At 66.5% G+C, this 57,671-nt stretch carries 42 protein-coding genes and 2 pseudogenes (2 of these 44 cut by a window edge); 21 read left to right on the plus strand and 23 right to left on the minus strand.

Annotated features, from left to right (window positions below; translation table 11 throughout):
- The 6 genes from ACH49N_RS29560 to uraD all read right to left on the minus strand — a co-directional run.
- On the minus strand, positions 1 to 708 hold the 5' portion of the coding sequence (locus ACH49N_RS29560) for a guanine deaminase (protein WP_358276273.1). 699 nt of this gene lie to the left of the window's left edge; 708 of the gene's 1,407 nt are visible here — the first part of the coding sequence; it begins with the start codon at positions 706 to 708; the stop codon falls past the left edge of the window.
- Between the two features lie 121 nt (positions 709 to 829).
- Positions 830 to 3,565, minus strand: coding sequence for a molybdopterin cofactor-binding domain-containing protein (locus ACH49N_RS29565; protein WP_358276275.1), 2,736 nt, complete (start codon positions 3,563 to 3,565; stop codon positions 830 to 832).
- Positions 3,562 to 4,371, minus strand: a complete 810-nt coding sequence (locus ACH49N_RS29570; protein ID WP_358276276.1) for an FAD binding domain-containing protein — start codon at positions 4,369 to 4,371, stop codon at positions 3,562 to 3,564. Before ACH49N_RS29570 ends, ACH49N_RS29565 begins: the two co-directional genes overlap by 4 nt.
- Positions 4,372 to 4,440: 69 nt before the next feature.
- Complete coding sequence (gene pucL / locus ACH49N_RS29575) at positions 4,441 to 5,370, minus strand: factor-independent urate hydroxylase (protein ID WP_358276278.1); 930 nt, start codon at positions 5,368 to 5,370, stop codon at positions 4,441 to 4,443.
- Between the two features lie 2 nt (positions 5,371 to 5,372).
- On the minus strand, positions 5,373 to 5,702 hold the full coding sequence (uraH, locus tag ACH49N_RS29580) for a hydroxyisourate hydrolase (protein ID WP_159919078.1): 330 nt from the start codon (positions 5,700 to 5,702) through the stop codon (positions 5,373 to 5,375).
- The gene (uraD, locus tag ACH49N_RS29585) at positions 5,702 to 6,214 is read right to left on the minus strand and encodes a 2-oxo-4-hydroxy-4-carboxy-5-ureidoimidazoline decarboxylase (protein WP_250772883.1); all 513 of its coding nucleotides are present in this window, start codon (positions 6,212 to 6,214) and stop codon (positions 5,702 to 5,704) included. The genes uraH and uraD overlap by 1 nt, the downstream gene beginning before the upstream one ends.
- A 225-nt stretch (positions 6,215 to 6,439) precedes the next feature.
- On the opposite strand from uraD, the gene ACH49N_RS29590 reads away from it, so the two are divergent.
- Together ACH49N_RS29590 and ACH49N_RS29595 are read left to right on the plus strand one after the other, a co-directional pair.
- Positions 6,440 to 24,379, plus strand: a complete 17,940-nt coding sequence (locus ACH49N_RS29590; protein ID WP_358276279.1) for an amino acid adenylation domain-containing protein — start codon at positions 6,440 to 6,442, stop codon at positions 24,377 to 24,379.
- A 377-nt stretch (positions 24,380 to 24,756) separates the two neighbouring features.
- Entirely contained in the window at positions 24,757 to 25,158 is a 402-nt protein-coding gene (locus ACH49N_RS29595; RefSeq protein WP_159919081.1) for a serine recombinase, read from the plus strand.
- Between the two features lie 44 nt (positions 25,159 to 25,202).
- Here ACH49N_RS29595 and puuE read toward each other — a convergent pair whose 3' ends face one another.
- The 6 genes from puuE to ACH49N_RS29625 all read right to left on the minus strand — a co-directional run bounded on the left by puuE (position 25,203) and on the right by ACH49N_RS29625 (position 31,669).
- Positions 25,203 to 26,147, minus strand: a complete 945-nt coding sequence (gene puuE / locus ACH49N_RS29600) for an allantoinase PuuE (protein ID WP_159919082.1) — start codon at positions 26,145 to 26,147, stop codon at positions 25,203 to 25,205.
- The gene (alc, locus tag ACH49N_RS29605; protein ID WP_358276280.1) at positions 26,144 to 27,139 is read right to left on the minus strand and encodes an allantoicase; all 996 of its coding nucleotides are present in this window, start codon (positions 27,137 to 27,139) and stop codon (positions 26,144 to 26,146) included. Before alc ends, puuE begins: the two co-directional genes overlap by 4 nt.
- An 83-nt stretch (positions 27,140 to 27,222) precedes the next feature.
- Positions 27,223 to 28,470, minus strand: coding sequence for a DUF6986 family protein (locus ACH49N_RS29610; protein ID WP_358276282.1), 1,248 nt, complete (start codon positions 28,468 to 28,470; stop codon positions 27,223 to 27,225).
- Between the two features lie 338 nt (positions 28,471 to 28,808).
- A complete protein-coding gene (locus ACH49N_RS29615; protein ID WP_159919085.1) occupies positions 28,809 to 29,045 on the minus strand; it encodes a hypothetical protein in 237 nt (78 codons plus the stop codon).
- A 136-nt stretch (positions 29,046 to 29,181) separates the two neighbouring features.
- Entirely contained in the window at positions 29,182 to 31,383 is a 2,202-nt protein-coding gene (locus tag ACH49N_RS29620) for a cation-translocating P-type ATPase (RefSeq protein WP_358276283.1), read from the minus strand.
- 1 nt (position 31,384) lies between these two features.
- The gene (locus ACH49N_RS29625) at positions 31,385 to 31,669 is read right to left on the minus strand and encodes a DUF1490 family protein (RefSeq protein WP_159919087.1); all 285 of its coding nucleotides are present in this window, start codon (positions 31,667 to 31,669) and stop codon (positions 31,385 to 31,387) included.
- 661 nt (positions 31,670 to 32,330) lie between these two features.
- On the opposite strand from ACH49N_RS29625, the pseudogene ACH49N_RS29630 reads away from it, so the two are divergent.
- Positions 32,331 to 32,510: pseudogene (locus ACH49N_RS29630) on the plus strand (DUF4177 domain-containing protein); the annotation flags it as partial.
- A gap of 45 nt (positions 32,511 to 32,555) precedes the next feature.
- Here ACH49N_RS29630 and ACH49N_RS29635 read toward each other — a convergent pair.
- Together ACH49N_RS29635 and ACH49N_RS29640 are read right to left on the minus strand one after the other, a co-directional pair.
- Positions 32,556 to 33,143 (minus strand): DUF998 domain-containing protein, encoded by a 588-nt coding sequence (locus tag ACH49N_RS29635; RefSeq protein WP_250772897.1) that lies wholly within the window; start codon positions 33,141 to 33,143, stop codon positions 32,556 to 32,558.
- 870 nt (positions 33,144 to 34,013) lie between these two features.
- Positions 34,014 to 34,412: a hypothetical protein gene (locus ACH49N_RS29640; protein ID WP_358276285.1), complete on the minus strand. Its 399-nt coding sequence runs from the start codon at positions 34,410 to 34,412 to the stop codon at positions 34,014 to 34,016.
- 259 nt (positions 34,413 to 34,671) lie between these two features.
- On the opposite strand from ACH49N_RS29640, the pseudogene ACH49N_RS29645 reads away from it, so the two are divergent.
- Positions 34,672 to 34,809, plus strand: a pseudogene (locus ACH49N_RS29645) (phosphate transport system regulatory protein PhoU); the annotation flags it as partial.
- A gap of 207 nt (positions 34,810 to 35,016) precedes the next feature.
- On the opposite strand, the gene ACH49N_RS29650 reads toward ACH49N_RS29645, so the two are convergent.
- Positions 35,017 to 35,400, minus strand: a complete 384-nt coding sequence (locus tag ACH49N_RS29650) for a hypothetical protein (protein ID WP_358276286.1) — start codon at positions 35,398 to 35,400, stop codon at positions 35,017 to 35,019.
- A 262-nt stretch (positions 35,401 to 35,662) separates the two neighbouring features.
- On the opposite strand from ACH49N_RS29650, the gene ACH49N_RS29655 reads away from it, so the two are divergent.
- Genes ACH49N_RS29655 through ACH49N_RS29675 form a run of 5 tightly spaced genes read left to right on the plus strand, consistent with a single transcriptional unit; the run spans position 35,663 to position 39,627 of the window.
- On the plus strand, positions 35,663 to 36,661 hold the full coding sequence (locus ACH49N_RS29655) for a DUF4129 domain-containing protein (protein ID WP_358276287.1): 999 nt from the start codon (positions 35,663 to 35,665) through the stop codon (positions 36,659 to 36,661).
- Complete coding sequence (locus tag ACH49N_RS29660) at positions 36,643 to 37,125, plus strand: hypothetical protein (protein WP_109326645.1); 483 nt, start codon at positions 36,643 to 36,645, stop codon at positions 37,123 to 37,125. Before ACH49N_RS29655 ends, ACH49N_RS29660 begins: the two co-directional genes overlap by 19 nt.
- Entirely contained in the window at positions 37,122 to 38,078 is a 957-nt protein-coding gene (locus ACH49N_RS29665; RefSeq protein ID WP_208962752.1) for a MoxR family ATPase, read from the plus strand. Before ACH49N_RS29660 ends, ACH49N_RS29665 begins: the two co-directional genes overlap by 4 nt.
- Entirely contained in the window at positions 38,075 to 39,307 is a 1,233-nt protein-coding gene (locus tag ACH49N_RS29670) for a DUF58 domain-containing protein (protein ID WP_358276290.1), read from the plus strand. The genes ACH49N_RS29665 and ACH49N_RS29670 overlap by 4 nt, the downstream gene beginning before the upstream one ends.
- A complete protein-coding gene (locus ACH49N_RS29675; RefSeq protein ID WP_358276291.1) occupies positions 39,304 to 39,627 on the plus strand; it encodes a hypothetical protein in 324 nt (107 codons plus the stop codon). Before ACH49N_RS29670 ends, ACH49N_RS29675 begins: the two co-directional genes overlap by 4 nt.
- Here ACH49N_RS29675 and ACH49N_RS29680 read toward each other — a convergent pair.
- Both ACH49N_RS29680 and ACH49N_RS29685 read right to left on the minus strand, forming a co-directional pair.
- Complete coding sequence (locus ACH49N_RS29680; protein WP_236603370.1) at positions 39,606 to 40,130, minus strand: C40 family peptidase; 525 nt, start codon at positions 40,128 to 40,130, stop codon at positions 39,606 to 39,608. The genes ACH49N_RS29675 and ACH49N_RS29680 overlap by 22 nt on opposite strands.
- 161 nt (positions 40,131 to 40,291) lie before the next feature.
- Positions 40,292 to 41,158, minus strand: a complete 867-nt coding sequence (locus ACH49N_RS29685) for a MaoC/PaaZ C-terminal domain-containing protein (protein WP_358276293.1) — start codon at positions 41,156 to 41,158, stop codon at positions 40,292 to 40,294.
- A gap of 215 nt (positions 41,159 to 41,373) precedes the next feature.
- Here ACH49N_RS29685 and ACH49N_RS29690 point away from each other — a divergent pair, with 215 nt between their 5' ends.
- Genes ACH49N_RS29690 through dmpG form a run of 3 tightly spaced genes read left to right on the plus strand, consistent with a single transcriptional unit; the run spans position 41,374 to position 44,107 of the window.
- Positions 41,374 to 42,159 carry a 2-keto-4-pentenoate hydratase gene (locus ACH49N_RS29690; RefSeq protein WP_358276295.1) on the plus strand — a complete coding sequence of 262 codons (786 nt, stop codon included), beginning with the start codon at positions 41,374 to 41,376 and terminating at the stop codon, positions 42,157 to 42,159.
- Positions 42,160 to 42,170: 11 nt separating this feature from the next.
- A complete protein-coding gene (locus ACH49N_RS29695; RefSeq protein WP_358276297.1) occupies positions 42,171 to 43,073 on the plus strand; it encodes an acetaldehyde dehydrogenase (acetylating) in 903 nt (300 codons plus the stop codon).
- Between the two features lie 5 nt (positions 43,074 to 43,078).
- Positions 43,079 to 44,107: a 4-hydroxy-2-oxovalerate aldolase gene (dmpG, locus tag ACH49N_RS29700; protein ID WP_358276325.1), complete on the plus strand. Its 1,029-nt coding sequence runs from the start codon at positions 43,079 to 43,081 to the stop codon at positions 44,105 to 44,107.
- 60 nt (positions 44,108 to 44,167) lie between these two features.
- Here dmpG and ACH49N_RS29705 read toward each other — a convergent pair whose 3' ends face one another.
- From ACH49N_RS29705 to ACH49N_RS29715, 3 genes are all read right to left on the minus strand, one after another.
- A complete protein-coding gene (locus tag ACH49N_RS29705) occupies positions 44,168 to 44,545 on the minus strand; it encodes a VOC family protein (protein ID WP_358276299.1) in 378 nt (125 codons plus the stop codon).
- 166 nt (positions 44,546 to 44,711) lie between these two features.
- Positions 44,712 to 45,059 (minus strand): hypothetical protein, encoded by a 348-nt coding sequence (locus ACH49N_RS29710; protein ID WP_159919100.1) that lies wholly within the window; start codon positions 45,057 to 45,059, stop codon positions 44,712 to 44,714.
- Positions 45,060 to 45,061: 2 nt separating this feature from the next.
- A complete protein-coding gene (locus tag ACH49N_RS29715; protein ID WP_159919101.1) occupies positions 45,062 to 46,237 on the minus strand; it encodes a Rieske 2Fe-2S domain-containing protein in 1,176 nt (391 codons plus the stop codon).
- 216 nt (positions 46,238 to 46,453) lie between these two features.
- On the opposite strand from ACH49N_RS29715, the gene hsaA reads away from it, so the two are divergent.
- Genes hsaA through hsaB form a run of 4 tightly spaced genes read left to right on the plus strand, consistent with a single transcriptional unit; the run spans position 46,454 to position 49,975 of the window.
- Positions 46,454 to 47,602 (plus strand): 3-hydroxy-9,10-secoandrosta-1,3,5(10)-triene-9,17-dione monooxygenase oxygenase subunit, encoded by a 1,149-nt coding sequence (hsaA, locus tag ACH49N_RS29720; protein ID WP_358276326.1) that lies wholly within the window; start codon positions 46,454 to 46,456, stop codon positions 47,600 to 47,602.
- Positions 47,603 to 47,610: 8 nt separating this feature from the next.
- Positions 47,611 to 48,489 (plus strand): 4,5:9,10-diseco-3-hydroxy-5,9,17-trioxoandrosta-1(10),2-diene-4-oate hydrolase, encoded by an 879-nt coding sequence (hsaD, locus tag ACH49N_RS29725; protein ID WP_358276302.1) that lies wholly within the window; start codon positions 47,611 to 47,613, stop codon positions 48,487 to 48,489.
- Positions 48,489 to 49,391, plus strand: a complete 903-nt coding sequence (gene hsaC, locus ACH49N_RS29730; protein WP_358276303.1) for an iron-dependent extradiol dioxygenase HsaC — start codon at positions 48,489 to 48,491, stop codon at positions 49,389 to 49,391. Before hsaD ends, hsaC begins: the two co-directional genes overlap by 1 nt.
- Positions 49,388 to 49,975, plus strand: coding sequence for a 3-hydroxy-9,10-secoandrosta-1,3,5(10)-triene-9,17-dione monooxygenase reductase subunit (gene hsaB / locus ACH49N_RS29735; protein ID WP_358276305.1), 588 nt, complete (start codon positions 49,388 to 49,390; stop codon positions 49,973 to 49,975). Before hsaC ends, hsaB begins: the two co-directional genes overlap by 4 nt.
- A 24-nt stretch (positions 49,976 to 49,999) precedes the next feature.
- On the opposite strand, the gene ACH49N_RS29740 is transcribed toward hsaB, so the two are convergent.
- A complete protein-coding gene (locus ACH49N_RS29740; protein ID WP_358276306.1) occupies positions 50,000 to 51,448 on the minus strand; it encodes an NAD-dependent succinate-semialdehyde dehydrogenase in 1,449 nt (482 codons plus the stop codon).
- 119 nt (positions 51,449 to 51,567) lie between these two features.
- On the opposite strand from ACH49N_RS29740, the gene ACH49N_RS29745 reads away from it, so the two are divergent.
- Positions 51,568 to 52,809, plus strand: a complete 1,242-nt coding sequence (locus ACH49N_RS29745; protein ID WP_358276307.1) for an aminotransferase class III-fold pyridoxal phosphate-dependent enzyme — start codon at positions 51,568 to 51,570, stop codon at positions 52,807 to 52,809.
- A 67-nt stretch (positions 52,810 to 52,876) separates the two neighbouring features.
- Entirely contained in the window at positions 52,877 to 53,371 is a 495-nt protein-coding gene (locus tag ACH49N_RS29750; RefSeq protein WP_109326674.1) for a DUF3830 family protein, read from the plus strand.
- A gap of 88 nt (positions 53,372 to 53,459) precedes the next feature.
- On the opposite strand, the gene ACH49N_RS29755 is transcribed toward ACH49N_RS29750, so the two are convergent.
- Positions 53,460 to 54,830, minus strand: a complete 1,371-nt coding sequence (locus tag ACH49N_RS29755) for an amidase (RefSeq protein ID WP_358276309.1) — start codon at positions 54,828 to 54,830, stop codon at positions 53,460 to 53,462.
- A 35-nt stretch (positions 54,831 to 54,865) separates the two neighbouring features.
- Entirely contained in the window at positions 54,866 to 55,840 is a 975-nt protein-coding gene (locus ACH49N_RS29760; RefSeq protein WP_358276312.1) for a D-2-hydroxyacid dehydrogenase, read from the minus strand.
- A gap of 83 nt (positions 55,841 to 55,923) precedes the next feature.
- On the opposite strand from ACH49N_RS29760, the gene ACH49N_RS29765 reads away from it, so the two are divergent.
- The 3 genes in view from ACH49N_RS29765 to ACH49N_RS29775 are tightly spaced (at most 29 nt apart) and all read left to right on the plus strand, a layout consistent with a single transcriptional unit that may run on beyond the window.
- The gene (locus tag ACH49N_RS29765) at positions 55,924 to 56,664 is read left to right on the plus strand and encodes an Asp/Glu/hydantoin racemase (protein ID WP_159919109.1); all 741 of its coding nucleotides are present in this window, start codon (positions 55,924 to 55,926) and stop codon (positions 56,662 to 56,664) included.
- A 29-nt stretch (positions 56,665 to 56,693) separates the two neighbouring features.
- Positions 56,694 to 57,434 carry a maleate cis-trans isomerase gene (locus ACH49N_RS29770; protein WP_358276313.1) on the plus strand — a complete coding sequence of 247 codons (741 nt, stop codon included), beginning with the start codon at positions 56,694 to 56,696 and terminating at the stop codon, positions 57,432 to 57,434.
- Positions 57,421 to 57,671, plus strand: partial view of a GntR family transcriptional regulator gene (locus ACH49N_RS29775; RefSeq protein WP_358276314.1) — the 5' end (the start) only. Its footprint extends 427 nt past the window's final position; the window shows 251 of its 678 coding nt (coding positions 1–251); it begins with the start codon at positions 57,421 to 57,423; its stop codon lies off the right edge, out of view. The genes ACH49N_RS29770 and ACH49N_RS29775 overlap by 14 nt, the downstream gene beginning before the upstream one ends.

Raw genomic sequence — 57,671 nt, forward strand, 5'->3', positions numbered from 1 at the left:
GCGATCCCGTACCTCGTCGTACAGTTCCCCGAGGTTTTTCAGGGTCTCGGTCGTCACCGACAACGAGAACCGCGGGACGATAGCCACATGCAACAGCGCGGTGGCGACATCACCGGTGTCCGCGCCGTGCCACTTGTCGATCTCTTCGCGGGTCAGCCGGATGGCGTCCTCTTCGGATGTCATCAGTGGCTGGGCGGTGCCGACACCGACAGTCTGAATGCCGCGGCCGCTGACGATACGTAGACCGGCCTTCTTCGTCTCGGTGAACAGGGCGTCCTGTGCATGCGGAAACGCCGACCCGAACACCATCGCGGCCGTAGTGCCCGCCGAGATGCGACGGTGGGTGAACTCGACGGCCGCTTGCTGCGCGAACTCCGGATCGGCGAACTTCGTTTCCGACGGGAACATGCACAGGGTGAGCCATTCCAGCAGTTGTCCGCCGCCGTAGGAGTCGCCGGCGTAGGTCTGCGGAAAATGGATATGGGTGTCGACGAACCCCGGCAACAAGAACCCGGGCCGGTGGTCGTGCACGGTGCCGGACTCATATTCCGACGGAATCTCGGTTCGGTCGCCGCAGAACGCGATTCGCCCGGAATCGTCCAGGACAAGCGCGCCGTCGGGAATCGAAACGAGAGCGGCCGCGGCTTCGGTCACTGTCGGTGCGCCGGCGATGTGGAAGATGTGCCCGAGGTGGATGTGCGTTGCCATGTGATGAACTCCCGTCCAGTAGCGGCCAGTACTCACAATGCCACCGATCCGACCCATATCGTGGCGAAACAGACCGAGCACCCGACCGTACGAACAGGTGCAAGTGCACAACCGGGTCGGGCTACGGGGCCTCGAGGTGACCGACACGGGCCGTGGTCATCTCTCGCCACACCCGTGCCGGAGTCATCGGCAACCGTCGCAGGCGAACGCCGGTGGCGTCGGCAATGGCGTTGGCCAAGGCCGGGGCCACCGGGTTGTACGGCGACTCGCTCATGGATTTGGCGCCCAGTGGACCTAATTGGTCGTAGGTGTCCGCGAAATGCACCTCGGTCTCCGGGATATCGGCCAGTTGAGGGATGTGATAGTTCCTCAGCTGAGGTCCCAGGACTGTTCCGGCGCCGTCGAGGCGGATCTCTTCATACAGCGCACTGCCGATCGCCTGAGCTACGCCTCCCTCGACCTGCCCACGGCACTGCTGCGGATTGAGGACGGTCCCCGCGTCGGCGGACTGAACCGACTGCAGAATTCGTACCTCACCGGTGACCGTGTCGACGGCGACCCGGAATGCATGCACGTTGAAGACCACTGAGCGGGGAGTGCCGTCGTGCCGACCCTCGGCTCGAAGAACGTCCTCGGCTGCGAGCTTGTCCCATTCGATCACCTGGGTGCCGATCCGGACGCCCTCCGGTGTCAGCGAGCATTCCGCGTCCTCGGCGACACCGGCGATGCGGCACGCGGTTCCGGACAGAAGTGCGCGCAGACTGTTGCATGCCTGATCGACTGCCTTCCCGGCAACCACACTTCCGGCCGACCCGAACGCTCCCGTGTCGTGCCCAGTGAGGTCGGTGTCGGACTGGCGGACGATGATTCGATCGACGGTGGTACCGAGCGCGGTTGCCGCGAGCTGCGCGTGCACGGTCGTGGTTCCATTGCCGAATTCGGCGGTGCCTACCCGCACTTCGTAGCGGCCGCCCGCGACGAGAGTGCAGGACGCCTCCGCGAAGTGCCCACGCGGCGGAATGGTTGCGATCATGGACGCCGCCATGCCCTCGCCGACTTTCCACCGCGGGCCCTCCGGCGCGGCAACTCCATTGCCCCGGCGCAGGGCTGCCTCGGCGAGGTCGAGGCATTGGTCGAGCCCGTAGCTCCCGTAGGTGAGGTCGTCGTGCGCCACCTCGGCTTCTACGAAGTCGTCCCCCGGAACGATCACGTTACGGCGGCGGAAATCGAAGGGGTCGATGCCCAGCTTTCGGGCAAGCTCGTCCAACGCCGACTCGATACCGAAAATGACCTGTCCGAGCCCGTATCCGCGGAAGGCGCCCGACGGCAGGTTGTTGGTGTACACGGCGCGGGCATCGACCCGCTTGTTGGGAGAGCGGTACAGCGCGACCGACTCTCCGCAGCTGTGGAACATCACACCCGCGGAATGATTCCCGTAGGCTCCGGCGTCCGACAGCACGTCCACGGCGAGCGCGGTCAGCCTTCCCTCTCCATCGGCCCCGGCCCGCACCGCGACCCGCATGGGATGGCGGCACGGCGCGGTGGTGAACTGGTCCGAGCGGGTGAACTCGTACTGCACGGGCTTACCGGTGCGCAAAACCGCAAGCGCGACGAGGTCCTCGACGAGCATTTCTTGTTTGGCGCCGAATCCACCACCGACTCGGGCGGTGAACACCCGGACCCCGGAACGGTCCAGCGCGAAGAGTCGTGCCAGTTCGTCGCGTACGAGGAAGGGAACCTGAGTGCTGCTCCGGAGGGTCAGTCGCCCCTCGTCGTCGAGCCAGCCGATCGCGGAATGCGTCTCCAGATGGACGTGTTGCACGCGCTGCGTCTGCCACGTCCCCTCGACCACCGCGCCCGACGCCTGGGCCGCCGCGAGTCCCGATTCGATGTCACCGACCTCGCCGTGTAACTCTGCCACCAGGTTCCGTGTGGGATCCGCGATGCGGGACTCGGTGCCCTTGTCGGCGTGGAGCAGGGGCGCACCTGCCCGGTGCGCCAGGTCCGGGTCGAACACAGGCTCCAAAATGTCGTAGTCGACGTCGATCAATTCCGCTGCGCGGCGGGCAATGTCGACCGAGTCGGCGACCACCGCCGCGACACGCTGTCCGACGAACCGCAGCACGGTGTCGAAGACGTAGGTGTCGTCCGGGTCATCGGTGCGGAGTTCGTGACGTGCGGTGGAGAAGGCGACATCAGGGCTGTCTCGGTGGGTGAGTACCGCGTGGACGCCGGGCACTCCCTCCGCTGCGGCGGTGTCGATGCGGGTGATCCGCGCATGGGCGTGGGGGCTGCCGAGGACGTGGACGTGAAGCAAACCCTGGACCCTGACATCGAGGGTGTACGGTTCGGCCCCGCACACCACCCGGGTGGCGGCGGGGGCAGGAATCGAACGGCCGGAGGAGTGACCGCTCGAGTCGTCCTCAGTGGTGCAGATTCCGCCGACTGCATCCCGGATCGCGCGGTAACCCGTGCAGCGGCACAAGTTTCCCTTCAGGGCGCGGGGAAGGTCGGCCCGTTGATCGGCGGTGAGCGCAGATGCAGTGACTACCATTCCCGGAGTACAGAATCCGCACTGGAAGCCGGCCGCAGCGACGAACTGCTCCTGGACGGGATGTAGTCGTTCGGGGCTCCCCAGCCCCGCGGCCGTCTTCACCTCGAGGCCCTCGGCACGGTGCGCCGGAATGACGCACGAATGCACGGGGTGGCCGTCGAGCAACACCGTGCAGGCGCCGCAATCACCGGCGTCGCACCCCTTCTTGATCGCGAAAACGTCGTTGTCTCGCAACAGCGTGCGCAGGCACTGACCGGGCCGCGGGTCGGCGTTCACCGGCTGCCCGTCGACGGTGAACTTCATGCCAGTTCCTCCCTGATCTCCTCCGCGAGGACGGCCGTGACATGGCGCCGCCAGTCGACGACACCGTGTGCGTCCGTGAAGTACGCCTCTAGTGGAATATGTTCCGCCAGTGCAGTGTCGAGTACGTGAGGGTCGGGAACGTCGGGGAAGCGCAGCACGAAGGGGCGCAGGGTCGACGCGGTGACGGCGAGCGTGAATCCGTCCGGTCCGAGTCGTCCCGCCAGGAGTGCGCCGGACCGGCCGAGCGGCGAATAGGCGATCTTGCGGAGCGTCGTGCGGCTCCGGAGTGCCGATCCCGGGAAATGAATGCTGCGGATCAGTTCACCCGGATGGAGCAGGGTGCACCCAGCGCCGGTAACGAACTCGAGCACCGGGATTCGCCGTTCGCGCCCGTCGGGCGCCCAGAGCAGCACCTCGGCGTCGAGTGCGCAGCAGGCGGTGATCATGGCGCCTGCCGGCAGCGCGAGCGCGAGGTTTCCCCCGACGGTGGCGGTGTGCCAGATCTTCCACGACGCGACGAGCGCTTCGGCGCACGGGCGGAACAGGCTTGTTCCGATCCATTGATCGGGATATGTGGTGTGGCAGAGTGTTTCGATGGTGCACGTGGCGGCCACCTCGAGCTCGTCGGGGCGCACCGTGACTGCCTGCCAGCCCAGGGTGGTGAGATCTACCAGGTGGGTGAGACCCGGTTGCGGTTCCGAGTACAACCAGGTTCCGCCGGCCAGGTACGCCGATCCCGGTTCCGGCGCGGGAAGTTCCGCGCGCGTGCGCGGTGTGGCGATGTCGGTGACGAACGAGAGGTCCACGGTGTCACCCTCCCACGCTCGACCACCGTGCGCCCGTCGACGAGCAGTTCCTCGGGCGGCCGCTCGGCGTCAACTCAGCCAACCTGCGTAGGCAGACCACGCCGGCCCGGGGTCCGGAGCGTCGGAACGCTGAACCGTCGCCTGGATCAGCCCGTAGGGGCGGTCGGCGGCGTGGAACACCTCGTTGTCGTTCTCCACACCGAAGCGCCCGAGGTCGTGCGCGAAGTGATGCTTGTTGGGCGCAGACAGACGCACCTCCGCGAGCAAAGGACAGCGCTCGAGGACTGCCTTGCCGATTTCGTAGAGTGTCTGCTGCAGGGCCAACGAATGCACCGTCGCGAACGTGGACACGATCTGTTCCTTGATATCGGTGTACACGCTGTTCCAGTCGACCTCGGTGGTGACGAACCGCCATTGCACGACGAGTGACGTGGCCATCACCCGGTCGTGGGTCTCTTCGAGGACGGTGTACTCGTCCTTCAGGAACCCGAAGAACTCGCTGCCCGTGGATTTCAGAATCACCAGATCTTTCAGGCCCCCGACCACCCATGTTCCGTCGGCGTCGACCGTGACGGCCGCGGTACGCACCTCCTCGCCCTTCCGCACCCAGGTGTGATCGTGCTCGGCACCCTCGACCACGGCCCGCGCCCACGAGTACTCCTCGATCTCGATGCGCGCGCCCTCGACAGGTTGGACGTCGTTCACGAAATGCCGCGCCAACGCCAGTCCGTATTCCTCGATGGAATCGAGTCCCTTCTCCTTCGCGTAGGAGAAGGCGGTCTGCTTCTGACTATCCGTGGGCAGCACGGTGCTCTGATCGCCCTCGAGGTGTGCGGCGGAGAAATCACCTCGAAGACAGGTGGAGACGCTCACGTCCCGGATCTCGTGCCGAGGGGTGTCGCGGTAGATCCGGACGATCCGGTTCTCGGCCTTCCCATACTGGTTCTTGCCCAGGACGATCTTGCCCCCGAGGTGGGGGCCGTTGTTCGGATTGCTCACGTTCAGCTCCCGCGATAGGTGGAATAGCCGTAGGGGGACAACAACAACGGAACGTGGTAGCCACGCTGGGGATATCTCAACTCGAAGGTGACGGTCACCACCGGGTAGAAGGTGTCCTGGCCGCGCCGACCGAAATAATCACCGGTGTCGAACACGAGGCAATACGTCTCCGCGATCAGGCCCTCGGGTGCAATCTCGGGGATGCGGCCGTCGACGCCGGTCATCGCGGAGGCGATCGGTTCACCCTCGAGGGATTCGAGCCGCACGTGCAGTCCGGCTGCCGGCTCACCGGTCGTTGCGTCCAGCACGTGCGTGCTGAGGATTCTGGTCATCAACGTCCTCCTTCGGTGGAGTGGTTCAGCAACCGTACGAGACGCAACCGGTTGATCGCGGCGAGTTCCGCCCGCAAAACCCTGCGCTCGGTGCTGCTGTCGTTGTCGAGGCGTCGGTGCAGCACGTCGAGCAGTTCCTGCGCAGAACGTCCGGACGCGCACACGAGGTAGACGTGCCCGAACTTTCTCTCGTACTCCTCGTTTCCCGCGCGAAGTTTCGCCCGCAACTCGCGGTCGGCGGAAGCGACTGCGGACTGCTCACGCGCCGACGACGCATTGTCGGGGCGGTCGCCGATGCGCGGATGCCCGGCCAAGGCCTCGTCGATCTCGGCTTCGGTGAGTTCGGCGAGAACCTCGTCGGCGCGGGTATAGAGCTCTTCGGTCGTGCGGAACGGCCGCGCGGCGGCCACCCGGCGAGCCCACACCGTCGACGAACAACACTCGGTCAGCAAGGCGACGGCCTGCTCGTCGCTCCACTCGTTCACGGTGCTCAGGCCGGGCGGTTCGGTCATCGGTGCTCCTCCCGTGCGCCTTTCTGGTACCTCTGGCTACCACAAAGGCGCACAGGTGGCGCGTCGACTTACCGATCCAGTTACACCCGAGCGATTTGACGACCTTATGTAGGTTATGCAACCCTACGTAAGTTGTCCCACGGGGTGTAACCACCGCAGGGCACACGTAGTCGGTCACCGGAGCAAGAGTCGTCTCGCCGCTCCTAGTAGATAAGAGAACGATTCGTGGAACCGGCAGAGTTCGCGGCTGGTACGTCCGCCCGCGTTGACACCAGTGTCAACGAGAACGATTCGCACTTTTTCGCCCTCACCGCCGCTCAGCGCGGTATCTGGTATGCCCAGCACCTCATGGGCGAAGTGCCGATCACGATTGCGCAGTACATCGACGTCGAGGGCGCTCTGGATGTCGATGCTTTTCGACGTGCAGGTCAGGTCGCTGCCCGCGAGATCGGTAGCGGGATGCTCCGGATCGTCGAAATCGACGGCGAACCGCTCCAGACTGTCGACCTCACTCTCGACGACGGGGTGGGACACCACGATTTCCGGGCGGAGCCGGACCCCCACGCTGCCGCAGTCGAGTGGATGCGCGCCGACTACACCGCACCGCTGGATCTGCTCTCGGACCGGCTGATCCGGGCGGCCACCCTGCAGATCGGCGACCACCACCATCTCTGGTACTGCCGTATCCACCACATCGCGCTCGACGGCTACGGCGCCATGAAGTTCATGAGCCGCGCCGCCGAGTTGTACACGGCCGAGATCCGGGGTGTGGAGCCGACGCCGTCGGTGGCGGGTGACCTCCGAGAGGTTTCGGCCGCCGAGGACGCATACATCGGTTCTTCCCGGTACCTCACCGACCGCGACTACTGGGCGACCCGATCCCGGAACCTCCCCGTCCCGGTCAGCCTCGCGGGCCGCACTGCCCCGGCGCAGGCTCGGTCCCGCTGGCACGGCGGGCAGGTGCCCACCGACGTCGCCCGGTCGGTGGACGGGGCGACCTCGCGTCTCAACTCCGCCTTCGCGGCTGTCGCCGTGGCCGCGACCGCAGCTTTCGTCGCCCGGATGACAGGTTCGGACGACATCGTTCTCAGTCTGCCCGTGTCGGCCCGCACCAACGCCGTGCTGCGTCGATCGGGCGGCATGGTGTCCAATGTGGTGCCGCTGCGGGTGTCGATCACCCCGGACACGACGGTCGCCGCGCTGGTCTCCGCCGTCCAACTCGAACTCACCGGTGCGTTGCGCCACCAGCGCTACCGCAGCGAGGACATCCGCCGCGACGCCGGCGCCGCCCAGGATCAGCGGGGCTTCTTCGGTCCCGCGATCAACATCATGAACTTCCATTCCGAAATCACCCTCGCCGAGCTCACCGGTCGGTTCCACGTCCTGTCGACCGGACCCGTCGAGGACCTCTCGGTCAACCTGTACCCGAGCGTGGCGGGAAGTTCGTCGCGCATCGATTTCGAGGCGAACCCCGCCCTGTACGGGGCCGAGGAACTCGCCGGACACCACGCGCGGTTCCTCGACCTGCTGGCCCGGTTCGCCGACGCGGACCCGGACACCCCGGTTGCACACCTGGACGTGCTGACGGCGGACGAGCACGCACAACTCGTGCCTGCCGCCGGCCCGGCGGCACCCGACCCGTTGCTGCTGGTCGACCTGTTCGAAGCCGGGGTCCGGGCGAACCCCGACGGCACGGCACTGATTTTCGATGGAGCAACGACCGGCTACCGCGAACTCGACGAGAGCAGCACCGCGCTCGCACGTCTGCTGCTGACCCGTGGAGTGGGCCCCGGTGACTTCGTGGCGGTGTCGTTCACTCGGTCCGTCGACTCCGTCGTGGCGGTGTGGGCCGTGGCGAAGTCGGGGGCGGCGTTCGTCCCCGTCGACCCGGCCTACCCGGCCGAGCGCATCGCCCACATGTTGTCCGATTCGGGCGTGACCCTCGGTCTGACGGCCACCGCGCACCGCGACCTGCTCGAGGGAACCGGCGTCGAATGGCTCGCCCTCGACGACTCCGCGCTCACGTCTGCCTGCGCGAAGCTGTCGGTCGCACCGGTGACGGACGCCGATCGTCCGGTACCACTGACACCTCGCCATCCGGCGTACATGATCTACACCTCGGGTTCCACGGGCACGCCGAAAGGTGTGGTGGTCACGCACACCGGCCTGGCCGCGTTCGCCGCGTGGGCCCTGCCCGAGCTCGGCGTGACGCGCGACTCGCGGGTGCTGCGCTTCTCCTCGTCGAGCTTCGACGCGTCCGTGTTCGAGATGGTCCAGGCGTTCAGCGCGGGCGCGACGATGGTCATCGTGCCACCGGGCGTGTACGGCGGCGACGAACTCACGGCTCTCCTCCGTTCGCAGCGGGTCACCCACATCATCAGTGCACCCGCGGTATTGGGAACCGTGGACGCCGCCGGCCTCGACTCGCTCGAGGCCGTGGTCGTCGGTGGCGACGTGTGCCCGCCGGATCTCGTCGAGCGGTTCGGCAGCCGCTGCCGTCTCTACAACAGCTACGGCCCCACCGAGTCGACGATCGTGATCACCATGGAGGGTCCGCAGACCGACCCCGCCGCGATCACCATCGGCGGCCCGATGCAGGGCGCACGAGCAGTCGTCCTGGACCGCTGGCTGCGGCCGGTGCCGCGCGGGGTGACCGGGGAGCTGTATCTCGGGGGCCCCGGGCTCGCCGAGGGCTATCACGGCCGTTCGGGTCTGACGGCGTCGCGATTCGTCGCCGATCCGTTCCCCGGGGGCGGTGGTAACCGCCTGTACCGCACCGGCGACCTCGTGCGGTGGAGCCGCGGCGAGCAACCCGTCCTCGAGTATGTGGGGCGCAGCGACTTCCAGGTACAGCTGCACGGACTGCGCATCGAACTCGGTGAAATCGATGCGGTGCTGTCGGGGCACGAGTCGGTGGACTTCGCGGTGTCCGCCGTGCGGGAACGTGAGGGCGGCACCTCGGTGCTGGTGTCGTACGTGCGAATGCGGCCGAATTCGCGTTTCGATCAGGCCGCGCTCGCCGCGCACGCCGCCCGCCTCCTGCCCAGCTACATGGTGCCGTCCACCGTGATGGAGCTCGACCGGGTTCCGCTCACCCCGGCGGGCAAGGTGGATCGCGAAGCCCTACCCGAACCGGTCTTCGCGGTCCGCGAGTACGTGGCCCCGCGTACCGACACCGAACGGCTGGTCGCGGCCGCCTACGCCGGTGTGCTCGGTGCCGGCGTGGTCGGAGCCGAGGACGATTTCTTCGATCTGGGCGGCGACTCGCTGAGTGCCACCCGGGTGATCGGCCGGGTCAACGAGTCGGCAGGCACGTCGTTGGCCGTGCGGGTGATCTTCGAGGCACCGGGCGTCGCGGCTCTCGCCGCGGTGGTCGACGCCGCCGAGCGCGGGGACCGCCCGGCGCTGGTGGGCATCGAACGACCGGATCGTATTCCACTGTCCGCGGCGCAGTCCCGGATGTGGATCCTCAACCGCTACGACCCCGAGTCGGTGGCCTACAACATTCCGCTCGTACTGCGGCTGTCCGGCGACCTCGACACTGCTGCCCTCGGGGCGGCGCTGCGGGACGTCCTGGAGCGCCACGAGGCGCTGCGGACCGTGTATCCCGACTCTGCCGACGGCCCGTATCAGCGGATCGTCCCCCTCGACGACCTCGCGCTGGACCTCGAACCGCGCCGCGTCGACGACGAAGAACAGCTGTTCGCAGTGCTGACCGCCGAGCTGTCCACCGGTTTCGACGTGACGGCATCGGTCCCGTTGCGCAGCAGCGTATTCGAGCTGTCGCCGGGCGAACACGTTCTCGTCGTGGTGGTGCATCACATCAGTGCGGACGGCGCGTCGATGGGGCCGCTCGCCCGCGACCTGATGCTGGCGTACACCGCCCGCGTCGGCCACCAGACCCCGGACTGGACACCGCTCGCCGTCCAGTACGCCGACTACAGCGTCTGGCAGCGGCAGCTCCTCGGCTCCGAGTCCGAAGAGGGAAGTGTTGCCGCACGCCAGGCTGCGTACTGGCGTCAGCAACTGCGCGGCGCCCCGGAGCTGCTCGAGTTGCCCACCGACCGGCGTCGGCCGGCCGTGGCGTCACTGCGCGGGGAGATCTCGACGTTCCGTCTCGACAGCGCACTCGTCGAGCAAGCCACGGCGTTCGGACGCAGCCACGGCGCCACCCTCTTCATGGTGGTGCACGCGGCCCTGGCCACACTGCTCGCGCGCCTCGCCGCGACCACAGACGTGGTGGTGGGCACTCCGGTCGCGGGCCGCGGCGAGCAGGCCCTCGACGACCTGGTGGGCATGTTCGTCGGCACGCTCGCATTGCGGACCCACATCGATCCGGCGTCCTCGTTCGCGGAGGTGCTCGGGCACGTCCGCGAGACCGATCTTGCGGCGTACGGCAACGCGGACCTGCCGTTCGAGCGGTTGATCGACCTACTGCAACCGGCACGCTCCCAGGCGTATTCGCCGATCTTCCAGGTTGCGCTGTCGCTCGAGGATCAGAGCGTCAACCAGCTCACGCTTCCCGGTCTGTCGGTGTCGGCACTGGATCTCGGTGTGGTGCCGGCGAAGTTCGATCTGCAGTTGACCCTCCGCCCCGACGGTGCCGCAATGGCGGCGTCCTGGATTTTCGCCACCGATCTGTTCGACCGCGACACGATCGACTCGTTCTCCGTCCGCTTCGAGAATTTTCTGCGGCAGGGGATCACCGATCCGAAATGCGCGGTCGGCGATCTGGACCTGCTGACCGCAGACGAACACGCCGCACTGACCGCGCCACCCGAACCGCCTGCCGTGGTCGCACGCACGTTGCCGGACATCTTCACGAGCGGTGCCGGGCGCGGCGGGATCGCATTCGTGTCGGAGGAGGGGGAACTCTCCTACGCGGACCTCGACGCGCAATCGAACCAGTTGGCACGCGTACTCATCACGCACGGCGTGGGTCCGGAAACGGTGGTGGCGCTGGCACTTCCGCGAACCGCCCAGGCCGCCCTCGCCGTGTGGGCGGTGACCAAAACGGGCGCTGCGTTCGTGCCCGTCGATCCGAGCTACCCGCGCGAACGCATCGAGCACATGCTCTCCGACTCGGGTGCGGCGCTCGGGTTGACCGACACCGCCACCGCGGCGGGGCTGCCCGGCGGCACCGAGTGGCTGCTGCTGGACGACGTCGCACACGTCACGTCGGCCGCACCGGTCACCGATCGCGACCGCACTATGCCGCTGCGCCTGCAGCATCCGGCGTTTCTCATCTACACGTCCGGCTCCACCGGAACACCCAAGGGCGTCACGGTCACTCATACGGGATTGAGCGCATTCACGGCGGAGGCACGCCCGGAACTGGGCACTACGTCGCAGTCCCGCGTGCTCCGGTTGTCGTCCGCAAGCTTCGACGCCTCCGTCTTCGAAATGATTCAAGCGTTCAGCGCCGGGGCCACCCTGGTGATCGCGCCGCCGTCGGTGGTCGGCGGCGAAGACCTCACCGCCCTGCTCCGCGACCAGCGCGTCACCCACGTGCTCACTGCCCCAGCCGCATTGAGCACCGTCGATGCGAGCGCACTCGGTGACCTGCGCACCGTCGTCGTCGGGGGTGAGGTGTGCCCACCGCAGCTGGTCGAACAGTTCTCCCCGGGGCGGCGTTTCTTCAACAGTTACGGTCCCACCGAAACGACCATCGTCGTCACCATCGGTGAACCGCTCACCCCGGGCGCCGACATCACCATCGGCAGCCCACTCGACGGCACGCAGGCGCTGGTCCTCGACTCCCGGCTGCGGCCCGTGCCGCGCGGTGTCACGGGTGAGTTGTACCTGTCCGGTCCCGGCCTCGCCCGCGGATATCACGCCCGGCACGGACTGACGTCGGAACGGTTCGTCGCCAATCCCTCTAGACCTCAGGGCAGCCGGATGTACCGGACCGGTGACCTGGTGCGGCTGCGATTCGACGGGCAGCTCACCTATGTGGGCCGCGCCGACTCGCAGGTGAAACTGCGGGGTCTGCGCCTCGAACTCGGTGAGGTCGAGGCCGCGCTGTCCCGGCACTGCGACGTGGTGGCCGCGGCAGCGTCCGTCCATCACCACCCCCGGCTCGGCGATCAACTCGTTGGTTACGTCGTGCCAGCGCCGGGAACCAGCCCCGACGTCTCCGACATCCTGGCGGCCGCGGCAGAACTGCTGCCCCGCGCGCTCGTGCCGGCAACCGTCACAGTCCTCGACGCCCTTCCGCTCACCCCGGCCGGGAAGATCGACCGCCCGGCGCTACCCGCCCCCACATTTGCGGCGCGGACGGTGTTCCGGGCGCCCTCGACCGCCACCGAACTGCTTGTCGCGCGGGTGTTCACGGAGATCCTCGACGTCGACAGGGTAGGAGCCGACGACAGCTTCTTCGAGATCGGCGGCAACTCCCTGTCCGCCACCCAGGTGATCGCCCGCCTGCGCGCGGCCACGGGCACGTCCCTGTCCGTGCGGTCGCTGTTCGACGCACCCACCGTCGCGGCGCTGGCCGCCGCCGTGGACACCGCCGGACGGTCCGACCGCCCGGTCCTGGAGGCACGTCCGAGACCGGATCGGGTTCCGCTGTCTCCGGCGCAGGCGCGGGTGTGGTTCCTCAACCGTTTCGACCCGGGTTCCACCGTCGACAACCTGCCGCTCGCCCTCCGCCTGACCGGGACGCTCGACGTCTCCGCTCTGCAGGCAGCGCTCAGCGACGTCCTCGAACGGCACGAGGCACTGCGCACGATCTATCCCGACTCACCCACCGGCCCACACCAGGTCCTGGTCTCCATCGAGTCGGCGCTCCCGGACCTCACCGTGCTCGAGGTGACCGAGAGCGAGGCGCTGCAGCGGGCAGTGGAGTTCGCGACTACGGGATTCGACCTCACCGTGGAACCACCCCTGCGCGCAGGCCTGTTCGCGGTCTCCGAGAACGAGCACCTTCTCGTCGTCGTGGTCCATCACATCGCCGCCGACGGTTTCTCGCTCGCGCCGCTGGCCCGCGACGTGATGCTCGCGTACACCGCACGTGCGCAACAGGACGAGCCTGCGTGGTCGCCACTCCCGGTCCAGTACGCCGACTACAGCCTCTGGCACCGCGAACTGCTCGGCAACGAGGACAACGCCGCCTCGCTGGTGTCCCGCCAAACCGAGTACTGGGTGCGCACTCTCGCCGAGCTGCCGGACGAGCTCACCCTGCCCACCGATCGGCCGCGTCCACGCCGACAGTCACACTGCGGCAGCGAGCTGACGTTCGATGTCGACGCCCACACCCACGAAGTGTTGCGTGAATTAGCGGCCGCCCGCGACGCCAGCCTGTTCATGACCGTGCACGCTGCCTACGCGGTGTTTCTGAGCCGGCTCTCGAACTCGGCCGACATCGTGGTCGGAACTCCCGTTGCCGGCCGGGGCGAGCAGGCCCTCGACGACCTCGTGGGCATGTTCGTCAACACCCTCGTCCTGCGGACTCACGTCGCGCCGGAGGCCACGTTCGACGAGTTGGTGGAGCGCACCCGCGAAGCCGATTTGGGTGCGTTCTCGCATGCCGACGTGCCGTTCGAGCGGCTGGTAGAAGTTCTCGATCCGGTTCGCTCGCAGGGTCGGCACCCTCTGTTCCAGGTCGCCCTGTCCTTCCAGAACCTGGCCCCCACCACGTTCGACCTGCCGGGACTCGCAGTCTCGACCGTCCCGGCGGAGCTGCAGACGGCCGAGTTCGATCTGCATCTGACCCTCACTGAACAGGCTGACGGCGGAATCCACGCGTCCTTCACCTACGCCACCGACCTGTTCGACGCGTCGACCATCGCAACGTTCGCCGAACAGTTCACCCGCATCCTGCGGGCCGTGGCCGCGGACCCATCGACACCGGTCGGTGACGTGGCCGTGCTCGATGCGTCGGAATACACAGAGCTGGTCGACATTCGCAACCGGACGGACCATCCGCTGCCCGAGGCCCTGCTGCTCGACGCCTTCGCGGACCAGGTACGCAGGACCCCGGATGCGCCGGCACTCGTCTTCGAGGGTGAATCGCTGACTTACCGGGAGTTCGCGGGTCGGGTGAACCGGTTGGCGCGGGTCCTGATGTCCGAGGGCGTGGGTCCGGAAACGCTGGTGGCGTTGGCCATGCGCCGTTCTGTCGACCTGGTCGTCGGAATGTATGCGGTTCTGACCGCGGGCGGTGGTTATGTTCCCGTGGATCCGGACCATCCGGCCGACCGTATCGGGTACATCCTCGATGCGGCCGATCCGATCTGTGTCCTGTCGACGTCGCGGGACGCATTTGCGAGTGATCGGTCCGTCATCCTTGTCAACATCCTCGATGTCGACGGTGTTTCGTCGGCACCGCTGACGAATTCGACGGTGCGCCCGGATGGGGTCGCCTATGTGATCTTCACGTCGGGCTCGACCGGCAAGCCCAAGGGCGTCGCGGTGACGCACCGGGCGATCGTGAACCAGATCGCCTGGATGCGTTCCGAGTACGCACTCGACGCGTCGGACGTGTACTTGCAGAAGACCGCAACGACGTTCGATGTGTCCCTGTGGGGTTACTTCCTTCCGCTGGCTGCCGGCGCGACGTTGGTGGTCGCGACACCCGACGGGCACCGCGACCCGCAGTATCTCGCCGACACCATTCGAGAGCACCGGGTGACGGTCACCGACTTCGTGCCGTCCATGTTGTCCGTCTTCGCCGACGGTGTCGGACGTGAGGCGCTGACCACCCTGCGGCACGTGTTCGTGATCGGTGAGGCTTTGCCCGCTGCGACTGTTCGGGACTTCACCGAGATTTCGGCGGCGCGGGTCCACAATCTGTATGGGCCGACCGAGGCCGCGGTGTCGATCACTTATGCCGATGTCACCGACACGCCTGAGGGTGGTGCGGTGTCGATCGGTACACCCGAGTGGAACAGCCGCGTCTATGTCCTCGATTCGAGGTTGCACCCGGTGCCCGTGGGTGTTCCGGGCGAGCTGTATCTCGCCGGTGTGCAGTTGGCGCGTGGTTACCACGGCCGTGTCGACCTCACCGCCGACCGCTTCGTCGCCGACCCGTATTTCGGTATGGGGGAGCGGATGTACCGCACCGGTGACCTCGTCCGCTGGACCACGACCGGTGAACTCGTATACATCGGGCGCACCGATTTCCAGGTCAAGTTCCGTGGCCAGCGCATCGAGCTCGGTGAGATCGAGACCGCTCTGCTCGCCCATGCTCAGGTGTCGCAGGCGGCGGTGCTCGTCGTACCGACCGGCACCGGCCATCATCTCGTGGGCTATGTCGTCCCGACCGCGGGTTCGGACGTCGACGTCGACGACTTGCGCACCGCGATCGCACACACGCTGCCCACCTACATGCTGCCTGAGACCATCCTGGTCCTCGACAGCTTCCCCCTCGGCACGTCCGGCAAACTCGACCGGAAGGCCCTGCCTGCACCCACGTTCGAGGCCCGCGTTTTCCGGGCGCCGGCCACCGCGACCGAAAGCGTTGTCGCCGAGGTGTTCGCCGACGTCCTGGGTGTCGAGCGGGTCGGCCTCGACGACGACTTCTTCGCCCTCGGCGGCAACTCGCTGATCGCCACCCAGGTCGCCACACGACTCGGCCGTGCACTCGACAGCAGAGTTCCCGTGCGGGAGCTGTTCGATGCTCCTACCGTCGAGGCACTCGCAGCGCGCGTTGCCGTCCTCGCCGGGACGGGCGGCGGAACGGCACTCGTGGCCGCTCCGCGTCCCGAGCGAATCCCGTTGTCGTCTGCGCAGAACCGGATGTGGTTCCTCAATCGCTTCGATCCGGAGTCGGCGGCGTACAACCTTCCGCTCGCGATCCGGCTGACGGGGACGCTGAACGTCGCGGCCCTCCACACCGCGGTCCACGACGTGCTGGAACGGCACGAGTCGCTGCGCACGGTCTTTCCCGACAACGGTGACGGCCCCGTGCAGGTGATCCTGCCTGCCGACCGGGTCGACCTCGATCTCACCCCGGTCGACGTGACCACCGACCAACTTGTGGGTGAGGTGACCCGCGTCCTGCACGGCGGCTTCGACGTGACCGCGGGAATTCCCCTTCGCGGGAGACTTCTGCGCACCGCCGTCGACGAGCATGTCCTTGTCGTCGTCGTTCACCACATCAGCGGCGACGCCGTGTCCATGGGTCCGCTCGCTCGCGATGTCATGGTCGCCTATACCGCCCGAAGTGCGGGACACGCCCCGAACTGGTCACCGCTTCCGATGCAGTACGCCGATTTCGCGGTCTGGCAGCACGCGGCACTGGGTTCCGAGTCCGATCCCGAATCACTGGCCGCACAGCAGATCCGGTACTGGACCGAGACGCTGTCCGGGTTGCCGGACGTGCTGGAGCTGCCCACCGATCGGCCCCGCCCGGCCGTGCCGTCGCAGCGCGGCGACACCGTGCGCTTCGACGTTCCGGCGGACACCGCGTTGGCGCTCGAGCAGACGGCCCGCGATCACGGCGCCTCCGTGTTCATGGTGCTGCACGCGGCGCTGGCGGTCGTGCTGTCGCGGTTGTCGTCGACGTCCGACATCGCAGTCGGCACCCCGGTCAGCGGTCGCGGCGAGCAGCACCTCGACGACCTGGTCGGAATGTTCGTCAACACCCTGGTCCTGCGTACGCACGTCGCTGCGCACGAAAGCTTCACTGAACTCCTGACACGGGTGCGCGACACCGACCTCGGTGCGTATGGGCACGCGGACATCCCGTTCGAGCGGCTCGTCGACGTCCTCACTCCCGTCCGCACTCAGGCCCACACACCCCTGTTCCAGGTGGCGCTGTCGTTCGAGCACCGCGGTGTCACCCGCTTCGAATTGCCGGGCGTGACCGTGGAACCCGTTCCGTTCGAGGCGGACACCGCGCAGTTCGACCTGGCGTTGGTCCTGACCGAAGGCGATTCGGCGAGTGCATTGTCGGGCGCGTTGAGATTCGCCACCGACCTCTTCGACCGGGCGACCGCGGAGGACATCGCCCGGCGATTCGTCCGTGTCCTCGACGCAGTGGTGGCCGATTCGGGCGCGATCGTCGGCGACATCGACCTCCTCGATCCGAGCGAGTGGGCGGCGGTGTGCGTACGGGGTGCGCCGTCGGCGACTCCGACGACACTCGCCGGCCTGATCGACGTGGCTGTCCGGACCGACCCGAACGCGCCTGCGCTGAGCTGGAACGGTCGCGAGTACACGTATCGCGAGGCGGACGAGTGGTCCACGCGCCTGGCCCGGCTACTGCTCGAGCACGGGGTGGGACCGGAATCCTTCGTGGCCCTCGCTCTCCCGCGGTCGCTCGAATCGGTGCTGGCCGTGTGGGCGGTGGCCAAGACCGGTGCGGCGTACGTGCCCGTGGACCCGACATACCCGGCGGATCGCATTGCACACATTCTCACCGATTCCGGCGCCGCCCTCGGTGTCACGCTGTCTGGTGAACGGGCCGCGCTGCCGGACACCGTCGTCTGGCTGACCCTCGACACCGAGGATGTCACCGCCCGGCACCAGTCGGCGAGCGCCGAGCCGATCACCGACGCAGACCGGATCCGCCCGGTCCGCGTCGAGAATCCGGCATACATGATCTACACGTCGGGCTCGACGGGTCTGCCCAAGGGTGTCGTGGTCACGCACGGCGGCCTTGCGAACCTTGCCGCCGAACGTCGCGAGCATTACCGAATCGAGCAGTCGTCACGCTTCCTGCACAAGGCGTCGCCCAGTTTCGACATGGCCGTCGGCGAGATGGTGTCGGCGCTGAGCGCCGCCGCTACCTTGGTGATCACGCCGACCGAGATCGTGGGCGGCGACGAACTGTCCGAGCTTCTGGACCGTCAGCAGGTCACCCATGCGTTGATCACCCCGGCGGTGCTCGCCACGATGGACCCGGCCGGACACCCGCAGTTGCGGGTCCTCGGTGTCGGTGGTGAGGCGTGCACGCCGGAACTGGTGGCCCGTTGGCAGCCGGGACGCATCATGCTCAACGGTTACGGACCGACCGAGGCGACCGATATCTCGACCGTCGGCGACCTCGTGGCCGGTGCGCCGGTCACGATCGGGCATCCGGTGCGTGGATTCGAGGTCATGGTTCTCGACACCCGCTTGCGGCCTGTTCCTGCCGGTGTTTCGGGTGAGCTGTATGTCGCGGGACCGGCATTGGCGCGCGGCTACCATGCTCGGCACGGCCTGACCGCCGAACGGTTCGTCGCCAACCCCTACGGCGCACCCGGCGAGCGCATGTACCGCACCGGCGACATCGTCCGCTGGACCGGAACGCACGGACTTGAGTACTTCGGCCGCGGCGACAGTCAGGTGAAGATTCGGGGCAACCGGATCGAGCTGGGGGAGATCGAGTCCGCGGCGACCCGCCACGACACGGTGGGCCAGTCCGCCGTCGTCGTCCACGACACCCCGTCGGGGCAGCGTCTCGCGGCCTACCTCGTGCCTGCCCCCGGTCACACACTCGACACGGACGCCATCCGGCGCCACCTCGAGGACGCCCTGCCTGCGCCCATGATCCCGGACGCCTACATGGTGATCGAGGCGCTGCCGGTGACGGTGAACGGGAAGCTCGACCGAGAAGCGCTGCCCGAACCGGTCTTCGTCACCGCGACCGCGCGTTTCCGGGCGCCGGTCACCGACAACGAGAAGGTCCTGGCGGGCGTGTTCGCCGAGCTGCTGGGCGTCTCGACGGTCGGTGTGGACGATTCGTTCTTCGGTCTGGGTGGCGACAGCATCGCGTCGATCCAGCTCGCGTCGAGGGCGAAGGCGCACGGTCTGATCATCTCGCCCCGGGACGTGTTCGAGCACAGGACCGTTGCTGCCCTCGCGCAGGTGGCGGTCGACGCCACCGACACCGAACCCGTCGTACTGGAGGAACTTCCGGGCGGCGGTGTCGGCCGGATGCCGCTCACTCCGGTGATGCGTCTGGTCACCGAACGCGGTGGCACTCTCGACCGTTACTCGCAGTCGGTCGCACTGGAGTTGCCGGTGGGCATCGACCGGGCAGGTCTGATCGCGACCCTGGCGGCCGTGATCGAGCACCACGACATCCTGCGTGCCCGCCTCGTCGGCGAAAACACGCTCGAGGTGGCACCGGCAGGCGACGTCGACGTCGACTCTCTCGTGCACCGGATCGACTGGGATCCGCGGACGGATCCGACCGAAACGGCTCGGCGTGAACTGGATTCGGCGCTGGACCGCCTGAACCCGCGGGCCGGCATCATGCTGCAGTGCGTCTGGTTCGACCCGGTGGGCGTACCCGGACGGAGCGGCCGTCTGATCGTCTCCGCCCACCACCTCGTGGTCGACGGCGTGTCCTGGCGCATTCTGATTCCGGATCTGATCGCCGCGTGGGCGCAGATCTCGTCCGGTGAGGCTGCGACGCTCCCGCCGGTCGGCACGTCGATGCGCCGGTGGGCGCACGCCCTGACCGAGGACGCGCACACCCCGGAGCGAGTTGCGGAATTGCCGTTCTGGCAGGGGATTCTCGACGGTCCGGACCCGACGCTCGGGTCCCGGCCGTTCGACCCCGCAACCGACGTCCTGGCCACGGTCGACCACGTGCGCGTCGAACTCGACGCGGCGGTGACGCGATCACTGATGACGTCCGTTCCCGCTGCCTTCCGGGGTGGCGTCGGCGACGGGCTGATCGCCGCGTTCACACTGGCCGTGAGCGCCTGGCGGCGTCGCCGGGGAATCGACGAGTCCTCACTTCTCCTGCAACTGGAGGGCCACGGACGCGAGGAGGAGGCGGCGCCCGGCGCCGACCTCTCCCGCACGGTCGGATGGTTCACCAGCGTGTATCCGGTTCGGATCGACCTCGGTGGAATCGACGTCGACGCCGCCCTGGCCGGGACAGGCGACACCTCCCGCGCCGTCAAGGCCGTCAAGGAAAACCTGCTCGCACTACCTGCCCGCGGGCTCGGCTACGGGCTGCTGCGCCATCTCAACTCCGAGACCGCCGCGGCGCTGGACAACCTCCCCACCCCTCAGGTCAGCTTCAACTACCTGGGCCGGGTATCGGCGGCGGACATTCCGGAGGAGTTCGCGCACTTGGGCTGGACGCCCACCACTGACTTCGGCGACCTCGGGGGAGTCGGCAATGACGACATGCCCGCCGCCGCCGTTCTCGACATCAACGCGATCGTCACCGGTGTGGACGGCGAGTCCAGGTTGACGGCCACCTTCTCGTATCCCCGGGAAGTGCTGTCGGCGGCCGACGTCCGGGAGCTTGCGGACCTGTGGACCAGTGCGCTCATCACGGTCGCGGCGCATGTGGACAGCGGAACGGCGGGCGGGCTCACGCCGTCGGACGTGCCCCTCGTCGCGGTGGGGCAGCGGGACCTCGAACTGTGGGAAGAGCAGTACCCGGCACTGTCCGACGTCTGGTCGCTGTCGCCGCTGCAGCACGGGCTCGCCTTCCATGCGCAGCTCGCGCAGGACACGGTGGACGTCTACACGACGCAGACGGTGCTGAAACTCGGTGGCGTCGTGGACGCCGACCGGATGCGTACAGCGATCTCCGCCCTGCTCGACCGGCACGCGAACCTGCGCACAGCGTTCGTCGGTGCGAGTACCGGCGAACTCGTGCAGGTGGTCCTCGACAGCGTGGAGATCCCCTGGCGCACCATCGATCTCGGGGCCGTGGACGAGTCCGCTCGAGCCGCTGCGCGGGACGCGGCGCTCACCGCCGACCGCGAGCGCCGGTTCGACCTCGCTGAGCCGCCGCTACTGCGGTTCACGCTGATCGACGGCGGCGACGGGCATCACGTCCTGGCCGTGACCCTGCACCACATCCTCGTCGACGGCTGGTCCATGCCGTTGCTGTTGAAGGAACTCCTCGTTCTGTACGCCACCCGAGGTGACGCGTCCGTGTTGCCGCGGGTGCCGTCGTACCGCAGGTTCCTGTCGTGGCTGGCATCGCGCGACCGTGCCGCCTCCCTGGACGTGTGGGCCGAGGCACTCGCCGGTGCGGCGCAGCCGACTCTCGTCGCCTCCGACGGTTCCGGACAGCCGGGACCGACCGCAGTGACGGCGGTGGACGCAGACGCCGGACCCGAACTGTCGACCCGGCTTACCGCACTCGGGGCGGAACTCGGTGTCACGCTCAACACGCTCGTCCAGGCCGCATGGGGAATTCTGCTGTCCCGCATGCTCGGCCGCGAAGACGTGGTGTTCGGGGCGACGGTATCGGGCCGACCCGCCGAACTCGACGGCGTCGAGTCGATGGTCGGCCTGTTCATCAACACCCTGCCCGTGCGGGTACGCATCGACCCGGACGAATCGGCGGCCGGCCTCCTGATCCGAGTGCAGCGCGAACAGGCGACGCTGCTCGATCACCACTACCTCGGCCTGAGCGATGTCCAGCAGACTGCGGGCAGCGGCGCCCTGTTCGACACGCTGACGGTGTTCGAGTCGTATCCCGTGGACACCGCAGCACTGGCCGAGGTGACCTCGATCGACGGCATGACCGTCCTCGGTGTATCCGGCGAGGAAGCCACCCACTACCCGCTCACTCTCACGGTGTTCGCCGACGACGGGTTGCGGTTCACGCTCAGGTATCGCACCGATGTGTTCGACGAGACGTACGTGACCGCGCTCCGCACACGGCTGCTGAGGGTTCTCTCCGCACTGGTGGCCGACCCCGCCGCACCGATCGGCCGGATCGAAATCCTCGACCCCGACGAGCACGCTGCCCTCGCGCCTGTGCGCGGTCTTCCGGCCGCGGCGCCGACCACCCTCGCCGGGAACATCGACGCCGCCGCACGTACCGCCCCGGAACGGGTCGCGCTGTCCTGGAAGGGCCGAGACTGGACGTACCGCGAGGCCGACGCCTGGTCGAACCGTCTGGCCCGGTTGCTGCTCGCGCAGGGTGTCGGACCCGAAACGTTCGTCGCTGTGGCGTTGTCGCGGTCGGTGGAATCGGTGCTGTCGGTATGGGCGGTGGCTAAAACGGGTGCCGCCTACCTCCCCGTCGATCCCACCTACCCGACGGAGCGCATCGACCACATGCTGTTCGACTCCGGCGCCCGCATCGGCATCACCGTCGCTGCGGATCGGGATGGACTGCCGGACGATACCTCCTGGCTCCTTCTCGACGAGATCACAGACGCGCTCGACGCCATCCCGGCCACCCCGGTGACCGACGCGGAACGCGCGCGGCCTGTGCGTATCGAGAACCCGGCGTACATGATTTACACGTCCGGTTCGACAGGACGGCCGAAGGGTGTCGTCGTCACCCATGGCGGCCTTGCGAACCTCGCCGCGGAACGCCGTGAGCACTACCGCGTCGAGCAGTCGTCCCGGTTCCTGCACAACACCTCGCCCAGCTTCGACATGGCGGTGGGCGAAATGATGTCCGCCCTCTCCGCCGCAGCGACCCTGGTGATCACCCCACCGAGCGTGATCGGCGGGGACGAATTGGCCGCCTTCGTCCGGGACGAGCACGTGACGCATGCGCTCATCACCCCGGCGATGCTGTCCTCGATCGACCCTGAGGGGCTGGAGGAACTGCGCGTCCTCGGTGTCGGTGGTGAGGCGTGTACTCCCGAACTGGTGGCCCGTTGGCAGCCGGGACGCATCATGCTCAACGGTTACGGACCGACCGAGGCGACCGATATCTCGACCGTCGGTGACCTCGTGGCTGGCGCGCCGGTCACGATCGGGCATCCGGTGCGTGGATTCGAGGTCATGGTTCTCGACACCCGCTTGCGGCCCGTTCCTGCCGGTGTTTCGGGTGAGCTGTATGTCGCGGGACCGGCATTGGCGCGCGGCTACCATGCTCGGCACGGCCTGACCGCCGAACGGTTCGTCGCCAACCCCTACGGCGCACCCGGCGAGCGCATGTACCGCACCGGCGACATCGTCCGCTGGACGGCAGCGGGCGAACTCGAGTACAGCGGCCGCTCGGATCACCAGGTCAAGATCCGGGGTTACCGCATCGAACTCGGTGAAATCGACGCCGCCGTACTGGAACACCCCGACGTCGACTACGCGATCACCCTCGGCCGTCGCGGCCCGTCGGGTGACACCGTGCTGGTGTCCTACGTGGTCCCCGCCGCGGGGTCCGCGCCAGACCCCGCTCGGGTGCGCGCATTCGTGTCAGAGTTTCTGCCGACGCACATGGTGCCGTCGGCGGTGGTGTGCATCGATTCCGTCCCGCTCACCCCCACCGGGAAGCTTGACGTCGATGCGCTTCCGCGCCCCGATTTCGTTGCTGCCGAATACCGTCGGCCGAACGAGGGACACGAGAGCACGGTCGCGGCTGTGTTCGCCGAAGTCCTGGGAGTCGACAGGGTCGGCGCCGAGGACAACTTCTTCGACCTCGGTGGCACATCGCTGTCCGCGATGCGGGCGGTGAGCCGACTACGGGCCGGCAGCGACGTGACCGTGTCGCTGCAATGGTTGATGACCGAGCCGACACCCGCCGCGATCGCGGCCCGCATGGACGCGGCCGACGGCGACACCGAGGATCCCGCGCTCGACGTGGTCTTCCCGATCCGCGCGGGTGGGGCGGGTGCGCCGATGTTCTGGATCCACCCGATCAGCGGACTGGCCTGGTGTTACACGGGATTCGCCGAACACATCGACGAAAACCGCCCTGTCTTCGGCATTCAGACTCCGGCCGTCGTGGGAGAGGTGCTGCCCGGCTCGATCGAGGAACTTGCCGACCGGTATCTCGTCGAGGTGCAGCGGATCCAGCCCGAAGGCCCCTATGATCTGGCCGGCTGGTCGATCGGTGGCGTCATTGCCCATGCGATGGCGGTGCGACTGCAGGAGACCGGCCACGTGGTGGGTTCACTCGTCATGCTCGACAGCTTCGCGGAAACGCAGCAGTCGGAGGGCAGCGGTGAGGCGGCGGTTCGCGAGGAGGACACGGCGGACGTGCTGTCGGCCCTGAGCCCCGAGTACCTGCATCGCCTGACCGCGGCCGCGCACCACAACGCCACCCTCATGAGCGACTACCGGCCCGGGTTGTTCGACGGCGACGTGCTGTTCTTCACGGCGGCGCACGATGATCCGACGCTGCGGCGTGCGGTCGGCACCTGGCGCCCCTGGGTGAACGGGCGGATCGCGAACCATTCTGTGGCTGCGAATCATTGGCAGATGACCGAACCTTCCGCGGTCAGTGTGATCGGCCCACTGCTCGCCGCACACTTGGCCGACGCCGTGCATCACGCTTGGAGAATGGAGATCGACCGATAAGACCCGCCGGGTGGTGATGCGACGGCTGGTGCTGACGTCACAAGCTCTTCATTTCTTCCGCTTTCGGACGATCTGAGTCGACTCGAGCGCCTTCTCTCGTTTCTCCGCCCGACGCTCTTTGAGGGCACGTGCGGACTGTTTCGAACTTCTGACGGTGGACTTGTCAGCCATTGTCGGTCCTTTCCGAATCGGCAACCGCGAACTGACCTCGACCATACCCAACACAAGAATTAAGTCCAGTTCAGCTCTTCGTGACGACGGATCGTCGGTGACTCCGAGGTGCAAGGCGCGCAGTAAATTTCACGTAACTTGCTTATTCCTCACCCACGGCTATGGTGCATGGCAGCACTAGTCGCACCTACTTGGAGGACCGAAATGTGAACGCAGCTACCGATCGTCAGTGGGCGGTTCGTGACGCTGTTCTGCGTTGGCTTCTCGCGAAGACAACGGAGGGATATCGGAGTCCCATCCTGGACGCGGATGCCATCGGAGCGGAAGTCGGCTGGGTGGCCTCGAAGCTCACCAGTGACGAAGTGGCCGACGCCTCGATGTTCCTCTTCAAGGAGAACTATGTGACGGGCGTGCCGGTAATGGGTATCGGGATTCCACGACCGATGCTGACCGTCGCCGGACGTCGGGTGGCCAAGGCAGGCAAATCCCTCAGGTACAAGGACGACGCTCAGCAGGCGAAGTTGCGCCGGCGTTTGACCGTGCCGCTCGCAGAGACCTCCGCAACGACGGCAAGCTCCGGCGCATCAGGGACGGAGTTCGATCGGTAACGGATCGCGCACGCGTCACCGCCGCCGTGTCGAACCACACTGAATCACCGGCTGGGAGCCACCGGGTGCGTGTCGCGCCAGTGGCGGGCGATCTCGATCCGCCTGGCTACCCACACCTTCTCGTGGGACTGCACGTGGTCGAGGAATCGTTCCAGCGCGGCGGTGCGCGCGGGCCGGCCAACGATGCGGCAGTGCAGACCCACGGACAGCATCTTCGGCGCCCCCTCGGCGCCCTCCGCGTAGAGCACGTCGAAGGCGTCCCGTAGATGAGCGAAGAACTGCTCGCCGCTGGGAAAACCTCCCGGTGAGGCGAACCGCATGTCGTTCGTGTCGAGGGTGTACGGCACCACCAGGTGGTCGACCAGCCCCTTGCCTGGCGAATCCACCTTCACCCAGTACGGCAGGTCGTCGGCGTACGAGTCGGAGTCGTAGAGGAAACCGCCGTGTTCGACTACCAGTTCCCGGGTGCGAGGGGAGTCGCGGCCGGTGTACCAGCCGAGCGGCGACTCACCGGTCAGATCGCGCAGGATGTCGACCGCCTCCGCCATGTCCTTGCGTTCGGCGTCCTCGTCGGAAAGCTGATACGACTTCCACCACAGACCGTGGCTGGCGATCTCGTGGCCGAGTTCACGAAAGGCGCTGACGGCTTCTGGGTTTCGCTGCATGGCCTTCGCCACCGCGAAAATCGTCAGCGGCAGTCCTCGCCGCTCGAACACCCGTAGCACACGCCACAGTCCGGCGCGGGAACCGTACTCGTAGATCGACTCCATGCTCATGTGCCGGTTCGGGAACGGCTGCGCCCCCACCATCTCGGACAGGAACGTCTCCGACGCCCCGTCTCCATGGAGGACGTTGCTCTCGGCGCCCTCCTCGTAGTTGAGGACGAACTGGACGGCGATCTTCGCGCCGCCCGGCCACTGCGGGTCGGGGGGCTTCGGCCCGTACCCGACCAGGTCACGGGGATATTCGGAGTCGAATCCGTGGGTCATGACTGCAACCCTGCCCGACCGGCTTCGGTCAGGGAACCCCACAGCCGCAGCCGTGCCATGCCACCGTCCGGAAAGATGTCGAGCCGGGCCTGCGTGACCGGCTGATCGTTGTCGACGACGAACCGATGCCTGGTGTCCGGCTGCAGGCGTGTCCGGGGGAGGAGCTCCACCCAGTCGCCGTCGCCGTCGCGTCCCTGAATACTCGCCTCACCGGGCGCATTGCCGAGGAAGTACGAGGTGTCCAGTTCGGCCAGCGACACGATGCCCTGAGCGGCGAGAAGAATCTCTACCCAATCGTTGTTGTCGTCTCGTCGCCGAGAGGTTTCCCAGCCGTCGCCCATGACGCGAGCCGATCCAGGGAGCAGCATGTTCTGTGGTGATCCGTAGAACATGTTGGAGCAGGACATCACTCGTGCCCCGTTCTCCAGGGCAGCGAGATCCACCGGTCCGGCGTCGAGGAAGCGAAGATCCGGACGACCTTCGCCGTGCACGCGCAACCGGGCCACCCCGCCGTCCGGGTACAGGGTCAGTTTGACGTGCGTCCACCGCCGCGCCGAGTCCACCGGAAAGGGATTCTCGGTGTCCCCTCGAACTGGGCTGCGGCCGACGATGGTGGTCCACTGTGCGCCGACCACTTCGTCGGCCGACGGGTATCCGTCGATCGCCCCGGCTTCGACGGAAATTTCCGGTGGATAGTTGCCCGTGAACCATGCGGTGTCGACCACCACGCCCCGAATGACACCGGGAACCCCGAGGCGCACGATGGCCTCGTCGATGCCCGCGGTCCGGCGTCGGCGCGTCTCCCAGCCGTCGTAGATCTGGCCCTTGTGCCCGAACGTGGCCGACTGGTACACGGCCGCAGTCGGGCGGATCAGATTCTCGCGCTCGGCGAACAATTCGTCGTTCGCCCACACGACCGCGCCGCCGAGCGTGCGGACGGCCAAGTCCGGAAGACTGCGAAAGCTGGGCGGGGCAGGAGTGTTCGGAGTCACGATGGAGTACCTCCTGATCGGGCGTGGAGCAAGTGTAGGGCGTCGGCGATGCCGCCGGAGCGTCGCCGACCGGGTCCGGCCGCTCAGGTACCCGGGATCACCGTGCGGGAGACGAGGTTGTGGAGGACGTCGACCGTGCATCCGGGGGCTTGCGCCAGTACCACGTCCTCGTCGAACGCGCCGCAGGCGAGCCCGCGGAGAGCGACGGTGGCGAGGGCTTGTGCCGTGGCCGGTTCGTCCACCACGCCACCGCCCTGCCGATCGAGGTAGGCCTGCAGACGGGTCGCCGCGGCGGGCAAGGCACCCCGGTAGAAGTCGAAGGTGGCGAGCCAGCGGGTGATCAGATGCCCGGGATGCATGTCCCAGCCCTGGTAGTAACCGCGCTCGAGCGACCGGGTGACGAGCCGGTAGTGCCGGGACAATGCGGCGCGGACGTCGTCGTCGCTGCCCTGTGGGACGACCTGGGTGGAGCCGTCGCAGACCCACACCCCGGTCTGGGCCGCCGCCACCAGCATCACGGACTTCGCGTGGTCTGCCACCGGATGCTCGAGCGATTGGAAGCGAGACGCGATGCCGCAGGCCGCGCTGTAGTCGTAAGTGCCGTAGTGCAATCCGGTGCACCGGCCGTCGGCGAGATGAATTGCCTTGGCGACGGTGACGGTGCCGTCCGGGCCGATGACGGCCTGGGGGCTCTCGATCTGCAATTCGAAGTGCAGTGACCCGTCCGGCAACCCGTAGGCGCGTTCGAGTTCCTCGCACAGTGCCACGACTGCGGTGACCTGCGCCGCGGCGCGCAGCTTCGGGACGGTGAATACGAAACCGTTCGGAACGCCGCCCGCACCTTCGAGGACGAGTTCGAGAGTGCGGATCCCGCGGCGGCGTTCGTGGGGCGCCAATCCTTTGGCGCGAATTCCGAGGGATCGCGGGCCGTCGGGGTCGGACGAGAGCAGGCGCAGTGTGCGTCCGGCGTCGAGCGCGGCGGCGTCCTCGATGTCATCGCTCCGCCATCCGTACCCGTCCTCGAAGTCGATGCGTAAGTCCATGACCGGACGGTTCTGCAACACCGTGCGGACATCGGGCAGAGCGTCGGTGGTTCCGAAGGATTCGAGCGCATCGGCGTAGCGGTCCAGCAGCGCAACGGCCTGTTCCGACCAGCGCCGGGGGGTGTCGGGGCGCGCATCCGCCGCACTCACATAGACGGTGTGGATGGGCTGAGACTGCGGACGATCACCCGGAAAGTGTTGTGCAAGAGAGGTGTCGATGGGCCCGAGGAGGGCGTCGACACGGTCGAAGCCGCTGTCCGGGAGCCGACTGAGGTACTGGGGGTTCACAGCACGATCTTGGCAGAAATGCCGGCATCGCGAGGAGTGGCAGATCCGAACTCCAGCCCTGGAGAGAAACCCTGCCCCGAAAGAACCCCGGCCCAGGGGAAACGGGCCGGGGTTCGATGACGGTGAAGGATATGGAGAGGAGGGTCAGTTGCTGCCCGGCCCGCTTCTCGTCGTCGCCACAGTGGTGGCAGGGCGGATTTTTGCGGCATTCGGGCCGCTCCACGCGCCGGCCGGTTGCGAAGAAATTGCGGGCGGGGCAGCAACGCCCTCGGGAAGTAAGCTCACGCTAGGGCATCACCATCCTTTCGACTACGTGTTCCCTCTTCGTCGAGCGGTCATCATCCGCGCGGAGGGGAGCGCTGCGTCGCGTCGACTTCCGCTCCCGTGGCCTGCGCAGCCAGTTCCGTTCGCGTAGAGGGGACTCGGCCTGCAGAGGGAACGCGCTCGGCGCGGATCGCGACTCGTACCAGCGACACCACGGCGCGTGGCGTCAGCGCCTCGGCGAGAAGTCGATCAGAGTCGGCGATCGACAGGTCGTAGTCGATATCGCACCATCGGCGTTCGCTGCACAGCATTGCGTCGACCTCCGGAAACCCTCGTTGCTGACAGGTTACCTACAGCAGAAGCTGTAGATTCGTTATAGCAAACGCTCCAGCGTGCTGCAAGGGGCTGTGGCCGCGATTTTGTCCCCGGTGAGAACATCCGGACATCTCACGCGGACTTGCTGCCGACTCCGGTGCGTGTGGGTTGCTGCAGCTCGTAGGTAATCAGGCGGGAACTATTGGCGACGACGGCGACGGAGGAGGCGTTGTGCAGAATGGCGGCGAGGACGGGCGACAAGGCGCCGCCGGCGCTGACGAGTAGGCCGATCGCATTGACCGCGATGGACATCGCGTAGTTCTGCTGAACCAATGCGACCGCGTGGGCACCGAGGTCGCGGACATCGAGGAGGCGGCGCAGGTCGTCGCTCGCGAGCGCCACGTCGGCGGTTTCGACGGCGACGTCGGTACCGGCCAGGCCCATGGCGATTCCGATGTTCGCGGCGGCGAGCGCCGGCGCGTCGTTGGTGCCGTCACCGACCATCGCGACGGTGTACCCGTCGTCCTGCAAACGGCGGACCGCGTCGAGTTTGTCTTCCGGCATCACCTCGGCCTGCCACTCGTCGATGCCCAGTTCCGCCGCCACCGCCGCGGCCGTCATCGGATGGTCGCCGGTGAGCATCACGATTCTTCGGATACCGTCCGCCCGCAACCGCGACAACACCTCGAGCGCCTCGGGCCGCACCTCGTCACGGAGACTGATCAGCCCCACCAGCTTGCCGTCGACCGCCAACAGCAGCGGCGTCTCGGCCCGCTGCTGGAGTTTGCGTACCCAGTCGGCGGCCCGCTTCGACACGCGCACGTTCTCGTCGCGCAGCAATCCTTCGCTGCCCAGGAGCAGCGTCCGCCCGTCCGCCCACGTGCGCATACCGAGGCCGACGAGGACCTCGCACTCTTCGTGTGGCGGGATCACGATGTGTCGTTCCTCGGTCGAGCGGATCACCGCCTCGGCGAGTGGATGCCGGGAATGAATTTCCGAGCTCGCCGCATAGGCAAGGACCCGTTCCGGCTCCCAATCCTTCGCGAAGGCAACCACATTCGTGACGATGGGGCGACCGATGGTCAGAGTGCCGGTCTTGTCGAAGACCATCGCATCGACGCATCCGGCCTGCTCCAGGTGCGATCCGCCCTTGATCAGGATGCCGCGCCGGGCACCGTTGCCGATAGCGGCGCTGATCGCCGTCGGCGTCGACAACCCGACCGCGCAGGGGCACGCGATCAACAGCATCGTCATGGCGCGGCGGACATCACGGGTCAGGACGAGGGTCAGCGCGGACAAGGCGAAGGATGCCGGCACGAAACGGCGGGAGAAATTTTCACCGACGGTCTGGATCGGGGCGCGGTGCTCCTGCGCCTGCTCGACCTGAGAGATGATGCGGCCGATCGTGGTTTCGTTGCCGACCGCGGTGGCCCGGATGACGAGCCGTCCGCGCAGCACCACCGAACCCGCGTGCACGAGGTGTTCGGCCGAAGTGGCGATCGGCAGCGTTTCACCGGTGATCGCGGACTGGTCGACGATCGCCTCACCCTCCACCACGACACCATCCACGGGAATCGCGACGTGATCGTGGACCACGACTTCGTCCCCCACCTGCAGCGAATCGACGTCCACCGAAACCTCGGTGCGGTCGGCCAGACGAATCCACGCGGTGTCCTGAGTGCCCTTGAGGAGATCGGAGATGGCGCGCCGGGTACGGCGCAGGGTGAGTTCTTGGAGGTACTCCCCGATGTTGAGCAACCACAGCACCGTCAGGGCCACCACGTTCTCCCGGAGAACCAGGCTGGCCACCGTCGCGGCGGAGACCAGAGCGTCAGTGCCCGCCGTGCGGTTTCCGGTCAAAGTGCGGAGTGCTCCTTTGAGGAAGGGGTAGCCGGTGAAGATGGTCGCGCCGGTGGCGAACACGCGGCTGGTCGGGCCGAGTAGCGGTGCGCGGCGCAGTCCGTATCGGCGGACTCCGAGCACGAGCAGGGCGGCGCCGCCGATGGCCATCCGGACGATGTCGGCGTTACCGACGTCGGCCGAGCGAGGGGAGCGGTCCGGAACCAGCGCCCAGGGCGTCTCCTCGCCTGCAGCGATGGTGTCGAGCAACTCGGTGCGATCGAGCCGTTTCGGCGAATACCAGACCACCACCGACGCGGTCCGCGGATAGGCGTGCACGGCACGCACCCCGGCGAGCTTTTCTATCGAATCTTCCAGGGCGACGGCCCGTCCCACACTCGCGCGGAGCCACGGCAGATGCACGCGAATTCTGCCCGCCGCATCCGACAGGACTGCGACATCGTGCGAGACGTGCGAGGCCGGCTCGGCGGACATGTCAGTGTGTGTGACCGTGACCGGTGTCGGGCTCCGCCGGCGGGGGAACTTCCTCGCCGATCCTGCCCTTGGCCTCGGCGATGACGTCGGCCACCTTCAGCCTTGCCGACTCCGCGCCCTCCTCCGCCTTCCGGGTCCCGCGCAGTCCCCATGCGGTCACGGTGACCGCAGTCTCGTGGAAGGGCGCCTTCGCGACCGCTTTGCGGGCCGCGTTGTACGCGGCGACACCGACAGCGCCGGTGACCACGGTGGAGGCAGCTTTAGCGAGCAGAATGTGAAGGGCCATGACCTATCGTTGCACCCACAGCTCGAAAATGGGATCTATTGCAGTAGCCGCGACATCATGCATCGCGCAAAGCTGACGTTCCGCCGGTCGAGGCCTCCGCGAGGATGGGGGCCGGATCGCCTGCGTTCTAGGTCTTCGCGTGTGTGACATCCACGAAATATGGTTCGACGAGTACTATCTCGCCGAAGTGCGGCCAGCGCTGGCACCGCAGGTTCACCCGGCACTGTGGGTGACAGAACGAGTGAGCCGAATCGCGCGCCGCGCACGATCAATGACGCCTTCATGACCGCTCGAAACGCCGCAGCACCGGATGCGGCGCTGGATCTGCATTGTCTGCGCCACTCCTATCTGCTCGCGAGCCGGGAGCTCACGCCACCAGGTGCTGGCGGCTTCCTACGCCAAAGGCACTCGAAGTGCCAGGGCGACCTTGCTTGCGTCCCCTGAATCAATTCACCGTTTCATACTGCCCGACTCACGTCGACACGACGCGTCGAGCGGGACCGACTGGGGTAATACGAGGACAGGCGTGCCCGGTAGTCCGGAGTATCGGTCGTGCCCAGACCGCGCCGGTTCAGCATGGAGCCGGTGCGGCCGCCCACTCCTGCACCTCGCGGGCCTGTGACCCAGGCCTTCGTCGTCTCCGTCGTCGTGGGCGGCGGCCGTCGAGGTCCGCGAGAAAATGATCGGCGGCAAAATGTCCGGCGGCAAACTCGAAGACCTGCTCAACCAGTACGCCCAGCAAGGATGGCGTCTCAAAGCAATAACCTCGTCCGATGTCAAGGGCAGAATCGGCCCCGGCAGCGTGGAGGGGCTGCTGATCACCTTCGAACGCGAAGGCTGAGCAGGTCCGGACACCGATCAGCCGACGTGTTTTACGCGCCGAACATCACCTTCGCCGTGAGGCGGGGACCAGGCGAGGCCCCGGGAGCGAGGGAGTGGCTGCCATCCGATCGAGCACCGAGGTGCCGCATCCGCGGACCTTTCTCGACCGTGAGGTGGCGGTGCGCGGGTGGAAAGTGCGCAGCGAGAACTCGACGTTGCGGAGCACCGTGCGGCGTGCCAGCCCCATCAGTACCGCCATGCCGGTCACGGCCATCCACATCGGCAACGGGTAGAGAGCGAGACGCTCCCCCAGGCCGAAATGCAGCGCCTGTCCCAGCATGAGGCCGGCGCCGACCACGCCCACGAGTGCGCACAGTGCGGACCACAGGGCGACCAGCCGCTTCTCGTGCCACATATGCCAGGCGATGAGCACGAGCACCACGTGGCGCGCCACGAAGCCCGGCAACACGGCCGACCAGTGGATGATCGTTCCATCGTTCGCCGGAAACAGTCCAGTGGCAGCAGTGCTGACCGCGATGATCACGGCAAGGGAGAGTATCCACTTCTTCTCCCGGCCACTTCGTATGTGTCGATGAAGAAACAGTGCACCGAGGAGGGTGAGCACCCCGAGCGCGACGAATGTCGAATTCATGACGTCGTGCATCGGTGAGCAGGATCCGACTTCGCAGGTCGTCACGCCCAGGGAGCTGATCGAGTCGTGCGCGAAGCTGTAAGGTGTGCTCCACGCCGCCGCGGTGAACACCTCCGCCAGCAAGTAGGCGAACGAAAGTACCCAGGCCGTGCCAGCAGCTGCGTGGCGCAGATTATCTGTTCTCGGTGATGGTCCGGCGCCGTGAGGATTGCTGATAGTGGATTCTCTCTGTCGAACCAGATATGTCGAGTGAGGCCGGAAAGCGGCCCGGATGATCTGCGTGGCCCTACGACCCGAACCTGAGGATGCTGCCCGAAATGTCTGCATGGTCAGCCTCCACTGTGTATCGGGTCGTACTACTGGCGCGCAATCGATCCGCGGTGTCTAGGTTGCCGACCTCTCCGCTCGTATTGGGGACCAAACCGTCCCCTCAGCCGTTCCGTCCGCTGACGACTGCTGACCGAGCGTGCCACAATGACCGCCAGTACGGCGATCACGACAATGACCGCGATCAGGATCCATCTCTTCAGACCTCCTCGTCCTTCGTACGGAATACCCGACCAGCTCTTTCGGAAACGGCGATTGCAGTGTGCACCCCGCCGGTCGGCGAGAATCAATGCGGCAACCACCGGCACGCCCGATGTTCGAAACCTCGCTACGAAGAGGCCAGCGCTGCCGGCCATCCTGATACAACGAGACTCCCGGGGGGAGCTGGATCGCGTCGGCGTTCAGAACGGAACGGTGCGCCGGTGGAGGGAGGGGTTCACTTCACCGGTTCCGGAGCCGCGCGGCCGCCGGCCTGCCGCTTACCGTGTGGTAGCCATCGTTCGCTTCTGCTCCGAGGGTCGAAAGGCGCGGAAGGGTTGCAGATCAAATCGCGTCGGTCCTCCAGGTCGCGACCGCCCAGATCACCACGGTGTTCAGGGCGATGATTGTCAGCGCCCACGCCGGGTAGTGCGGCAACCAAAGGAAATTGACGAAGATCGACACACCGCAGATCACCAAGACCCCAGGCCGTGCCCATGTCGCATCGGCAAACAGGGCGATGCCAGTGACGATGCCGATCACGCCGAGCACCAGATGAGTCCATCCCCACACGATGAGGTCGAACTGGTAGGTGTACTCGATGTCGGTGACGATCATCTCGTCCGCGAAGATCACGGAAATGCTCTGCAAGACTTCGAGGATCCCAACGGCAATGAGTAGAATAGCTGCGCCCCAGGATGTTCCCTGTTCCAGAACCTGTTTGACCCACGATTCCTTGGACATGACCGTTCCCTTCCCGGGAAACGTACAAAGTGCTCTGGTCTCGCTCATTGTTCTCCCTCAAAGCGGTGACGGCAGCATTGCTTCCGAATCCGGCGATCTTGTGCACTCGATCTCCGGCGCACGCCAGACCTGGTCACCACCGTGATCGCCCTGCTTTACGCCTTCATCCCGGATGGGATCACGCGTAGGGTCCCGCGCCCGCGACGGCCCGGCGGTCAGGCATCCGTCGCATGATCGGCGTAACGGTTGGACCGGACCTGGCGAAGCCATCGAGTCGGCCACCGACGCCCTGGTCCACGCCGATCTTCCGCTGGCCGAGCGGGTCTTCGACCTCACCGAGCAAATCGAGCGGTTACACGGTCCGTGTGAGGAGCAGGCGATGGCGTTGCTGGCGTTGTAATGATTCCTGGGTTTGGTACATACCTATCCCGGACGAATGGCGGCACACGCTGATCGTGCTGCAATCGCAGTGGATGGGACTGGGCTGATCTCTTCGAAACATCTCGATGCCGATCGAAACAAATACTGCACATTTCGAATGCCGTACCTCCCCCAGTCAATCGCACGACGACGGGCTCTCGTCGTGCCCGGATCCGTCCTCACCCTAACGTTTCGGTTCCTTGACTCTGTTGCGCAAAAAGATGAGCGGGAGTACGAGCGTGGCGACGGCGGTGACGAGCCACACGATCAGTGTGGCGAAAACCCACGACTGCCACCCGGTGATGGACATGGCACCGAACAGGTTGACCAACACCAGCGAGACGAAGGTGGATACCAAACCGATTCCCCCGAGGAAAGCCGGAGCGTTTCGTTCGGTCACTTTGGTGATGAAGGGCGCGAGGATGCTTTGCGCCAACGCGAAGATCACCACCGTGCCGATGAATCCTGCGGCGGTGATCGATACCTCGGGCAGAAGCCACACCGCCGCGAGAAGGCCGATCGCTGCCGAGCCGAGGAAGATGACGGCCTGGATGAGAAATCGAATCATGAGTCGATCCTTTGCGTCGCAGGGTCAACAGATCACGGTCAGGAGTACGCCCTCGCGGTGAAGGATCAGCGGTTCGGCCGGGGGCCGAGGGCCGCTGGTTTCTGACATACGTCATTGTCTCTCCCACGTGACCGTCTCGCGGCAAGTTGACGATCTCTGCGACTCGACCAGCGGCCGCGCGGCCCCCGCCGAATCCGGGAGGAATGCCTGACGTTCCGGCGCCTGCGTGCGACGATGGGAAGTACTTCGGGAGTGATGGGGTATGTCGAACCGCCGTGTGACGGGTGCAGCGATCTACACGGCCGCGCTGCTGGCGGCCGTAGCGACGGTCACGCTTGCCGTACGAGTGGTGCCCGCCGCGGATGCCGGGAGAAGCGCTCCCGAGCCGGGAACGGGTGCCACTCGGGCACTGATCGTCATTGCTGTCGTCGCAGTCGTGATCGCGGCGATCGCGCTCGCGGCTGCTCTGCAAGGTGGGCGCCCCCGGATAGCCCCCGACGAGCCGGCGGCCGATGCGGTCGAGCGGGCACTCTCTGCGAAGTCGCGCAGACAGATCCTCGCGTGGACGGCCGGTGCCTGTGTCCTCGTGATCGCCGCGTATCTCCTCGGCTCCGCCGGTGGCAACGAGCCCCCGGCCCAGGAGGCTCCGGCCGCCGCCGAGTCCGGGGGCAACTCCGAATCACCGTCCGAAGCCACTCCGCCCGAGGAGTTGCGTCCCACGTCCGACAGCGCGCAAGCCCGCAGCGATCAAGCCAAACTATGGACTGCCGCAGCCATAGTCGGACCCGTGCTGGTCACCTTGCTCATACTCGGTGCGGCGGCCCGACGCCCTGTGGTCGTGGGCCGTGAGGTACCGACGCCGGTCGATATCGACACCGCCTCGGCCGCGGCGCAGTCGCTGGTGCGTGCGGCGGAGGAGGGTCTCGCGGCGGTCGTCACGACGGAGATGCCGCCACGGGAGGCCATCATCGCCAGCTACGCCGCCATGGAAGACGCCCTTCGGCGGGCGCCGGGCGCGGAACCCCGAGATTCGGATACGCCGTCGGAAGTGCTTGCCCGGGCGGTGCAACTTGGTGTGCTGCGCTCGGAGGCTGCAGCGCCGTTGGTTCGTCTGTTCGCCGAGGCCCGGTTCAGCCGGCATCCGATGGACGAACGTCACCGCGCGGAGGCGGTCGACCTGCTCAGGCGCGTGCTGGACGATGTCGGGGCGCAGCGCCGTGCGAATGACCTCGGGAGCAACACGTGCTCGCCATTGCCGTGATCGGTATCGCGGCAGTACTGGCCGTGGAGATTCCGCTCGTCGTATCCGGTCGGGACAACGTTGCGGTCGTGGTGGCGGGGGCCGTGACCGCCCTCGTGCTCTTCGAGGTTCGGCGGCGGATGTCGCAGGAGGACGACGACGATGTGGTGGCGGGTCCGGAAGCCGATCGGGCCGAGGCGATGAGCCGCTGGCTCACGCGCACGGAGTCGCTGATCAGCTGGGCGGACGGCACCCGCGGGGACTGGGACCACCATCTGCGTCCACTGCTTGCCCGCGAATTCCAACAGTCCACCGGGCAGCGAAAGGGCGTCGACCCGGCCGCGACTACCGCCGCTGGGCGAGTGTTCTTCGGTGACCTGTGGCAGTGGGTGGATCCCGACGACGTCCGCCGCTCCGACCGGACCGAACCCGGCCCCGGTCGCGACGTGCTCGACCGGATACTTCAACGGCTGGAGTTGCTATGACCCTCCCCGCCCAGATGACCACCGCCCGCGCTCAGGCCGTTCTGGCGGAAGTCGAACGTGCCGTGGTGGGGAAACACGACGAACTGACGTCGATACTGCTCGCGGTCCTCGCGGGTGGCCACGTACTGATCGAGGATCTGCCGGGGCTGGGAAAAACTCTGGTTGCCCGGTCGTTCGCAGCCGCACTCGGGCTGGACTTCACCCGCGTGCAGTTCACCCCGGACCTGCTGCCTGCCGATCTGCTCGGCGCCACCATCTACGACATGCCGTCAGGTCGGTTCGAGTTCCGTCCCGGTCCCATCTTCACCAACCTTCTCCTGGCCGACGAGATCAACCGCACCCCGCCGAAAACCCAGGCTGCCCTACTCGAGGCGATGGCAGAGGGGCAGGTGAGTGTCGACGGCACGACGAGGATCCTGCCTCGACCGTTCATCGTGCTGGCCACCGACAACCCCATCGAATACGAGGGCACGTATCCGTTGCCCGAGGCCCAGCTCGATCGCTTCGCCCTGCGGTTGCGGCTCGGGTACCTGACCGAGAAGGACGAGCAGGAGATGCTGCAACGCCGTCTCGACCGGGGATCGGCTCCGGTGGTGGTCCAGCAGGTGGTCGACGCCGCGGATCTGCAGGCGATGCGCGAATCGCTCGAGGAGGTCAGTGTCCATCGTGACGTCCTCGGCTACGTGGTCGCTCTCGCAAATGCCACGCGTCAGCACCCGCAGGTCGAAGTGGGGGCCAGCCCACGTGCCGAATTGGACCTGGTGCAGTTGGCCCGGGCCCGGGCGCTCCTTGCGGGGCGCGATTTCGTAATTCCGGAGGACATCAAGGCGCTGGCAGTCCCCGCGGTCGCCCATCGGATCAGTCTGCGACCGGAAATGTGGGTGCGGCGTGTCCGCAGCGAGGATGTCCTGACCGAATTGCTCCGACGGCTGCCCGTGCCGAGGGCACGATGACCGAGCACGTTCTCACCCGGCACGACCTGACGTGGCGGGCGTCGCCCGCAGCCCGCACCCTCGCGACCTGTGCGGCCGTCGCGCTCACGGTCGCCGTGGTGGGCCGCTGGTGGGAGCTGATCGCGTTCGCGGCACCGATGCTCGGCGCTCTGGGCGCGGTGGTGTGGTTGCCGCCGCGGGCCACCGGAATCCGCGTCCGATCGGACACTCCCGCGTTGCGGTGCTTCGAATCGGAATCGGTGCAGTGCGAAGCCGAGGTGACGACGGTCGGCGGCGGCGCGCGGCTCGACGTGTCGCCTGCGCGCTCCGACGGCTACACGGTCGACGACGTCGGCGACGGGTATCGGATCACCGCCCACCGGTGGGGTCGCTACGAACCTGCACTGCACATCACGGCGCAGGCGTGCGGAGGTCTGCTCAGCGCAGCACTCGAGGTACCCGTGACCGAACTCCGGGTATTTCCGCTGGCGCCGCCGCTGCCGACCCCGCTGCCCCATCGCGCGCTTCCCGACCGAATCGGAGCGCACCGCACCCGCCGATACGGTTCCGGCGTCGAATTCGGTGACATCCGGCCGCATGCACCGGGAGATCCACTGCGAAGCATCAATTGGCGGGTCAGTGCCCGACGTGGGCGACTGCACGTGACGGAGCGCATCATGGACCGCGCAGCCGACGTCGTCGCAGTGCTCGACGCCACGCCGCAGGCGCCCGGCCCCGCAGCGGACAGTCTGCAGCGCACCGTCCGTGGCGCCACCCAGGTGGTGCAATCGGCACTGCAACGGGGAGATCGGGCCGGGGTGGTGGTCAGTGGCTCGCGCCTGCGGTGGCTCGGTGCCGACATCGGGCGTCGCCAGTTCTACCGCATTCTCGACACTGTTCTGGACGCCGGCGGCACGTCCGGTGGCACCCTTGTTCCGCGGGCAGCGCTACCACCCACTGCCGTGGTGATCGCCTTCTCCACCATGCTCGACACCAACTTCGCGCTGTCGCTGCTCGAGCTGCGCCGCCGGGGCCACGTCGTCGTCGCCGTCGACGTACTGCGAGGTCCGCCGTTCGAGGTCGAACTCGATCAGATGTCCGCCCGGATGTGGAAGCTCGAACGACGGAACATGTACCGGAACATGAGTGTTCTGGGTGTCCCGGTGGTCGCGTGGGAAGACGATTCGGCATTAGATCTCGCCCTCACTCTTGCGGATCGAGCCCAGCGCCCTCAGGGGGTGGCCAGGTGAAGTGGGCCGCAGTTCTGGCAGTGCAGGGAGCGATGGTCGCACTCGTCCTGGGCGATGCGTCCGTTCTGGCAGCCGCGACGGCGGGTATCGCGGCAACCGCGCTGCTTCTCGTCGCATTTACGGGACCGGCACCCGGATTCCGGACGCTGATGGTGTGCGCGGCAGCGGCGGGTGCTACTGCTTACCTCGTCACCACAGTCCCGGTGGGGCCGCGATGGTGGTCGTTGCTCGGACCGGTTGCCGTCGTGGTGTTGTTCTGCATCGCCGTGGCTCCCTACGTCCGGAAGCGCAGCACCGCTCAGAATCGGCGGATGCTGTAGACGTGGAACTGTGACAGCGGGGCAAGGCCCACAGGCACTCCGCGTCCGTAGGCATTGAAGACCTGGCCGAAGCCGGCATAGATACCGATGTGCGACGCATCCGGATTGAGAACCACGATGTCGCCGGGAGCGAGCGCCCACAACGGTATCCGGGCGCCCACCTCGGCCTGCTCCCATGTGGTACGCGGAAGCCTGACTCCCGCTTGCCGGAATGCCCACTGCACGAGTCCCGAACAGTCCCAGGCATCCGGGCCCGTTCCGCCCCAGAGGTAGGGCTTACCGGTCTGGGTGACCGCTGCCGCCAGCGCGGCGAGACCGGTGGGCGTCGGAATCGGCGTGGGAAGAATCGCGGATCCGCTGGAACTGCCCGCTGTGCTTCCACTGTCGGCGCTGCCGGCGACCGGTGCCGCATGGGAGGGAAACGCCGTCAGGGCGGCCGCGCAGAAGGTCAGTGCTCCCGCTATCACTGCGCGTCGTACGGGAAGATGCCAGCGCTGGGACACGGAGTCCCCCTTCGTTTGCTCCTGCTCCGTGGAAGGCGTGCACCACCTGTTCCCCCGGCGGTACACGCCCATATTGCGTCACGGGAAGCGTACAAAGTGTCGCGCGAGTGTGCTTGGCATTTGCCGATATCCGCGCCGAAGCGCCGGTACGGCCCCGGCCGTCACCGCTCGGCGATGGTCAGCACCACGTCGGCCAGGGCAGGGGCGTGATCACGCTCGGGAACGGTGGCCGCGATCAGCAGGAGCCCGGGCTCTTTCCAGATGCGGGCGTGCAACGTCTCGCCGGGAAACACCACACCTGCGAATCGTGCTCCGAAGCCCGCGACCAGCGACGCGTCGGAGTCCAGCATCGTGTCGACCACCGCCTTGCACACCATCCCGTAGGTGCACAGCCCATGAAGAATCGGCGCCGGAAAACCGGCGGCGGCCGCGAACTGCGGATCGGAATGCAAGGGATTGCGGTCGCCACACATTCGATACATCAACGCCTGTTGCGGCAGCACAGGAATGTCGACCTCGGCGTCGGACGGGCGGTCCGGCAACTCGACGGACTGCGACGGCCCGCGCTCGCCGCCGAATCCACCCTCGCCGCGGGCGAAGATGGACGAGCGGCTGGTCCAGAGGGGCGCACCGTCGACGTCGGTGGTGGCCGACTCCTGGACGATGACCGCGGCCTTTCCCTTGTCCCACACCTCCGCGATGCGGGTTGTCGTGCGAGCCTTACCCTCCGGCGGAAGCGGCCGGTGCACGGTCACCTCCTGGCCGCCGTGGACCACTTTCGCGAGATCGATGTCGACACCGGGGAAGGACACCTGCGGAGCGTCGACGGCATGAAAATTGGCCGCGACCGTCGCGAAAGTCGGTAACACCTGAGGAGTGCGGTCCGTGAGGTAGCACAACTCCTTCTCATCCAGCGGACGGGAACCCGCACCGAGGGCGAGATGGTAGTGCTGCACGTCGGACGCGGTCCAGGCGAACTCGAGCGTGGGCAGTTCGGCGCCGATGGCGAACTTCGGGTCAATAGGCATGCGGGGCGTCCCCCTTCTGTGTGAGGGGGATGGTCGAGACCACCGTGTCGGATTCGTGCTTGCTCATGTAGAACACGTTATAGAATGATGGGGTTGTCGGTCCATTCTCACTGCCAGGAAGTGTCGGGAACGACAGCGCACCGAACGAGAACACGTGGCACCGAATGTTTCGGGCGTGCGCACTCACGTCAGTTTTCAGGGAAGGCACACAGAACATGCTCTCGAACCAACTACGCATCGAGTTGGCCGATCAGCTCGACGCCGCAGAGCGCAGTCGCATTCCCGTCGGGCCCCTGACCGCCGCCCATCCGGACATCGACGTCGTCGACGCATACGAAATCGCGTTGATCAACATCCGCCGCCGGCTGCAGCACGGTGCGAAGGTTGTCGGGCACAAGGTAGGTCTGTCGTCTCTCGCCATGCAGCAGATGATGGGTGTCGACGAACCCGACTACGGACATCTGCTCGCCGACATGGAGGTGTTCGAGGACCAACCCGTCGACACGGCTCGGTTCTGCTACCCGAGAGTCGAGGTGGAGGTGGCTTTCGTCCTCGGCGCCGATCTTCCGGGAGCGGACTGCACCGAGCAGGATGTCGTCGATGCCACAGTGGCGTACGCGCCGTCCATCGAGTTGATCGACAGCCGCATCAAGGACTGGAAGATCGGCCTGGCCGACACTATCGCCGACAACGCGTCTTCCGCAGGGTTCGTGCTCGGCACCGACCGGGTGCGCCCGTCCGACATCGACATCAAGGCCATCGACGCCGTCCTGACCCGCAATGGTGAGCTGATCGCCGAGGGCCGCAGCGATGCGGTGCTCGGCAACCCGGTGACGGCCGTCGCCTGGCTGGCGCGGAAGGTCGACAGTTTCGGCGTCCGGTTGAGAGCCGGCGACATCGTGCTTCCCGGTTCGTGCACCCGCGCCATCGACGCTCGTCCGGGCGATCACTTCCGAGCCGAGTTCAGTGGACTCGGAACCGTCTCTCTGCAGTTCAAGTAGGAGTTGTATTCATGACCAAGGCAAGTGTGGCGATCGTCGGTTCGGGCAACATCAGCACCGACCTGCTCTACAAACTGCAGCGATCCGAGTGGCTCGAGCCGCGATGGATGATCGGCATCGATCCTGACAGCGAGGGCCTCGCCCGGGCACGCAAGCTGGGTCTGGAGACGTCCGCCGAGGGCGTCGACTGGTTACTGAACCAGCCGGAGAAGCCCGACCTGGTGTTCGAGGCGACCTCCGCCTACGTGCACCGGGAGGCAGCGCCCCGATACGAGGCAGCAGGCATCCGGGCGATCGACCTGACACCGGCCGCGGTCGGGCCCGCCGTCGTTCCGCCGGCCAACCTGCGTGAACACCTCGGCGCCCCCAACGTCAACATGATCACCTGCGGAGGGCAGGCCACCATCCCGATCGTGTACGCGGTGTCCCGGGTCGTGTCCGTGCCCTACGCCGAGATCGTCGCCTCGGTCGCTTCGGTCTCCGCCGGCCCCGGCACCCGCGCCAACATCGACGAGTTCACCAAGACCACCAGCCGTGGCATCGAGACCATCGGCGGAGCGCAGCGCGGCAAGGCCATCATCATCCTCAACCCCGCCGACCCGCCGATGATCATGCGCGACACGATCTTCTGCGCGATCGCCGAGGATGCCGACCGGGCCGCCATCACCGAATCCATCCACCGCGTCGTCGCGGACATCCAGCAGTATGTCCCCGGTTACCGGCTGCTCAACGAACCGCAGTTCGACGACCCCAGCGTCGTGTCCGGCGGACAGGCCACGGTCACGACCTTCGTCGAGGTCGAGGGCGCCGGCGACTTCCTGCCCCCGTACGCAGGCAACCTCGACATCATGACCGCAGCGGCAACCAAGGTGGGCGAAGAGATCGCCCAGAAGCTCCTGAGCGTGGAGGCGTGAGCACGATGGTCCACTTCGACCCCAGCTGGGACATTCGCGTCACCGACACGTCGTTGCGGGACGGCTCCCACCACAAGCGCCATCAGTTCACCGGTGACGAGGTGCGGGCGATCGTCGGTGCCCTCGACAATGCGGGAGTGCCCGTCATCGAGGTCACTCACGGTGACGGGTTGGGCGGTTCGTCGTTCAACTACGGCTTCTCCAAGGTGCCCGAGCAGGAACTCATCTCCATCGCCGTCGACACGGCGAAGAACGCGAAGATCGCCTTCCTGATGCTGCCCGGTCTGGGGATCAAGGACGACATCATCGTCGCCCAGGACAACGGCGCGTCGATCTGCCGGATCGCGACCCATTGCACCGAGGCGGACGTCTCGATCCAGCACTTCGGACTGGCCCGCGAGCGCGGCCTCGAAACCGTCGGTTTCCTCATGATGGCCCACTCCATTGCGCCGGAGAAGCTCGCCAAGCAGGCGCGGATCATGGCGGACGCCGGATGCCAGTGCGTCTACGTCGTCGACTCGGCCGGTGCCCTCGTCCTCGAGGAGGTGTCCGACCGGGTCGAAGCGCTGGTGCAGGAACTGGGGTCGGACGCGCAGGTGGGGTTTCACGGCCACGAGAACCTCGGTCTCGGAGTGGCCAACTCGATAGCCGCGGTGCGCGCGGGAGCTAAGCAAATCGACGGCAGCACAAGACGGTTCGGGGCCGGTGCCGGCAACGCCCCCGTCGAGGCGTTCGTGGGAGTGTGCGACAAGATCGGCGTCAAGACCGGTATCGATTTCTTTGCGATCGCCGACGCCGCCGAGGACGTGGTCCGGCCGGCGATGCCGGCCGAGTGTCTCCTCGACCGCCAGGCGCTGATGATGGGGTACGCAGGCGTGTACTCGAGCTTCCTCAAGCACGCCGAACGCCAAGCCGAGCGGTACGGCGTCTCGTCCGCCGAACTCCTCGTCCGCGCAGGCAAGCGCAAGCTCGTCGGTGGGCAGGAAGATCAGCTCATCGACATCGCGCTGGAGCTGCAAAAAGAGCGCCTGTGAGTGCGGCTACGCCGCCTGTGAGTACTTGTTAACCGCGGGCGGTTAATAAGTACTCACAGGTCAGTGGGCGGTTTCCCAGAGCCCGACGACGTTGCCCTCGGTATCAGTGAAGTACGCGGCGAACCCCATCGTGCCGACGGGTGTCCTGCCGGTGACCGTCTTCCCGCCGAGCGATTCGACCTTCTCCAGTGCGGCGTCGATGCTCTCGACGTCGACGACGACGACGGGGGAGGCCACCTCGTCGCGCTGCATCATGCCGCCGTTGATGAACCCGGGCTCGGTGGGCATTCCGCTCTCGCCCACCGGTCCGGTGGTGACCATGCTGTAGTCCATCTCCGGGATCTCGGCGATGGCCCAGCCGAACGCGTCACGGTAGAAGGCGCGGGCGCGCTCACCGTCGTCGAAGGGGATCTCGAAATGCACGATTCGGCCTGTCATGGGTTGCCTCCGGCTCGGCGGAAACCGCCGTGTCCGACGGCACTTTCAGCGTAAGTCGCCGGGTTCGCAGGCGAAAGGGGTCCACACAGCTTCGCCCGATGTGCCGTCGGGCGCAGTTGAACTGCACCCCTGTCACATCGGGCGAGAGCAGGGTGGAACCGGACGGCTATTCGAGGTGATCGCGCACGTCGATGAACCCCTCCATCACCGCGTGGTTGATGCTGTCCCACAGCCGCGGGCAGCCGTCCTGAAGGGCGGTGGGCTGCCCCTCCGCGGCCCGGTCGCGAAACGTCGGACACGTCTTCGCCGGGTCGCTCGTCCATTGGACACTGGTGTGTTTGAGACTGTTCTTGCGCACCAGGACGCAGGTGCCGCAGGTGCGGCACTCGACCTCGTTCATTCCGTCGTCGAGGTAGTTGGCCTTGTCGGCCATCGTCTGCGCATGAATGGCCTCGAGCCGAGCAGGTTGCCCGGCGTAGTCGGGAGCTTTGGCCCATTCGGTCGAGGCACTCATGATCAGACCTGCGCTTCCTTGTTCTCGGAGCCGGCGGTCACCGTCTGTTCCGCGGCCTCTCGCTCGGCCTTCTGCCGGGCCAGGTTTTCCTCCACCTCGTGCTGCCAGGCCTCGTTGGCCTTGGTGGTGTCGACCTCGAACTCGAAACGCTGCGTCATCTTCTCGGTGACGTCGGCGACATCGACGTAGAACTGGTCGTACCACCGTCGCAGCTGGTAGACCGGGCCGTCCTCGTCGCACAGCAGGGGGTTGTCGATCTTGGTCTTGTTCTTCCAGATTTCGACGTCCTGCAGGAAGCCCTCGGCGATGCCCTCGGTGAACTTGGCCGCCAGCTTGTCGGCGGTGTCGTCGTCGATGCCGGTCGGCTTCTTGACGGTGACGCCGTACTGGAGCATGAACGAATTGTTCGTCACCGGATAGTGGCAGTTGATGAGGACGCTCTCGACCTCGTACCCGCCGTAGCTGTTCCACAGCGGATTGATCATGTAGGACGGCCCGTAGTACGCGGCCTCGGAGCGCAGCAGCGACTCCATGCCGTACTGCGTCGCCATCCCCACGTCGGGGCGACCCTTCGTGTTGAGGTACTGGGTCGCGATGTGGCCTTCGAAGACGTTCTTGAAGTACGTCGGGAATGCGTAGTGGATGTAGAAGAAGTGCGCCATGTCGACCACGTTGTCGATGATCTCGCGGCAGTTGGCGCCCTCGATCAGCATCGAATTCCAGGTCCAGTCGGTCCATTCGTCGCTGTACGCGCCGTCGATCCGGGGGATGGTCACCTCGTCTGGCGGCGGATTGCCCTCGGGGTCGTTCCAGACGAAGAGCTGCCCGTTCCGCTCCAGCGTGGTCCACGACCGCGTGCGCGCGATCGGCGGCACCCGGCGTGCGTAGGGAATGCTCGTGCACTTGCCGTTGCCACCCCAGCGCCAGTCGTGGAACGGGCACGCGACGGAATCGCCCTTGACCGAGCCCTGGGAGAGGTCACCGCCCATGTGACGGCAGTAGGCGTCCAGAACTTTCAGTTCGCCTTTGCTGTCGGCGAAGACTACGAGCTTGGTGCCGAAAGCCAGGACCGAATGCGGATTGCCGTCCTTGAATGTCTTGGTCAAGCCGAGGCAGTGCCAACCACGCGCGAAGCGGGTCTGGACAGTGCCTACATCGATCTCGCGAATCTGCGCCATTGTGCCCTCACATCCCTTCATGCTGTCAGTAGAACACGTTATAGAAGTTCCCCACGATTCGCCAGATTTCGAGCGGCTTTCTTCGAGCGCTGGGCCGTCGAACTGCGTCTTTCCCTGAGTCTCGACAGAAATGGGAACGTGTTCTAGTCTCAGAGAGTGAGTGAACCATCGACGAGACAGGAGCGTCCTGTGGGTGACCATGACAGTCACGAGGTGATGCAGCGGCTCGAGGCGCTACTGCCGACACTGCGAGAGCGCGCGCAGGAAACCGAGGATCTACGTCGCATCCCCGACGAATCGATCAAGGCACTCCAGGAGTCCGGCTTCTTCAAACTGCTTCAGCCGGAGCAGTGGGGCGGCTTGCAGGCCGATCCGGTGCTGTTCTACTCCGCGGTGCGGAAGATCGCGAGTGCCTGCGGCTCCACCGGATGGGTCTCGTCGATCATCGGAGTTCACAACTGGCATCTCGGCCTCTTCACCCAGCAGGCGCAGGAAGATGTGTGGGGCAAGGACACCGATGTGCGCATCTCGTCCTCCTACGCCCCGATGGGCGCCGGCCAGGTGGTCGACGGTGGTTACACGGTGAACGGTGCCTGGGCATGGTCGTCCGGGTGTGACCACGCCAGCTGGGCAGTGCTCGGTGGTCCCGTTATCAAGGACGGGCGGCCGGTCGACTTCGGCAGCTTCCTCATTCCCCGCGAGGACTATCGCATCGACGACGTGTGGAACGTGGTGGGACTGAGGGGAACCGGCAGCAACACGGTGGTGGTGAAGGACGTGTTCGTTCCCCGCCACCGCTTCCTGAGTTTCAAGGCGATGAGCAACCTGACAGCTCCGGGGCTCGAGCAGAACACCGCCCCGGTGTACAAAATGCCGTGGGGGACGATTCATCCGACCACGATTTCCGCTCCGATCGTCGGTATGGCCTACGGCGCGTACGACGCACACGTCGAGCATCAGGGCAAGCGTGTCCGCGCAGCATTCGCCGGTGAGAAGGCAAAGGACGATCCGTTCGCCAAGGTCCGGATCGCCGAGGCGTCCAGCGACATCGACGCCGCCTGGCGGCAGCTGTCGGGCAACGTGGCCGACGAGTACGCGTGTCTTCTCGCGGGGCGCGACGTGCCTTTCGAGCTCCGTCTCCGCGCGCGACGTGACCAGGTACGCGCCACGGGCCGGGCCATTTCGTCGATCGACAAGCTGTTCGAGAGTTCCGGTGCCACGGCGCTGGCCAACGGCACACCGTTGCAGCGTTTCTGGCGAGACGCGCATGCCGGACGCGTGCACGCGGCGAATGATCCCGAGCGGGCCTACGTCATGTACGGGACCGGTGAATTCGGTTTGCCGATCACGGACACGATGGTTTAGGAGAACACGTGACGACGACCGAGGAAGCCCTCACGTTCGAGTCCACATCGAAGTTCGCGCAGGTACGGCCCGACCTGAGACTGCACTATCACGAGGCCGGCGTCGGGAACGGCCCCACGATCGTGCTGCTGCACGGCGGTGGACCCGGCGCGTCGTCGTGGTCGAACTTTGCGAGAAACATTCCGGTTCTTGCCGAAAAGTTCCACGTCTTGGCGGTTGATCAACCGGGTTACGGGTCGTCTGACAAGCCCACCGAGCACCCGCAGTACTTCGTGCACAGCGCCTCGGCGCTGAACGATCTGCTCGGCACCCTCGACATCAGCGGACGCGTCCACCTGCTCGGCAATTCCCTCGGTGGCGGTGCCGCAGTGCGGTTCGCTCTCGACTATCCCGACCGCGCAGGACGTCTCGTCCTGATGGGCCCGGGCGGGTTGAGCGTCAACCTGTTCGCCCCCGACCCGACCGAGGGCGTCAAAAACCTCGGCAAGTTCAGCTACGAGCCCACCCGCGAAAACCTCGAGGCGTTTCTGCGCATCATGGTGTTCGACCAGAAATTGATCACCCCCGAATTGGTGGACGAACGCTTTGCTGCAGCAAGTACCCCGGAGTCGCTGGCGGCGGCGAAGGCGATGGGGAAGTCGTTCTCCTCCGCGGACTTCGAGCAGGGCATGCTGTGGCGGGACGCGTACAAGCTCCGTCAGCGGGTCCTGTTGATCTGGGGACGAGAGGACCGGGTCAATCCGCTCGACGGGGCGCTGGTGGCACTCAAGCTGATCCCGCGCGCGCAACTGCACGTGTTCGGTGGGTGCGGGCACTGGGCGCAGCTCGAGAAGTTCGACGAATTCAACCGATTGGCAGCCGATTTCCTCCTGGACGGGGGCAAGTGATGGGTATTCGGTCACTGGCATACATGCGTATCGAAGCCACCGACATGGCCGCGTGGCGTGAGTACGGACTCAAAGTTCTGGGCATGGTCGAGGGGAAAGGCAGCAATCCCGATGCCCTGTATCTGCGGATGGACGACTTTCCGGCTCGGCTCGTCATCTTCCCCGGCGACCACGACCGACTGTCGGTGTCGGGATGGGAAACCGCGAATGCCGCAGAGCTCGAACAGGTCCGGAACAACCTCTCGACGGCAGGCGTGCCCTTCAAGGAGGGAACGGCCGAGCAGCTGCAGGATCGCAGGGTCGACGAGCTGATCACCTTCGAGGACCCGTCGGGCAACACACTGGAGGCATTCCACGGTGCGGCCCTCGAGCACCGCCGCGTGGTCAGCCCCTACGGGCATAAATTCGTCACCGGCGAACAGGGGCTCGGCCACGTCGTCCTTTCCACCACCGACGACGACGCTTCGCTGCGCTTCTACCGCGACGTCCTCGGGTTCCGTCTGCGCGACTCCATGCGATTGCCGCCGCAGATGGTCGGGCGGCCGGCCGACGGGAAACCGGCGTGGCTGCGGTTCTTCGGCTGCAATCCGCGCCACCACAGCCTCGCGTTTCTGCCGATGCCCACGCCCAGCGGGATCGTGCACCTCATGATCGAGGTGGAGAACTCCGACGATGTCGGGCTCTGCCTCGACCGCGCACTGCGGAAGAAGGTGAAGATGTCGGCGACCCTCGGCCGCCACGTCAACGACCTCATGCTCTCTTTCTATATGAAGACCCCAGGCGGCTTCGACATCGAGTTCGGCTGCGAGGGAAGACAGGTCGAAGACGAGAGCTGGGTGGCGAGAGAGAGCACGGCGGTCAGTCTGTGGGGTCACGACTTCGGTGTCGGGATGCAGTCGTGAGCGAGAGGGCGGACAGTGCGGACCTTGCGGAGCAGGCGATCGACCCGCGCCGGTTCCGCACGGTGCTGGGTCAGTTCTGTACGGGTGTCACCATCGTCACCACGACCGACGACGGCACACCGGTAGGTTTCGCGTGCCAGTCCTTCGCCGCGCTGTCCCTCGAGCCCCCGCTCGTGCTGTTCTGTCCCACCAAGACGTCGAGGTCGTGGGCGGCCATCGAACGCAGTGGCATCTTCTGCGTCAACGTGCTCGCCGAGGAGCAGCAGTCGACGTGTGCGCGATTCGGGTCCGGCGACCCGGACAAGTTCGCCGGGATCGACTGGACGGAGTCGCCGCTGGGCTCACCCATTCTCACCGGTTCCCTCGCCCACATCGACTGCACACTCGAGACCGTGCACGACGGCGGCGATCACTGGGTGGTGTTCGGCCGCGTGTCTTCGCTCAGCGAGATCCGCGAGGAGCGACCCCTGCTGTTCTACCGCGGGCAGTACACGGGCATCGAACCCGACAAGACTGTGCCTGCGCCGTGGCGTGACGACCTCGAGGCTTTTCTCACGACGTCGTCGGAAGACACCTGGCTGTAGGGCACCTGCCGGCCGGAGTCGCACTCACATCGCGACTCCGATGTACTTGGTTTCGAGGAACTCGTCGATGCCGGTGAGCCCACCCTCGCGGCCCAGCCCGGATTCCTTCACCCCGCCGAACGGTGCCGCCGGGTTGGACACGACTCCCTGGTTGAGGCCCACCATTCCCGTTTCGAGAGCTTCGCTGACTCGCAACCCGCGTTTGAGGTTCTCGGTGTAGACGTACGCCACCAGCCCGTACGGGGTGTCGTTGGCCCGCTCGATCGCCTCCGCCTCGGTGTCGAAGGTGCTGATCGCCGCCACGGGCCCGAAGATTTCGTGGTGGCACATCTCGGCGTCGTCCGGCACGCCCGTCAGTACGGTTGCTGGGTAGAAGTTACCTGGGCGGTCGAGTGGTTCGCCACCGGTCAGAACCGAGGCGCCGCGCCCGACCGCGTCCGCGACGAGAGTGCTCACCTTCGCGACCGCCGCCTCGTCGATCAGCGGTCCGACCACGACGCCGTCCTCGGTGCCGCGCCCGACGGGCAGGGCCTCCATCCCCTGTGTGAGCTTGCGCGTGAACTCCTCGGCGACCGAACTGTGCACGAGAATTCGGTTCGCGGCGGTGCAGGCTTGGCCGATGTTGCGCATCTTCGCCGCCATGGCCCCGTCGACGGCGTCGTCGAGATTCGCGTCGTCGAAGACGAGGAACGGCGCGTTCCCGCCGAGTTCCATCGAAGTGCGCATCACCGTGCGCGCGCACAGTTCGAGGAGGTGCTTGCCCACCGCGGTCGATCCCGTGAACGACAGCTTGCGGGCGCGGCCGTCGAGGATCAGCGGACTGATCACCTCGTCCGGTCGAGAGGTGGTCACCACGTTGACCACACCATCGGGCAGTCCCGCTTCGGTGAGGATGTCGGCGAGGGCGAGGATGGAGAGTGGAGTCTGCGCGGCGGGTTTGATCACCGACGTGCATCCGGCAGCAATGGCCGGCCCGATCTTGCGGGTTCCCATCGCCATGGGGAAGTTCCACGGAGTGATGAGCAGGCTCGGTCCGACGGGCTGCCGGGTCACCACGAATCGCGACCCACCTCCGGGTGCGGTCATGTAACCGCCGTCGATACGGACTGCTTCCTCGGCGAACCACCGAAAAAACTCGGCGGCGTAGGCGATTTCGCCGCGCGCCTCGGTGAGCGGCTTACCCATCTCGAGGGTCATGACGAGGGCGAGCCGATCGGTGTTGTCGAGCAGCAGGCGGTGCGCGTTCATGAGGATGCTGCTGCGTTCGCGGGGAGTGGTGGCGGCCCACGACGGCTGCGCCGCCACCGCCGCGTCGAGCGCCTCGCGGGCCTCCGTGGCGTCGGCGTCAGCGACCGTGCACAGGATCTGTCCGGTCGACGGGTCGTCGACCGGCATGGTGCGGGCGCTGTCACGCCACTTCCCGCCGATGAAGAGACCGGTCTGGACCGAACGAATTGCTGCTTCCTCGAGCATGTTTCTTCCCCATTCTCCGTTGCCGAAGTGATGCCGCCCATGATATACAGATTGTCAACAATCTGACAATGCAAATTGCTGCGGCACGATCGGCGGCATCTACGCGTGGGAGGGTTCTCGTGACTCGGTTATCTCCGCTGCTCGCACAAGCCACACCCGTGACGGTCGACCACGGTGAAGGGTGCTACCTCTACGGCACGGACGGCCGCCGTTACCTCGACTTCACCGCGGGAATCGGGGTAACCAGCACCGGCCACTGCCACCCCCACGTCGTCGAGGCTGCCCGCCGGCAGGTCGGCTCGCTCATCCACGGCCAGTACACGACGGTCATGCACCAGCCGTTGCTCGAACTCACGGAGCGGCTCGGTGCGGTGCTGCCCGAAAACCTCGACTCGCTGTTCTTCGCGAACTCGGGAAGTGAGGCAGTGGAAGCGTCCCTGCGCCTTGCCCGTCAGTCGACCGGGCGGCCGAACGTAATCGTCTTTCACGGTGGCTTCCACGGCCGCACTGTGGCGACGGCGACGATGACCACCTCGGGTACCCGTTTCTCGGCGGGGTTCAGTCCGCTGATGGGCGGTGTCCACGTTGCCCCGTTCCCCAACGCCTACCGCTACGGCTGGTCGGAGGAAGAAGCTACGGCCTTCGCGCTGAAGGAGCTGGACTACATCTTCGCCACGCTCACCGCGCCGAACGAGACCGCGGCTTTCGTGGTCGAGCCGGTACTCGGTGAGGGCGGCTACGTGCCCGGCAACACGACGTTCTTCCACGGACTGCGCGAGCGCGCCGACCGGTACGGAATCCTCCTCGTCATCGACGAAATTCAGACCGGATTCGGCCGCACCGGCAAGTTCTTCGGGCATCAGCATTTCGACGTCCGGCCCGACATCATCACCATCGCCAAGGGCCTCGCCAGCGGGTTCCCGCTGTCGGGAATCGCGGCGTCGGCCGAACTCATGGCCAAGGGATGGCCGGGTTCGCAGGGCGGAACGTACGGCGGCAACGCCGTGTCCTGCGCTGCCGCGGTCGCGACGCTCGAGGTGATCGAGAAGGAGGGGCTTGTCACCAACGCTGCGGAGCGAGGGGCGCAGCTCCTCGAGGGTGCTCGCCGCACCGCCGGTGCGGGAGTCGGGGACGTGCGGGGACTGGGACTGCTCGTCGGTAGTGAATTCACCGCGCCCGACGGAACGCCGGACCGTGCGACGGCGACCGCAGCCCAGCAATTGGCCGCTCGGAAGGGCCTGCTCCTGCTGACCTGCGGCGCCTACATGAACGTGGTACGCATGGTTCCACCGCTCATCGTGTCCGAGCAGCAGGTCGAAGACGCGCTCGCGATCTGGTCCGAGGTGCTAGACGAGGTGTAACCCCCTGTGAGTACTTATTAACCGCCCGCGGTTAATAAGTACTCACAGGGGCTACGAAGGAGGAAACGTGGCCCGCTACATCACCATTACTCTGGACAAGCGCGGCGTGACGTGTCGCGCCCGACTTCTCGACGACGACGCCCCGCGCACCTGCGACGCGGTGTGGAACGCGCTTCCGCAGAGCGGGGACGCCTACCATGCCAAGTACGCGCGGAACGAGGTGTACACCTTGATCCCGCGCATCACCGCGGCGCCGCACCGCGAGAACCCCACCGTCACACCGATTCCCGGCGACGTGTGCCTCTTCGACTTCGAACCCTGGGAGATCGGGAACTCCGCCTACGGGTACGAACCCGGCTCCGAGGCACATGCCGAACAGGGTGCCACCGACCTGGCGATCTTCTACGGCCGCAACAACCTACTGCTCAACGGTGACGTCGGATGGGTGCCGGGCAATGTGTTCGCCGCCATCGAGGACGGCCTCCCCGAATTGGCGGCGGCGTGCAACGACCTGTGGATGCGCGGAGTCGAGGGCGAAACAATGAGCTTTGCCCGGGCCTGACACCGCCGGACCCTGATCCGCGGACCTTCCGTACGCATCGCGCCGGTTGAGGAAGGTGCGACGCGCTGCGAAGGTCCGCGGATCGAATTCAGCCCAGCACGTGCTCGGCGAACCGCGCGACTGCGAGTACGAGGTCGTCCGAATGCCGCGGTCCGACGATCTGCAGCCCGACAGGTAGTCCCGCGGCGGTCTTGCCCACGGGGATGCTGATCGCCGGCTGCTGCGTCAGGTTGAACGGGTAGGAGAACGGGGTCCACTGGGGCCAGCTGGTGAGGTCGCTGCCCGGTGGGACGTCGTATCCGGCCTCGAATGCGGGAATGGGGACGGTGGGCGTGAGCAACACGTTGTGGTTGAAGTGGAACTTGCCCATCGTGATGCCGACGTCCGCGGCAACCGCCCGTGCGTCGAGATAGTCGACGGCGCTGAACGTCTCGCCGCGCTCCCACACCCGTGCCAGCCCTGGATCGACCTTGTCCCGCGCACCTTCGGGGAAGTTCTTCAACATCGCGGCCGCACCGGCCGCCCAGAGGAGTTCGAAAGCGTCGAGGGGGTCGGTGAATCCCGGATCGGCTGCGGTGACCGGAAGACCGGCCGAGTCGAGATACCGGACCGCCCGATCGACGATCGCCCGCACTTCCGGATCGACGGTGACGTAGCCGAGTGTCGGCGAGTAGGCGACACCGAGTCCGACGACGTCGCGGCCGATCTCACCGCGAAAAGTGGTGGGGAAGGGGGCGAGTGATGTGGGGTCGCGGGGGTCGGGCAGCGACATGATGTCCATCAGCAGGGCGGCGTCCTCCACGGTGCGGGTGAGGGGACCGGCGTGTGCCAGCGGCCCGAACGGGCTCGCCGGGAACAGTGGAATCCGCCCGTGAGTGGGTTTGAAGCCGACGACCCCGCAGAACGACGCCGGAATGCGCACGCTGCCGCCGCCGTCGGTGCCCACCGAACAGGGGCCGAGACCGGCTGCCACCGCCGCCGCGCTGCCACCGGAGGAACCACCGGCCGTCTTGGTCGGATCGGCGGGGTTGCGGGTGATACCGCACAGGGCGCTGTCGGTGACCGCTTTCCACGCGATCTCGGGAGTGGTGGTCTTGCCGAGAAAGACCATCCCGTCCTCGCGGAGCCGGGCCGCGACAGGACTGTCCACATTCCACGGCTGATCCTCGTCGATCGCCTGGGAACCGCGGAGCGTCGGCCATCCGTCGGTGAGGAAGATGTCCTTGATCGAGATCGGCACGCCGTCGAGCAGGCCCTTGGAGTAGCCGGTGTTCCAGCGCTCCTCCGACTTCTTCGCCTGGGTGAGAGCTCGTTCGGCGTCGACGAGGCAGTACGAATTGATGTCGCGGTCACGCTCGGTGATGGCGTCGAGAATCGCCTGCGTTGCCTCTACGGGCGACAGCTCTCCGGACGAGTAGGCCGTGACCAGTTCGACGGCGGTCATGTCGGTGGGATTCATGGAGACTCCTTCATCCTGGACGGTCGGCCCCTGCTTCAGCGGCTCGGGACGTACCCGAGCTGCTTGTCTACGACGTTCTCGAGGGGGTGCCCCGCGACCCATCGTTCGAAGTTGTCGGTGAACACGGTAACCAGCGCATCGCGCCACCCGGCGAAATCACCCGAATTGTGTGGCGTGATCGAAACATTCGGCATGTCCCACAACGGGTGGTCCGCCGGCAACGGTTCGGAGTCGAACACGTCGAGTGCGGCGCCGGCGATCGTCCCCGACCGGAGCGCCTCGACCAGGTCGTCGGTGCGGACGAGTTCGCCGCGGCCGACGTTGACGAACCGTGCCCCCGGCTTCATCGCCGCGAAAGTCTCTGCGCAGAACATGTGCCGTGTCTGCTCGGTGAGCGGCGCCACTGCGACGACGTAATCTGCGTCGGCGAGCTGTGCGGGCAGGTCGTCTGCCGGCAGAACGACGCCGAAGTCGGGATCGGATTCGTGCCCCCGGCGCCCCGATCCGCGAACTGTCATTCCGGCAGCGCGGAGCAGTCGGGCCACCGCACGTCCGATGGGACCGGTGCCGACGATCAACGCGGTGCGCCCCGCGATGCGTTCGGACTCCCGGTGTTTCCAGGTGTGGGACTGCTGCAACCGTTGCGATCCGGGAAGGTCCTTGGCGAACGAAAGAATCTGCGCCAGCACGTACTCGGCGATGGCGCCGTCGAACACGCCCCGTGAATTGGTGATGGTGACGTCGCTGTCGCGGGCCTCGGGAAACATCACCGGGTCTACCCCGGCGGCGGCGATGTGGAGCCACTGCAGCGAGTCGGCCGCGTGCCAGGCTGCCGGGACGGCGCCGCTCAGGAAGTCGTAGAGGAACAAGACGTCGGCACCGTCGAGCGCACGAGCCAACCCGGCCTCGTCCGTGTAGCGGACCTCGGCGCGCGAGTCGACCGGCGCCATAAGGTCGTTCCGCGGCAGGACCTGCGCATGGAGCACCGCGACGATCGGTTTTCGACTCACGTTGACACCGTAAGAGTAGCTCGTATGATTGTCAACAATCCGAAAAGGCTCAGGCGTTGCCGAAGCGAAGGTGAGGCCCGGTATTGGAACTGAACATTCCCGAATTCGAAGGGCCAATTGCGCAGCGAGGAATCGGCATCATCGCCCCGTTCGACCTGGCGCTCGAACGCGAGCTGTGGCGATGGGCGCCGCTCGAGGTGAGCCTGCACCTCGCGCGCACCCCTTACGAACCGGTTCCGGTGAGTCTGGAGATGGCAGAACTGGTGTCCGAGCGCCGGCATCTCATGACGGCAACCCGTGACGTGATGCATGTGGAACCCGAAGTCGTCGCCTACCTCTGTACGTCCGGGAGTTTCATCAAGGGCATTGCGCACGAACGGAAACTGTGCGACGCCATCTGTGAGGCAGGCGCCCAGCACGCGATCACGACGTCGGGCGCCCTCCTCGAGGCGATCGAACATCTGGAGCTGAGCAAGGTCTCGGTGATCACCCCCTACGACGCGGCGCTGACCGAACGGCTGCACAGTTTTCTGCACGAGGCGGGAACCGACGTGGTGCGGTCCGATCACCTCGGACTCGGCGGCGGAATCTGGAAGGTCAACTACCGGACGATCGCCGAACGCATCATCGCCGCCGACGACCCGAAATCGGAAGCCATCTTCGTCAGCTGCACCAATCTCCCCACCTACGACGTGATCGCCCCGCTCGAGGCGGAGCTCGGTAAACCCGTCCTCACCGCCAATCAGCTCACGATCTGGGCATGCCTCGGCCGGATGAAGCTCCCGATGTCCGGACCCGGCAAATGGCTCCGCAACGTCTTCTGATCCGCCCCCGACCCCGCAGAGGAGAACGCATGACCCGCTCCCAGGCCCCCACCGTGGGATTCATCTACCCCGACCACGCGGCCGAGGACGACTACCCGTTCGCCGCGGACATGCTCGGGGTAGACCTGCCGGTCGTGCACATCTACGGCACCGACCTGCACGCCGTGCCCGAACTGCTGGACCTCGGCAGTCCCGAGAAGCTCGCAGGCGGCGCCGCTCTCCTTGCGGAGCAGAAGCCGGACGCCGTCGTGTGGGCGTGCACCTCGGGCAGTTTCGTCTACGGACCCGACGGCGCGAAGCAGCAGGCCGATGCCCTCGCCGCGGCCACCGGTGTGCCCACGTCCAGCACCAGTTTCGCGTTCGTCCACGCGCTGGCTGCCCTCGGGATCACCCGCGTCGCGGTGGCCGCGAGCTACCCGGAGGACGTCGCTAAGTTGTTCGTCGACTTCCTCGCCGCTGCCGGCGTCGAGGTGCTGTCCATGTCGAGCGCCGGCATCGATACCGCCGCCGAAGTCGGATTGCTGAGCCCGGAGGAAGTGGTCGAGCTCGCGGTCGGAAACGATCACCCGCATTCGGAAGCACTCCTCATACCCGATACGGCGATGAGGACGCTGGGCGCGCTGAGTACTCTCGAGCAGCGCCTCGGCAAGCCGGTCCTCACGGCAAACCAGGTGACCATCTGGGAAGGCCTGCGCCTCGCGGGCCACACGGCGGTGCATCCGTCGTTAGGAACCTTGTTCGAGAAAGGCCACAGTCATGGCTCTGACTGACTTGGAACCCGTCAGTCGTCAATCGACTGCCGAGTTCATCGCGGATCGTCTGCGTGACGCCATCATGAAGGGCGCACTCGAGCCCGGCACGCAGCTGGGGGAGGCGGATCTGGCCGCGCACTTCCAGGTGTCGCGCGGGCCGCTACGCGAGGCCATGCAGAGGCTGGTGTCCGAGGGCATCCTCCACAGCATCCGTCACCGGGGCATCTTCGTGACGGAGCTGACCCTCGACGACGT

It is taken from the genome of Rhodococcus sp. NPDC019647 (genome assembly GCF_044389235.1).
Lineage (GTDB): Bacteria > Actinomycetota > Actinomycetes > Mycobacteriales > Mycobacteriaceae > Rhodococcus_F > Rhodococcus_F oxybenzonivorans.

Excerpts from the sequence above, each read along its gene's own strand:
- ACH49N_RS29565 (WP_358276275.1), bottom strand. The coding sequence starts at position 3,565 with ATGAAGTTCACCGTCGACGGGCAGCCGGTGAACGCCGACCCGCGGCCC.
- uraH (WP_159919078.1), bottom strand. The coding sequence starts at position 5,702 with ATGACCAGAATCCTCAGCACGCACGTGCTGGACGCAACGACCGGTGAG.
- uraD (WP_250772883.1), bottom strand. The coding sequence starts at position 6,214 with ATGACCGAACCGCCCGGCCTGAGCACCGTGAACGAGTGGAGCGACGAG.
- puuE (WP_159919082.1), bottom strand. The coding sequence starts at position 26,147 with ATGACCCACGGATTCGACTCCGAATATCCCCGTGACCTGGTCGGGTAC.
- ACH49N_RS29615 (WP_159919085.1), bottom strand. The coding sequence starts at position 29,045 with ATGCTGTGCAGCGAACGCCGATGGTGCGATATCGACTACGACCTGTCG.
- ACH49N_RS29620 (WP_358276283.1), bottom strand. The coding sequence starts at position 31,383 with ATGTCCGCCGAGCCGGCCTCGCACGTCTCGCACGATGTCGCAGTCCTG.
- ACH49N_RS29625 (WP_159919087.1), bottom strand. The coding sequence starts at position 31,669 with ATGGCCCTTCACATTCTGCTCGCTAAAGCTGCCTCCACCGTGGTCACC.
- ACH49N_RS29635 (WP_250772897.1), bottom strand. The coding sequence starts at position 33,143 with ATGAATTCGACATTCGTCGCGCTCGGGGTGCTCACCCTCCTCGGTGCA.
- ACH49N_RS29640 (WP_358276285.1), bottom strand. The coding sequence starts at position 34,412 with ATGTCCAAGGAATCGTGGGTCAAACAGGTTCTGGAACAGGGAACATCC.
- ACH49N_RS29650 (WP_358276286.1), bottom strand. The coding sequence starts at position 35,400 with ATGATTCGATTTCTCATCCAGGCCGTCATCTTCCTCGGCTCGGCAGCG.
- ACH49N_RS29655 (WP_358276287.1), top strand. The coding sequence starts at position 35,663 with ATGTCGAACCGCCGTGTGACGGGTGCAGCGATCTACACGGCCGCGCTG.
- ACH49N_RS29665 (WP_208962752.1), top strand. The coding sequence starts at position 37,122 with ATGACCCTCCCCGCCCAGATGACCACCGCCCGCGCTCAGGCCGTTCTG.
- ACH49N_RS29670 (WP_358276290.1), top strand. The coding sequence starts at position 38,075 with ATGACCGAGCACGTTCTCACCCGGCACGACCTGACGTGGCGGGCGTCG.
- ACH49N_RS29685 (WP_358276293.1), bottom strand. The coding sequence starts at position 41,158 with ATGCCTATTGACCCGAAGTTCGCCATCGGCGCCGAACTGCCCACGCTC.
- ACH49N_RS29690 (WP_358276295.1), top strand. The coding sequence starts at position 41,374 with ATGCTCTCGAACCAACTACGCATCGAGTTGGCCGATCAGCTCGACGCC.
- ACH49N_RS29695 (WP_358276297.1), top strand. The coding sequence starts at position 42,171 with ATGACCAAGGCAAGTGTGGCGATCGTCGGTTCGGGCAACATCAGCACC.
- dmpG (WP_358276325.1), top strand. The coding sequence starts at position 43,079 with ATGGTCCACTTCGACCCCAGCTGGGACATTCGCGTCACCGACACGTCG.
- ACH49N_RS29705 (WP_358276299.1), bottom strand. The coding sequence starts at position 44,545 with ATGACAGGCCGAATCGTGCATTTCGAGATCCCCTTCGACGACGGTGAG.
- ACH49N_RS29710 (WP_159919100.1), bottom strand. The coding sequence starts at position 45,059 with ATGAGTGCCTCGACCGAATGGGCCAAAGCTCCCGACTACGCCGGGCAA.
- ACH49N_RS29715 (WP_159919101.1), bottom strand. The coding sequence starts at position 46,237 with ATGGCGCAGATTCGCGAGATCGATGTAGGCACTGTCCAGACCCGCTTC.
- hsaA (WP_358276326.1), top strand. The coding sequence starts at position 46,454 with ATGCAGCGGCTCGAGGCGCTACTGCCGACACTGCGAGAGCGCGCGCAG.
- hsaC (WP_358276303.1), top strand. The coding sequence starts at position 48,489 with ATGGGTATTCGGTCACTGGCATACATGCGTATCGAAGCCACCGACATG.
- ACH49N_RS29740 (WP_358276306.1), bottom strand. The coding sequence starts at position 51,448 with ATGCTCGAGGAAGCAGCAATTCGTTCGGTCCAGACCGGTCTCTTCATC.
- ACH49N_RS29755 (WP_358276309.1), bottom strand. The coding sequence starts at position 54,830 with ATGAATCCCACCGACATGACCGCCGTCGAACTGGTCACGGCCTACTCG.
- ACH49N_RS29770 (WP_358276313.1), top strand. The coding sequence starts at position 56,694 with ATGACCCGCTCCCAGGCCCCCACCGTGGGATTCATCTACCCCGACCAC.